Consider the following 57,671-nt stretch of genomic DNA (forward strand, 5'->3'; position numbering starts at 1 on the left):
CTGGTGTTCGGCCGGCTCGCCGACGCGCTCGGCCGCAAGCGACTGTTCCTGCTGACGCTGCTGGTCTACATGGGTGCGACCGTCGCGACCGCGTTCTCGACCGGCTTCGTCGGCTTCGGCATCTGCCGCTTCATCACCGGCGTCGGCATCGGCGGCGAGTACGCGGCGATCAACTCGGCGATCGACGAGCTGATCCCGGCGCGCGTGCGCGGCCGCGTGAACCTGGCGATCAACGGCAGCTTCTGGATCGGCGCGGCGATCGGTGCGCTGCTGAGCCTGGCGCTGCTCGACCCGCGCGTGCTCGGCCCGCAACTCGGCTGGCGCGCCGGCTTCCTGCTCGGCGCGGTGCTCGCGGTGGCGATCCTGCTGGTGCGCCGCCACGTGCCTGAAAGCCCGCGCTGGCTGCTCGCGCACGGCCGCGCGGCCGAGGCCGAGCGCATCGTCGCGCAGATCGAGGACAGCGTGCGCGCGGAACACCGGCAGCCGCTCGACGAGGTCGCCGCGCACGGCGGTATCGCGTTCACGCGGACGCGGCTGCCGAGCTTCGGCGAAGTCGCGCACGTGCTGCTGCGGCGCTACCGGCAGCGCAGCGCGTTCGTGCTCGCGCTGATGGTCTCGCAGGCCTTCTTCTACAACGCGATCTTCTTCACGTATGCGCTGGTGCTGACGCGCTTCTACGCGGTCGGCGAGGCCGAAGTCGGGCTGTACATCTTTCCGTTCGCGGCCGGCAACGTGCTCGGGCCGCTGCTGCTCGGGCCGCTGTTCGACCGCGTCGGTCGGCGCGTGATGATTGCGGCCACCTACGCGTTGTCGGGCGTCGCGCTCGCGCTGACCGGCGTCGGCTTCGTGCTCGACCTGTTCGGCGCGGCGACGCAGACGCTGGCCTGGTCGGCGGTGTTCTTTCTCGCGTCGGCCGCGGCGAGCTCGGCCTACCTGACGGTCAGCGAGGTGTTCCCGCTCGAGATGCGCGCGCTGTCGATCTCGATCTTCTATGCGATCGGCACCGGCGTCGGCGGCTTCGCGGCGCCGGCGCTGTTCGGCGCGCTGATCGAGACCGGCAGCCGCGCGAACGTCTTCGTCGGCTACGGGGTCGGCGCTGCGCTCGTGCTCGCGGCGGCGGGCATCGCGTGGCGCTACGCGGTCGACGCCGAGTGCCGGCCGCTCGAGCATGTCGCGCCGCCGCTGGGCGCGGCGCCCGACGCGGCGCCCACACCGCGCCCGTGACGTGCACGTGAATTGCGCGTGAATCGCGCGCGATGCGCAACCGCGCCGGACACAGTTCACGCCCCTCGCCGCGGTTACCAATTCGGGGGTCAAGGCCGGCCGCTCCGGTGTCGAAGTTGCGGCCATCGGCACCGGGCGCCGCGTCGATACGGACGGAAGCCCTTTCCCATGCCCCGGATCAACGATGTCAATTCTCAACAAGGCCCGCGCGGCCTCCTTCGTCCTCGCCGCGCTCGGCGGCTTGCTGCTCGCCGGCTGCGGTGGCGGTGGCAGTGCCAGCAGCAGTGCTACGGCCGAAGCCGCAGCCGTTTCCGATGCGCCCGCGGTCGCGGCGCCCGATGACACCCCGACGGCGACGGCCTTGTCGTATACCGTGCTGCCCGACGAACTCGTGCGCAACGGCCTGTTCGCCGACGGCCTGACGGGCTGGACGGTCGGCGACGCGGTGCTGGTCTCGAGCCAGTTGCGCGCGGGCGGCAAGGCGCTGAACGTCGGCTGGCAGGCGCTGCAGACCTTCGGCTCGGTCGCGCTGGCGCCGCGCAAGTCGTACCGGCTGATCGTGAAGGCGCGCAACGAGAAGACCACCGGCACGACGCAGATCGCGATGCGCTTCCACCGGCCGAGCGGCTACGAGGCCTTTCGCACCTACAAGCTCAGCATCGCCTCGAACGTGTACCAGGACTACGTGCTCGACTTCACGACGCCCGAGTTCACCGGCATGGCCGACGTGACGTTCACCGCGAACGGCAGCACGCGCACGATCATCGACAGCGTGTCGCTGAAGATGCGCGCGGAGATCGTGCAGACCGAAGCGATCGCGTCGACGGTCGGTTCGTATGTGCCGTCGGGCTACGTGCTCGCGTTCAACGACGAATTCAACGGCACCGCGCTGAACCGCGACAAGTGGGCCACGCGCTACATCTACGGCATGGAGACGACGGACCGGCTGAAAGACGAGCAGCAACGCTATCGCGACAACGACAACCACAGCGTCGCCGGCGGCATCCTGAATCTCACGGCCCGCAAGGTCTCGTCGACCGATCCTTCCGGCATCAACTACGAATCGGGAATGATCCGGTCGCTCTGGACATCGCGCTACGGCTACTACGAGGCGCGCGTGAAGATGCCGGGCGGCCTGGGCGTGTGGCCGGCGTTCTGGCTCACCTCCGACGTCTCGGCCGAAGGCCGCCTGAGCTGGCCGCCGGAGATCGACATCTTCGAGTTCGTCAACAACGGCGTCGAAGACAAGCTGAACATGCTTCACTCCGGTGTCGTCAAGACGAGCAGCACCGCCACCTCGCCGCTGCTCTACGCCGACCCGGCGTTCAACACGACCTGGACCTTCTACCAGGCACCGTTCAACTTCAACGAAGGCTGGCACACCGTCGGCGCCGAGTGGGACGCGACCAGCGTGACGATGTACGTGGACGGCAAGAAGATCTACACGCGCGGCTACAACTGGATCTACGCCGACGGCACGCTGGCCGGCCCGGCCCACATCCTGCTGAACCTCGCCATCGGCGGCGCCTGGGCCGGCCGGCACGGCATCGACGACAGCGCCTTCCCGCAGTCGCTGCAGGTCGATTGGGTGCGCGCCTACCGCAAGGCGAGCTGAGTCCGACCTCGCCCGCTACTTGCACAGCCCGAGGACTCGCTCCTGCTGACTGCAGGCCGTGACCGGTGCGGCCGTGCGCTTGCCGGTCGGGCAGCTCTGCAGCTCGCGGAGCATCGGCGGGTAGTAGAGCCAGCCGCGGCCGAGCTCGGGCAGCGTCAGGTCGACCTCGCGCCACTTCGGGTGTCCGGAGGTCTGCAAGGTGTCGAAGTTCTGGCACAAGGAACGCGCGAACTTCCGCAGCTGGGCGACCGTCGCGCCGAGCGCGTAGTCGTAGGTGACCAGGTAGGCCTTCACCGCGAGGCCGGGCACGTCTTCGGCCAACAGGTTCGGATAGCTCGCGGCGCGCACGGTGACCCGGAAGTAGGTCCTCAGCGCCGCCTGGCTCTCGGGCCGGCTCGCGTCGAACTTCAGCAGCTTGATCAATTGCCGCGCCTCCGGCTTCATGTCGGCGAGCAGCTTGGCGGGCTGCCCCGCGACCACGACGACGACGTCGAGCGTCTTGTCCCCCGTCAGTTTGACGAGGGCTTCCTCGTTGGAGAGATAGCTCGCGTTCGCCTCGGCGATCGGTGCATCGAACATCTGCCGGTACAGCGTCGTCGCCGACATCGCCGTGCCGCTGAGCAGCGGTCCGACGTTGATCCTGGCCTTCTTGATCTCGTGGACGAACTCGAACTCCGAGTCGGCCCGGGCGATGAAGTAGATCTCCTCGTTGTAGAGCGGCATGATCACGCGCAGCGGGCGAATCAGCACGCCCGCCTCGGCATTGCCGCTGCGGTCCTGGTCGAGAAAGGCCTGGTAGACGTCGGACTGGACCATCGCGAACTTCACGCCGGGCTCGTGGCGCAGCCGCCGGACGTTTTCCGCCGACCCCGCCGACGGCAGCACGTCGAGGTCGATGCCCGCGGCCGGGGCGACGAAGCGCGCAATGTCGCGCCCGATCTGGATGTAGGTACCGCGTTCCGACGCCGTCACGATCTTGTACGGAACCTGCGCCAGCGCCGGCATCGCACACACGGACGCCGCGCTGAGCAGCCAGCTGCCGATCGGTTTCCAGGCCATCGTCACTCCTTCGCGTGATCCGGCGTCGCCGCGCACAACCCGAGGGAGGCGACCGCCGCGGTGCAAGGCCCCGGCGGCGCAGACCTCTGCGCAGCGGGCTCGGGCTGGGGTGCACGCGGCCGTGGCGCGGGCATCGGAATGGCCGCAGCCGCCTTGGCCGAGTCCTCGGCGCACAGGCCGAGGGACGCGACGGTCGCCGTGCAGGACGCCGGCGCCGCAGACCTCGGCCGCGCCGCGGCGGGGGGGTCGAGCTTCGGCACCGCGCCGGCCGCCGAACGCAGCGCAGCGCGCGCCGTGCCGCCGCGTGGGTCCCTCGGTGCCGCAGTCGTTGCCGAACGTGCTGTCTTGGGCCGGGTCGCGCCGCGAACCGGTTCATTCGCGGCTGCGGCGGGCTGGGTGCCTTCGGGTCGATCGGCGTCGGATGGCGGGGTACGCACCGGCGCAACCGGCTCCGCATCGGCGACGACGCCAACCGCCCGCGCGGCGACGGGCGCAGGCGGGATCGCCTTCAGGGCACTGAAGTCCGGCGCGTTGACGTACCGGTAAGCCCCCGCAATGAGCCCCACGAGCCCCGCGAAAGCGACCGCCGCGACGATCTCCCGCGTGCGGCGGCGCGCCAAGGTCCCGGGGTGCGACAGCGCCAGCGGTTGCCGGGCCTCCAGCGGCGCGGTCGGTCCCAGCGACGCTGCAGCGGCCCCGGCAGGTGGCGGTTCGGGGTCTTCGGAAGGTTCAGCGGCGAAGCCCGGCGCAGGCGGGGGCTCGAACAGCCCGATCCCCGACAAACCGGCCTCGCAGCCCCAGCAAGTCGACGCCGACCGGCCGTTCAGCACGCCGCAGTGCGGGCACGGCACCAGATGCGAATCGCCGGCCGGCCACGGCGATGCCGGTTGCTGCACGGCCACCGGCGGCGACGCGCCGGGCACAGGGTCGCCGGCGGGACCCATGCCCGAGGCCACATCACCCGGCTCGAGTCTGAGGACCGAACCCATGGCAGAGAACCCTCCCCCGCGCGACAGCTTTCCGGCGGGCAAACGCTGCGCCTCGGCCCGCCTTGACACGTTAGTCCCTTTTGAAGAGGTCTTCACCCCCCAAGGCCAATCGCTTGTACCTACATGGTCTGGCCGCTCGAGCGCTGACGCGGGCCGCCCGGGCCCTGTTTCAGACCCGCGCGAGCACCGGCCGCAAGGCCGCCCCGGTGTGGCTCGCCGCATTGCCGACCAGCACCTCCGGCGTGCTCTCGCCGACGACCGCGCCGCCCTTCACGCCGCCTTCGGGCCCGAGGTCGACGACCCAGTCGGCCTCGGCGATCACATCGAGATCGTGCTCGATCACGATGACGCTGTGGCCGCCGTCGACGAGCCGGTGCAGCACGCGGATCAGGCGTTCGACATCGGCCATGTGCAGCCCGACCGTCGGCTCGTCGAGCACGTACAGCGTGTGCGGCGCCTTGTTGCCGCGGCGCCCGACGTCGTCCCTGACCTTGCTCAGTTCGGTGACGAGCTTGATGCGCTGCGCCTCGCCCCCACTCAGCGTCGGTGACGGCTGGCCGAGCGTCAGGTAGCCCAGGCCGACGTCCTTCAGCAGCTGCAGCGGGTGCGAGATGTTCGGCATCGACGCGAAGAACTCGACCGCTTCGTCGACCTCCATCTTCAGCACGTCGCCGATGCTCTTGCCGCGCCAGCTCACCGCCAGCGTTTCGGCGTTGAAGCGTGCGCCGTGGCAGACGTCGCACGGCACCTTCACGTCGGGCAGGAAGCTCATCGCGATCGTGCGCACGCCCTGCCCTTCGCAACCGGCGCAGCGGCCCTCGCCGGTGTTGAACGAGAAGCGCGCCGGCGCATAGCCGCGCGCGCGCGCCTCGAGCGTTTCGGCGAAGAGCTTGCGGATCGTGTCCCAGAAGCCGATGTAGGTCGCCGGGCAGGAACGCGGCGTCTTGCCGATCGGCGTCTGGTCGACTTCGAGCACGCGGTCGATGTAGCCCCAGCCGTCGATGCGCTCGCAGCCCTGCCAGTTCGGCTTCGCGCCGCGCGTGTTGATGAACTGCAGGTTCGCGAGCAGCACGTCGCGTGCGAGCGTCGACTTGCCCGAGCCGCTGACGCCGGTGACCGCGACGAGGCGCTTCAGCGGCAGATCGACCGTCACGCCGCGCAGGTTGTGCAGCGAGGCGCCGCGGATCGTCAGCAGCCGGTTCGCCTCGCTCTCCTTGCGCACCGTGTCGGCCGTCACCGGCTCGATGAACCGGCGCGCCTGCAGCGGGTGCAGCAGCGGGTTCGCGAGGAAGCGGCCGGTGACCGAATCGGGGTGGCTCGCGAGCTCGGTCACGCTGCCTTCGGCGACCAGGTTGCCGCCGCGCTTGCCCGCGCCGGGGCCGATATCGATGATGTGGTCGGCGCGCCGGATCGTGTCTTCGTCGTGCTCGACGACGACCAGCGTGTTGCCCTTGTCGCTCAGGTTCTGCAGCGCGTTCAGCAGCACCTGGTTGTCGCGCGGGTGCAGGCCGATCGTCGGCTCGTCGAGCACGTAGCAAACGCCTTGCAGGTTGCTGCCGAGCTGCGCCGCGAGGCGGATGCGCTGCGCCTCGCCGCCGGAGAGCGTCGGCGCGGCGCGGTCCAGCGTCAGGTAGCCGAGGCCGACCTCTTCGAGGAACTCGAGGCGGCTCCTGATCTCGCTGACGACATCGCGCGCGATCTCGGCGTCGCGCCCGGTGAGCGCCAGTGCCTCGACCCAGATGCGTGCGTCGCTGACCGACCAGCGCCCGATCGTCGTGATCGGCTCGCCCTCGAAGCTCACGAGCCGCGACGCCGGGTTCAGCCGCGTGCCGGCGCAATCCGGGCACGGCTCGTCGACGACGCCCTCGACCTCTTCTTCCTCCGACGGGAAGCTCTGCTCGCGACCCTTGTTGTCATCGTCGCGCATCGAATCGTCGTAGGCCTTGCGCTGCTCGCGCGTCAGCTTCAGGCCGGTGCCGACGCAGGTCGTGCACCAGCCGTGCTTGCTGTTGTAGCTGAACATGCGCGGGTCGAGCTCGGGGTAGCTGGTGCCGCAGGTCGGGCACGCGCGCTTGGTCGAGAACACCTTGACCTTGCCGATCTGCGCGGTCGGCGTGTCGGCCATCATCGCGCCCTTCAGCCCATCGAGCGGCGCGAGCAGGTGCATCACGCCCTTGCCGAGTTCGAGCGCGTTCGCGAGCAGCGCGCGCAATGCCGGCTCGGTGTCGGCGCTGACGACGATGTCGCCGACCGGCAGTTCGAGCGTGTGCTCCTTGAAGCGATCGAGGCGCGGCCACGGATCGACCTTCAGGAACTCGCCGTCGACGCGCAGGTGCGTGTGACCGCGTGCCTTGGCCCATTTTGCAAGGTCGGTGTAGACGCCCTTGCGGTTCACGACCAGCGGCGCGAGCAGGCCGACGTGCTCGCCCTTGTGGTCGCGCAAGAGCTGCGCCGCGATGCTCTCGGCACTCTGCGGCTTCACCGGCGAACCGTCGTTGACGCAGTGCTGCAGCCCGAGCTTGACGTACAGCAGGCGCAGGAAGTGCCAGACCTCGGTGGTCGTCGCGACCGTGCTCTTGCGCCCGCCGCGGCTCAGGCGCTGCTCGATCGCGACCGTCGGCGGGATGCCGTAGACCGCGTCGACCTCCGGCCGCCCGGCCGGCTGCACGATGCTGCGTGCATACGCGTTCAGCGACTCTAGGTAGCGGCGCTGTCCCTCGTTGAACAGGATGTCGAACGCGAGCGTGCTCTTGCCCGAGCCCGAGACGCCGGTGACGACGCTGAACTTGCCGCGCGGGATGCTGACGTCGAGCGACTTCAGGTTGTGCTCGCGCGCATTGACGATGCGGATCATGTTGTCGCTGACGCGCTTCTCGTCGCGCGTGGCCTTCAACAGGTATTGCAGCGGCACGCCTTCCTCGACGGCGTGGCCCGCCAGGCCCATCGCGATGTCGTAGTCGGCGAGCGCCTTGCCGGTGTGCGAGGTCGGGTGGCGCTTCACGTCTTCGGGCGTGCCGGTGCAGACGACGCGCCCGCCGGCATCGCCGCCTTCGGGGCCGAGGTCGATCAGCCAGTCGGCGGCGCGGATCACGTCGAGGTTGTGCTCGATCACGATGATCGAGTGGCCGGCATCGAGCAGCTTGCGGAACGAGCGCATCAGCTTCGCGATGTCGTCGAAGTGCAGGCCCGTCGTCGGCTCGTCGAACATGAACAGCGTGCCGCGCCGCGCGAGCGGCTGTCGGCTCGCGCTGAGGCTCTGCGAGCTCTCGGCCAGGAAGCCGGCGAGCTTCAGGCGCTGCGCCTCGCCGCCCGACAGCGTCGGCACCGGCTGGCCGAGCTTCACGTACTCGAGGCCGACATCGACGATCGGCTGCAGCACGCGCAGCACCTCGCGGTCGTCGCGGAACAGCTGCACCGCCTCGCTGACGGTGAGCTCCAGGACATCGGCGACGGACAGTTCACGAATCCCATTGCCGGGAAAGCGCCGATCGATCTTCACATCGAGGATTTCCGCCCGATAGCGGCGGCCGTCGCAGTCGGGGCAGCGCAGGTACACGTCGGAGAGGAACTGCATCTCGACGTGCTCGAAGCCCGAGCCGCCGCAGGTCGCGCAGCGCCCGTTGCCGGCATTGAAGCTGAACATGCCGGCGCCGTAGCCGCGTTGCAGCGCCAGCGGCGCCTGCGCGAACAGCTTGCGGATCTCGTCGAACGCGCCGACATAGCTGGCCGGGTTCGAACGCGCGGTCTTGCCGATCGGCGACTGGTCGACGAAGACCGCGTCGCCGAGCCGCTCGGCGCCGAGCAGCGCGTCGTGTTCGCCGGGCGTCTCGGTCGCCTTGCCGAGGTGGCGCGCGAGCGCGGGGTAGAGCACGTCCTGCATCAGCGTGCTCTTGCCCGAGCCCGAGACGCCGGTCACGCAGACCAGGTGCAGCAGCGGGAACTCGACCGTGACGCTCTTCAGGTTGTGATCGCGCACGCCTTCGAGGATCAGCTTCGGTGTGCCCTCGCTCATCAACCGCTTGATGCCCATGCCGACATGCTTGCGGCCGCCGAGGTAGGCGCCGGTCAGCGTGTCGGCGTGGCGGATCGCATCGGGGGTGCCGTCGAAGACGATCGCGCCGCCACGCTCGCCGGGGCCCGGCCCCATGTCGATCAGCCGGTCGGCCGCGAGCATCACCGCCGGGTCGTGCTCGACGACGACGAGCGTGTTGCCGGCATCGCGCAGCCGGTGCATCGCCTCGATGATGCGGTTCATGTCGCGCGGGTGCAGCCCGATGCTCGGCTCGTCGAGCACGAACATCGTGTTGACCAGCGAGGTGCCGAGCGCGGTCGTCAGGTTGATGCGCTGCACCTCGCCGCCGCTGAGCGTGCGGCTCTGGCGATCGAGGGTCAGGTAGCCGATGCCGACATCGCAGAGGTACTTCAGGCGCGTGCGGATCTCGTCCTGCAGCAGCTTCAGCGCATCGTCGAGCAGCGTGCTCGGCAGGCTCAGCTGATCGAAGAAGCGGTGCAGCCGCTCGATCGGGATCAGCATCAGGTCGTGCACGGTCAGCCCCGGCAGCGCTTCGAGCTGGTCACGGCGCCAGCCCACCCCGCGCGGCAGGAAGCGCCTGGCCGGCGCCAGCACCGCGTCCGCGTCGTCCTTCGTGCCGAGGCGCCAGAGCAGCGATTCGAGCTTCAGGCGCGCCCCGCCGCAGACCTCGCAGGGCGTGTAGCTGCGGTACTTCGACAGCAGCACGCGGATGTGCATCTTGTAGGCCTTGCTCTCGAGGTACTCGAAGAAGCGCTTGACGCCGTACCACTGCTTGTTCCAGTTGCCCTTCCAGTTCGGCGTGCCGTTGATGACCCAGTCGCGCTGCGCCTGCGACAGCGCGTTCCACGCGGTGTCGCGCGGGATGCCGGCCTCGCCGCCGTACTTCAGCAAATCCTCCTGGCAATCCTTCCAGGCCGGGGTCTGCATCGGCTTGATCGCGCCGGCGCGCAGCGTCTTGCGGCCGTCGGGAATCACCAGGCCGTAATCGACGCCGATCACGCGGCCGAAGCCGCGGCAGGTCTCGCAGGCGCCGTAGGCCGAGTTGAAGCTGAACAGCGCCGGCTGCGGATCGGCGTAGCGGATGTCGCTCTCGGGGCAGTGCAGGCCGGTCGAGAAGCGCCACAGCTGCGGCTCGGCGTCGTCGTTCAACGCGTAGACGATGACGCGGCCGCTGCCGCGCTTCAGCGCCGTCTCGATCGCCTCGATCGCGCGGATCTTCTCGGTGCCCTGAATGCGGAAGCGATCCGCGACCACATCCAGCAGCTTGCGCGGCCCGGTCGGCGACGCGACCTCGCGCTCGGCCTGCACGCGCGTGAAGCCGCTCGCCGCGAGCCACTGCTCGACCTCCTCGGCGCTGGTGCCCCCCGGCAGCTCGACCGGGAACGTGACGACGAGGCGCGGGTCGCGGCCGGCGCTGCGTTCCATCAGCTCGGCATAGATCGTCTCCGGCGAATCGTGGCGCACGGCCTGCGCGGTCTGCTTGTCGAACAGCTGCGCGGCGCGCGCGAACAAGAGCTTCAGGTGGTCGTTCAGCTCGGTCATCGTGCCGACCGTCGAACGCGAGCTGCGCACCGGGTTGGTCTGGTCGATCGCGATCGCCGGCGGCACGCCGTCGACGCGGTCGACCGCCGGGCGATCCATGCGGTCGAGAAACTGGCGCGCGTAGGCGCTGAAGGTCTCGACGTAGCGGCGCTGGCCCTCGGCGTACAGCGTGTCGAACACCAGGCTCGACTTGCCCGAGCCGCTCGGCCCGGTCACGACCGTCATCTCGCCGGTGCGGATGTCCAGATCGATGTTCTTGAGGTTGTGCTGGCGCGCACCGCGGATGCGGATCAGACCGGAAGTCATGCGGGTACTACTTTCCTGAGCGAGCCGAACATTCTAGGGACCGAGCGGCTTTTGCAGCAGCTGACGCCCAAAGACCCCGGCCCGCGGCGGCGAAGCCACGCTAACATCCGCGATTCGCCCGAATCGGCCGCAGCCAGCATGAGTGACGATCCGTCTGTGTCGAGCTCTCCCGTTCCCGCCGCGGCGCCCGGGCTGATGCACGCGGCCGCGCGCCACGACAGGCGGCTGTTCGAGAGCCTGAACGAAGGCATCTGGGAACGCGACCTGAACACCGACGAGGTCTGGTACTCGCCGCGCTACAAGTCCCTGCTCGGTTTCGCGGACGACGAGTTGCCGAATTCGATCGAAGTCGTGCGCAGCCGCCTGCACGCCGACGACACGCGCGCGGTGCAGCAGGCCTATGCGCGGGTGATACGCACGCTGGGCAGCGGCGAAGTCCAGGCGCGAATCCGCGTCAAGGAGGGCAGCTATCGCTGGTTCCGCGGCCGCTTCACGGTCTGGCCCGACGCGCAGGGCAAGGCCGCGGTGCTGGTCGGCGCGCTCTACGACGTGCACGATCAGGTCGTCGCGACCGAGGCGCTGCGCGCGCAGCAGGCCGTGCTCGAACAGCGCGTCAGCGAGCGCACGCAGCACCTGGCGGCCGCCTTGCAGCAGGCCGAGGCGCAGCGCCTCGAGGCCGAGCGCGCGAACCAGGCCAAGGCCAGCTTCCTGGCCCACATGAGCCATGAACTGCGCACACCGTTGAACGGCGTGCTCGGGATGACGCAGCTCGCGCAGGCGCTCGCGCTCGGCGCCGAGCAGCGCCGCTACCTCGAGCTGGCGCAGCAGGCCGGCCAGGCGCTGCTCGGCTTTCTCGACGATGTGCTCGACTTCGCGCGCGCCGAAGCCGGACGCCTGCAGCTGCGCGACGAACCGTTCGACCTCGCGTGCCTCGCCGCCGAGACGCTGCGCAGCTTCATGCCTTCGGTGCGCCGTCGCGGGTTGCAGGTCGGCTTCGACTATGTCGGCGAGATCACGCAGGTGCGCGCCGATGCGGGGCGCGTGCGGCAGATCATCAGCAACCTGCTCGGCAACGCGATCAAGTTCACCGACGCGGGCCGCATCCTGCTGATCGTGATGATCGAAGGCGGCACCGAGGGCACGCCGTGCCGCGTGCGGCTGCGCGTGCGCGACACCGGCGTCGGCATGGACGAAGCGACCGCGGCGCGCGTGTTCGAGCCCTTCGAGCAGGGCGACTCGGGCATCGCGCGGCGCTACGGCGGCACCGGCCTGGGCCTGCCGGTCGTGCGCATGCTGGCGCGGCTGATGGGCGGCGATGTGTCGGTGCGCAGCCGGCCCGGCCAGGGCTCGGAGTTTCGCGTCGAGCTGCAGCTCGCCGCCGCGCCCGCGCCGACGCTTTCGGCCCGCCCCACGACCCGTGCGCCCGGCGGCCACGCCTGGGTGCTGACGCGCGACGCCGCGCACGGGCTGGGCTTTTGCGAGCGGCTGGCGCGCATCTGCGGGTCCGCGGAGGTGCTGGCCGATGTCGGCGCGGCGATCGATCGTCTGCGCGCCGAACCGGCGCGGGCGCCGTGCTGCGTCGTGATCGCCGAAGACACGCTGGCCGCCGACACCGACTTCGAGCGCCTGCGCGCCTGCCTGCGCGCCGAGGTGCCGGTGACCTTGCTGCTGCGTCCCGACTTCGACCTCGGCACCGTGCACGCGGCCACCGAGCGCTGGCAGATGCGGATCGCGATCGCGCCGCTGACGCCGACCGATCTGCACGGGCTGCTGCAATCCGATGCGCCGATCGCTCGCGCTGCACCGGCGCCGCCGCGGCCGCCGCATCTGCCCATCGACACCCAGCCCAGCGTGCTCGTCGTCGAAGACAACCTGCTGAACCAGATCATCGCGCGCGAGATGATCGCCGCGCTCGGCCTGCGGCCCGCCGTCGTCGGCAGCGGCGAAGAGGCGATGCTCAGTTGCCGCAGCACACCGCCCGATCTGGTCCTGATGGACATCCAGATGCCCGGCATGGACGGCCTCGAGACGACGCGCCGCCTGCGCGCGCTGCAGGACGCCGGCGAGCTGCGGCGCTTCCCGATCATCGCGCTGACCGCGCATGCGATGGACGCCGACCGCCAGACGAGCCTCGCGGCCGGCATCGACGAGCACCTGACGAAGCCGGTGCAGCTCGAGCAGCTGCGCAGCGTGCTCGGCCAGTGGCTCGCGACCGGGCGCGGTTAGGAGCGAACGGCGGCGATTCCGATCGCCGTCGGCATGGGTCTTCCGGAGGTCATCGAGGGTGGGCTTCCTCGGAGGGTGCCGAGCATTCCGCGCCATGCGAAACATTCCGGTTGCGGGCCTTTGACACGCTTTGTCGTCCCGCCCCTCGGTCTTCCACATGCCGCGAATCACACGGAGTCGCACACTGCGCTTCGCCGTGGCCCGCTGCGAGGACCGCGCGGAAAAGTTCCTGAAGGACACACCGGAGACACACATGACCCCCTTGGCAACCACCTGCCGCGGCCTGGCGCTGAGCCTGCTGTCACTTCTTGCCATCTCTTCGTCGTGGGCCCAGCTCGTGGTCGGCCAGACCTCGGGCTTCACCGGCCCGGTGGCCTCGGGCGTGAAGGAGAACACCGAAGGCGCCAAGCTGTACATCGACCATGTCAACGCGATCGGCGGCGTCAATGGCCAGCGCATCGAGCTGGTTTCGCTCGACGACAAGTTCGATCCGAAGCTGGCGGCCGAAAACGCGAAGCAGTTGATCGTCGAGCGCAACGTGATCGCGCTCTTCCTGAACCGCGGCACGCCGCACACCGAGGCCATCGCGCCGCTGCTCGACGAGTACAAGGTGCCGCTGGTGGCACCGTCGACCGGCGCGATGATCCTGCACAAGCCGGTCAACCCGTGGATCTTCAACGTGCGCGCCACCTACCAGCGCGAAGCCGAAAAGGCGATCACCCACCTGGCGACGATCGGCCTGACCCGCATCGCGCTCGTGCATGTGGACGACAGCTTCGGCGCCGATTGCGCCATCGGTGCGCAAAAGGGTTACGAAAAGGCCAAGATCAAGCCGGTCTTCATCGACAAGTTCGACCGCGTGAAGCCCGACTTCACCGGCATCTCGCAGCAGGTCTCCAAGTCGGATGCACAGGCGATCTTCCTGATCGGCTCGGCGGGTGCAGTGTCCGACGGCACGAAGGCGATCCGCGCGACCGGCTCGCGGGCCCAGATCGTGACCGTGTCGAACAACGCGTCGGGCGGCTTCATCAAGCAGATGGGCGAGCATGCCCGCGGCACCATCGTGACGCAGATCTTCCCCTATGAGCGCTCGCTGTCGGCGCCAATCGTCAGAGAGGCCAACGACCTTGCCAAGGCCAAGGGCGTGACCGAGGTGACCCCCGCGATGCTCGAAGGCTTTGCCGGCGCCAAGGTGCTGGTCGAGGGCTTGCGCCGCGCCGGCGCCAATCCGACCCGCGTCAAGCTGCAGCAGGCGCTGGAGGGCCTGCACAAGTACGACATCGGCGGGCTCGAGGTGACTTACGGCCCGGGCGACCACACCGGGCTCGACTTTGCCGACCTCTCGATCATCGGGCAGGACGGCAAGTTCAGGCGCTGAGCGCTCGCCTGGCGAAGGCGCCGGCGCTCAGACGCCGGCCAGGAAGCGTTCCACCAGCGCGTACTGTTCGGGCGTATTCAGCGCCGGCGCATGGCCGCAGCCGGCGATCTCGACGACGACCGCGCAGGGGCCGCGCTGACGCATCTGCTCGGCCGTCGCGGGCAGCAGCAGGTCGGAGCTCTCGCCGCGCAGGCACAGCACCGGGATGTCGAGCCGGTCCCAGTCGTCCCACTGCAGGTAGTCGTCGGTGTGGTGGGTGAACTGCATCACCATCGCCGGGTCGTAGTGCGGCGTCACGCGGCCGTCGGGCAGGCGGCGCGTCGAGGTCTCGGTCAGGCGCCGCCACTGCGCGTCGGTCAGCGCGCCATAGGGCTTGTAGACGCTGCGGAAGTAGCTTTCGAGTTCGCTGACGGTCGCGAACGCGGCCGGGTTGCCGGCGTAGCTGCGGATGCGCTCGATCGCAGCCTGCGCGAGCTCGGGCCCGTTGTCGTTCAGGATCAGCCGCCGCACGCGGCCGTGCAGCGCGTTGGCTGCGACCCGTGTGCCGATCGCGCCGCCCATCGAGGTGCCGAGCCAGTGGAACTGCACCAGGCCGAGCTGATCGACCAGCGCGACCGCGAGCTTCTCGTAGAACGCGAGGCAGTACTCGCGTTCGGGCTGCGGGCTCCACTGGCTCAGGCCGCGGCCGATCGTGTCGGGGCAGATGACGCGGTAGCGCGTGGCGAGGTGCGCGGCCACGTCGTCCATGTCACGGCCGGTGCGCGCGAGGCCGTGCCAGGCGATCACCGTCTCGCGGTGCTGCGCGCCCCACTCGGTGTAGTGGAGTTCGCGGCCCTCGCACACGAGGTAGTTCGACGTGAAGCTCACTGGGGCACCCTACGCGCTGCGCGCGGTCCCGCCGAGCGGGAATGAGCCCCTTCGGGCGGCCGTGCGGGACTCACGCGCCCGGCCCTCGGCGACGCATCGCGCGCAGACGCCCGACGACGCCACTCGGAAAGTGATAGACCGACAGCACGAACAGGATGCCCAGCCACAGCAGCCAGCGATCGGGCGAGACGAGTTGCGAAACCACCGGGATGCCTTCGACCGCCGACGCACCGAGCTTCATCAGGTCCTGCAGGTAGTTCTGCGCCAGCACCAGCAGCACGCTGCCGATCACCGCGCCGTAGATCGTGCCCATGCCGCCGATCACGACGATCAGCAGCACGTCCAGCATGATCTCGAACGACAGCGTCGTGTCGGGCCCGGTGTAGCGCAGCCAGAGCGCGAGCAGCACGCCGGCGAGCGTCGCGAACAGCGCCGACAGCACCGAGGCGAGCGTGCGGTACACGACGGTGCGGTAGCCGATCGCCTCGGCGCGGAAGTCGTTCTCGCGGATCGCCTGCAGCACACGCCCGAAGGGCGAATTGACGATGCGCAGCAGCATCAGCACCAGCGCGAGGGCCGCGAAGAACAGCAGGTAGTACGTGACGAAGCGCCCGTCGATCGATGCGCCGAGGAACGGCGCGGCGAGGTACTCGGTGCCGGGCCGCAGCGCTTCGGGCACCTTGAAGGTCAGGCCGTCTTCGCCGCCGGTGAAGTCGGACAGCTGCGAGGCGAGCGCGAGAAACGCCGACGCGACCGCGAGCGTGATCATCGCGAAGAAGATCGCCTTCACGCGCAGGCTGAACAGCCCGATCACGAGCGACAGCAGCAGTGAGATCAGCAGTGCCGCGGCGACGCCGAGTGCGACCGCGCCCCACGTCGGCCCGATCGAGGTGCTCGCGATCGCGACGCCGTACGCGCCGATGCCGAAGAACATCGTGTGCGCGAAGCTGACGATGCCGGTGTAGCCGAGCAGCAGGTCGAAGCTCGCGACCAGCACGATGAAGACGATGATCTTCGCGCTGACGTTCAACGCCTTCGTGCCGGGGAACAGGAACGGGGTCAGCGCCAGTGCGAGCACGATCAGCGCGAGCAGCAGCGCCAGCCCGCGGTTGCGCGGCAGGTCGTGCGAAAGAAGTCGGTTGAGCATCGCTTTCAACGCCTATCGGTTCGCGACCGGATACAGGCCCTGCGGCCGCCACAGCAGGATCGCGACCATCAGCCCGATGTTCGAGAACATCGCGACCTTCGGCGCGAGAAAGCCGGTGTAGTTCGCCATCAGCCCGACCAGCAGCGCGCCGATCAGGCAGCCCATCGTCGAACCCAGGCCGCCGATGATGATCACGATGAAGATCAGCACGTTCACGTGCGCGCCGATCTGCGGCACGACGCCGTGCTGGTAGATGCCCCACAGCGCGCCGCCCAGGCCCGCGAGCGCCGAGCCGGCGACGAACACGCCGACGAACAGCCGCCGGATGCGGTAGCCCAGGCTCTCGACCATCTCGCGGTCCTGCACGCCGGCGCGGATCAAGAGGCCGAGCTTGGTACGGTTCAGCGTGAACAGCATCGCGACCAGCACCAGCACGCCGACCGCGGTCGCGAGCAGCCGGTACTTCTCGACCGCCGCATCGCCGAACAGCGTGACGACGCCGCGCAGCGCCTCGGGCATCTCGACGGTGATCGGCGTCGGGCCCCAGATCACCTTGATCAGCTCCTCGCCGATGATCATGCCGCCCATCGTGATCAGGATCTGCTTCAGGTGCTGGCCGTACACCGGCCGCACCAGCACGCGCTCGAAGCCCCAGCCGACGGCGCCGGCGATCAGCATCGCCACGAGCATCGTCGCGAACACCGGCACGAGGTTGCGCCAAAGTTCGGGCGAGGTCGTCCAGCCGCTCATGGCCGTCAGCACGCTCATCGCGAGGTAGGCGCCGAGCGCGATGAACACGCCGTGGCCGAAATTCAGCACGTCCATCAGGCCGAACACCAGCGTCAGGCCCGACGCGATGATGAAGATGATCATCCCCATCGCGAGGCCCGCGACGGTCAGCGTGACCCAGGTGCTGGGCGAGCCGATCAGCGGCAGCGCCAGCAGCGCGAGCAGCACGACGAGCGCGATCGGAATCCAGTCGAAGCTCGCCTTCGGGATGGCAGCCGCGGCCTGTGCCGGCGTCGCGAGCGTGGTGGTGGTGGTCGTGCTCATTGATGGGCCCCCAGCGACAGCCCGAGAAACTTCTGCTGCAGCGCCTCGTCGTCGGCCAGCTCGGCCATTGCGCCGGCGTGCACGACGCGACCGTCGTCCATCACCGCGACATGGTCGCCGAGTGCCTTCGCGACGCCGAAGTTCTGCTCGACCAGCAGCACCGTCGTCTGCGTGCGCTTCAGTTCGCGCAGGGCCGCGATCAGGTTCTGCACGATCGCCGGCGCGAGGCCCTTGCTCGGCTCGTCGATCAGCAGCAGGCGCTGCTCCTCGACCATCGCGCGGGCGATCGCCAGCATCTGCTTCTGGCCGCCGGAGAGCTTGCCGGCGGGATAGAGCCAGAACTTGCGCAGCGCCGGGAACAGGCCGAACAGCCATTCGAGCCGGACCGTGTCCATCTGCTCGACGGTGCGTGCGTTGCGTGCCGCGAGCAGCAGGTTCTCGCGCACCGTCAGGTCGCTGAAGATGCCCATGTTCTCGGGCACGTAGGCGATGCCGAGTTGCGCGATCTCGGGTGTCGCGCGCTGGCCGGCGCGGCCGCCGATCGGCCGGCCGTCGAAGCTGACTTCGCCGCTCGACGCCGCCCACAGCCCCATGATGGTCCGCAGCGTCGTCGTCTTGCCGGCGCCGTTGCGGCCGAGCAGCATCGTCACCTGGCCCGCCGGCACATCGAGGTCGACGCCATGCAGGATGTGATAGGCGCCGATGTGCGTGTGCACCCCCTTGAGCGACAACAGGCTCATGCCGCTTCCTCCGCGATGATCCCGAGGTAAGCGCTCTGCACCACCGGCGACGCGATCACCGCGGCCGGCTCGCCGTCGGCGACGAGCTGGCCGTTGTGCAGCACGATGATGCGGTCGGCGAGCTCGCGCACGACGTCCATCTTGTGCTCGACCAGCAGGATCGTCTTGTCGGGCTGCTGCTTCAGCGCACGGATCAGGTCGAGGATCACCGGGACGTCGTCGACGCTCATCCCCGCGGTCGGCTCGTCGAACATGTAGACGCTCGGCTCGAGCGCCATCAGCATCGCGACCTCCAGCTTGCGCTGGTCGCCGTGCGGCAGGCTGCTCGCGGGCGCATCGGCGCGGTCGGCGAGTGCGACGAGCGTGACGAGCTCCATCGCGCGCTCGAGCGTCGCGCGCTGGGACAGCCACACCGACCACAGGTTCAGGCCCTGCCGGCGGCGCGACTGGACCGCGAGCCGCACGTTCTCGAGCACCGACAATCCCGGGAACAGCTGCGTCAGCTGGAACGCGCGGCCCAGGCCGCGGTGCGTGCGCGCCGACGCGGCCTCGTTCGTGATGTCGACCCCATCGAGCCGCACCGAACCCTCGCTCGCACGCAGCTGGCCCGAGATCAGGTTGAAGTAGGTCGTCTTGCCAGCGCCGTTCGGCCCGACGATCGCGGTCAGCGTGCCAGGCGCGAACGCGCACGAGACGTGGTCGACGGCCACATGACCGCCGAAGCGAATAGTGAGGTTAGAGGTCTCGAGCACGGCGAAGCGCTGCCAGTTTGTAGTTCTGACTGGAACCCCCTCCCGGAGGGGGCCCGGGGGAGCAGTGGTCCTGCACGGCGTGCCGCCGCAATAAGCGCGTTCAGCGCTTGTTGCGGACAGGCACTTCCATCTCTTCCGGCTTGATCTCGCGCACCAGCTCCGGCACGCCCCAGGCGAACGCCGGGTCGGCCTTGATCTTGAAGTGGTACATGCTCTGCATCGCCTGGTGGTCTTCCTTGCGGAAGGTCATCTTGCCCTTCGGCGATTCGAAGCTCATGCCTTCCATCGTCTTGATCAACTTGTCGGTGGCGGTGTCGCCGTTCGTCTTCTTCAGCGCCTCGACGAGCGCGATGCCGGCCGACATGCCGCCCGCGGTGAAGAAATCCGGCGGGGTCTTGTACTGCTTGTAGTGGTTCGCGACCAGCCACTCGTTGACCGGGTTCTTCGGGATGCCGAAGTAGTAGTAGGTCGCGCCTTCCATGCCCGGGAACTGCTTGTACGAGACCATCGCCGGCATGATGTTGCCGCCGGTCGCGATCTCGATGTTGTAGCGCTTCAGGTCGAGGTCGGCGATCTTGAACGGGTTGCCGGCGCCGGCCCAGATGATCCAGATCACCTTGCGGCCGGGCTGGTCCTTGAGCTTGTCGATGATGCGCTGCGCGCCGGCAGTGAAGTCGGTCGTGCCCTGCGGCAGGTACTCCTCGTGGACGATCTTGGCCTTCTTGATCGAGTCCTTGAAGGCCTTCACGCCGTCACGGCCGAACGCGTAGTCCTGCGCGAGCGTCGCGATGCTGGTGCCGACCTTGTCCTGCGCGACCGCGTTGCTGATCGCGTCCTGCGAGCTGTTGCGGCCGGTGCGGAAGATGTACTTGTTCCACTTGTCGCCGGTGATCGAATCGGCGACCGCGGGCTCGACCAGCAGGACCTTCTTGTACTCCTCGGCGACCGGCAGCAGCGCCAGCGCGACGCCCGACGAGCTCGGCCCGACCGCGATGTCGGCCTTGTCGTCGCCATACGCGGTGGCGAGCAGGCTCTTGCCGACGTCGGGCTTGCCCTGGTCGTCCTTCTCGATCACGACGAGCTTCTTGCCGGCCACCGTCATCGTGCCGTTGGTCGCGTAATCCAGCCCCATCATCAGGCCGGTCTGGGTCTGCTTGCCGTAGGCCTCGAGCGGGCCCGACTTGCTGTAGACGTGGGCGATGCGGATCTCGCCCTTGCCCTGCGCCAGCGCGAGCGGCGAAGCGGCCAGCGCGGCGGCGAGCGCCAGGACGCCGAGCACGGCGCGACGCGGAATCGACGGTTGGAACGGCATGGGCGAGTCTCCTGAACAGGGTCGTTGGCTTCTGAAATTCGCCCGGCGCACGCGGCACCGGATGGGCGGACGACGCAATCGCTGTGCCACAGCGCACCGTCTTAGTGCAAACCCTGAGGCACCCCGGCGAATCGAGCCCGACCGACGGCCGAACGGGTGCGGTAAATGTCCGGCATCAAGGCAATTTCGAAACGGAGATGGATGCTTGTCAGGCAGTGTGCGGCGAGCCGGACTGGCTCACAGCTTCAGTTCGAGCCGCAACTGCAGGTTCAGGAAGGTCGGTGCGTTCGTCAGCGAGGTCTCGCGCAGGTTCGCGCCGAGGTCGTCGACGCTGCTGCCGGTCAGGTAGTCGCGTGGGTTCAGGTTGCTCGCGCTCAGGCGCAGCTGCGCGCTCGGGCTGAAGACCCACAGGCCATAGGCATCGATCACGACCTTGCGGCCCTGATAGGCGGTCTGGATCTCGCTGACGCGGGTGTCGTAGGCGGGCGTCCAGTTCAGGTTGCCGCCGAGCGTCAGCGGCCAGCCGGGCACGCGGTAGTCGGCGCCGAGGTTCGCGGTGTAGCCGGGTTGCTGGTCGAGCCGGTTGTCGGGGCCTGGCACGGCCTTCACGCGCGAGCGGAACAGGCTCGCGTTCGCGCGCAGGTCGAGCTTCGGCGCGGCGTCGATCACGTCACTGAGGCGCAGCTTCGCCTCGAGCTCGAGGCCCTGCGTCATCGCATCGCCGATGTTCTGCGGCCGCGACACGAAGCGTGGCTGGCCCGGCGACCACGAGACCGCTTCGAGCGCGGTCTGGCTGCGCATGTAGTTGCGGATCTGCCGATGGAACAGGTTCGCGCTCAGCAGGCCACCGGCTGCGGGATAGCGCTCGAACGCGATGTCCAGCCCGGTCGCGAGCTCGGGCCGCAGGTTCGGGTTGCCGGCGCGATCCGGCTGGGTCGGCGTGTTGCTGCCCGGCGCCGGGTAGCGGCTGTTGAGGCTCGGCCGGCCGATCAGGTTCTGCAGCGTCGGCGAACGGTAGCTGCGCGTCAGGCTGAAGCGGACCTGATCGCGGCTGTCGGGCTCGGGCTTCCAGACCGCGTGCATCAACGGCGTCCAGACCTTGCTGCGATTCGTCTGTTGGCCGGTGCCGTTCTCGCCGCTCGCGCCGCGCGTCGCGATGCCCTCCCAGCGCAGCCCGGCGTGCGCGGCCCACTGCGGCGTCAGGTTCCATTCGTCCTGCGCATAGGCGGCGAAGCGGCTCGTCGACGCGGCAACGTTGTCGCCGAAGTTCGCGAGCAGCATCGGATCGTTCGTCGTGCGCGTCTCGGTGCGCCGGTTCGCCTCGCCTTCGGCGCCGGCGACGAGGCTGTGCTCGCCAGCCAGCGTGCGGATGAACTTGGTCGCAAGCAAGGCGTTGCGATCGAGCGTGTCGCCGTGGTCGTCGAGCACGCGGCTCGGTGCGCCGCCGCTGAACTCGGTGCGCAGGCTGCGGCTGATGCTGCGGCCCTGGCCGAGCCCGAACTTCGATTCGAGCCGGCCGCCGGCATCGAGTCGGTGGTTCCACTGGCCGTTCAGGCGCAACAGCGCGAAGCTGCCGTCGCCCGCGGTCGTGCTGGTGTCGTACGGCACCGGCAGCGCACCGACGGTCTGCGTCAGCGTGCCGCTGCGCTGCGTCGTGCCGGCGCCGTAGATCAGCAGCGGCATCAGCGTCACCGAATCGACGCCCTGCGCGCCGCGCCACTGCAGCCGGCCGGTCGCGTGCACGCCATGGCGCTTGTCGCGCACCGCGCCGACATCGCGTTGCGCCAGGCTCACGCTGTCGTCGGCGAGGCTGCGGTCGACCGTCGTCGTCGTGCTGCCGCTTTCGCGATCGGAACCGAACGCGCTGAGCGAGACGTTGACGATGAACGGCCCGATGGCCTCGTTGCGCGTCCACGAGGCGCTCGGCTGCAGCCGGTCGTTCTCGATCGCCGCGCTCAGGCGCACATCGTTGATGTGCTTGTTGAAGCCTTCGCGCGTGATGATGTTGATCGTGCCGGCGATCGCGCGCGCGCCGGTCTCGGCGGTCGGCGCACGCAGGATCTCGATGCGTTCGATCTGCTCGGGCGTCAGCGAATCGAGCGAGAAGCCGGGCGGCACGCGCTGCCCGTCGAGCAGGACCTGCGTGTAGCCGCTGCCCAGGCCGCGCATCCGGATGTTGCCGCCGCGCCCGGGCCGGCCCTGCAGCGTGACGCCGGGCAGGCGCTTCAGCACGTCGCCGAGGTTGCTGTCGCCATAGCGCTCGATCTCCTCGCGGCCGACGACGATCTTCGCGGCGGTCGACTGGCGCCGCTCCTCGAGATCGGACGCCCGCGTCGCGGTGATCTCGACGCGGTTCAGTTGCGTCGCCGCGGCGGAGGCGGCGGGCATCGGCGCGACCGGCAGCGTCTGCGCTGTCGCGACGGCGCCGCCCTGTGCCAGCAAGGTCGCCACGAGCACTCGCCCGCGCAGCGTGCGACCCCTCGAGCCGCCCCTTTTCAACGGGCGGCGTCGCGCTGCGCCAGCGCGAGCTTCTCGTACAGCGTCGCGCGCGAGATGCCGAGCAGGCGCGAGGCCGCGAGCTTGTTGCCGCCGGTCGCGCGCATCGCGTCGCGAATCGCGCGACCTTCGAGTTCGGCGACCGCTTCGGAGAGCGGCTTGACAGCGATGCCCGCCGCGGCGACGGCGTCTTCGGGCACGTCCGACCCCGGTGCCGCGCGCGCCGGCGTCGATGACGACGGCGCTGCCGGCCCGCTCGACGCCACCGGCGCATCGGCCGCAAGCGCGCCGAAATGCGCCGCGGTCAGCAGCAGGTCGTCGGTCATCAGGCTGGCCTGCTCGAGCGCGTTGCGCAGCTCGCGGATGTTGCCGGGCCAGCGGTGCCGCGCGAGCAGGTCCAGCGCATCGGCCGACAGCGTCTTGTGCGCCAGGCCGCTGCGCCGCGCGATGTCTTCCGAGAGTGTGTCGACAAGAGCCTCCAGATCGGGCAGGCGCTCGCGCAACGCCGGCAGGCGGATCGGCAGCACGTTGAGCCGGTAGTACAGGTCGGCGCGAAAGCTGCCGGCCGCCACCATCGCCGGCAGATCGCGGCTCGTCGCGGCGATGATGCGCACGTCGATGCGCTGCACCTGGTTGCTGCCGAGCGGTTCGACCTCCTGCTCCTGCAGCACGCGCAGCAGCTTGCTCTGCAGCGCGAGCGGCATGTCGCCGATCTCGTCGAGCAGCAGCGTGCCGCCATCCGCCAGCTTGAACTTGCCGTCGCGCCCCTTGCGCTCGGCGCCTGTGTACGCGCCCGGCGCGACGCCGAAGAACTCGGCCTCGAGCAGGGTCTCGGGTACCGCGGCGATGTTGACCGCGATGAAGGGCTTGGCCGCGCGCCGGCTCGCGGCGTGGATGCCGTGCGCGAGCAGCTCCTTGCCGGTGCCGGTCTCGCCGAGCAGCAGCACCGTGCTGTCGGTCTGGGCGACGCGCCGCGCCTGGCGCTTGACCTCGACCGCCGCCGGGCTCGCGCCGATGAAGCTCGCGATCGTGTGCTTGGGGCGACGCTGCTGGGTCAGGTGCGCGGCGAGCTCCTGGCGCGCCGATGCGAGTTCGCGCTCGAGCTGCGCGAACTTCGCGGTCAGCGGCCGCATCGTCGTCTCCGGATGGTCGAGCAGCACCATGCCGATCGCGCCGATCACGCTGCCGTGCGCGTCGCGCAGCGGCAGCCGGCTGACGAGGAAGGTGCCGGCCTTGTTGGTCAGCAGGTCGACGAGGATCGCCTGGCCGGTGTCGATGACCTGCGCCATCAGCGTGTTCGGCACGACCTCTTCGACGCGCCGGCCGACGAAATCGGATTCCTCGTGCTCGAGCGCCGGCAGGAACTGCTTGTAGCCCTCGCTGATCCAGACGATGCGGTGCGCGCGGTCGACCACGAACATGCCCATCGCGGCGCTCGCCAGCGTGTCGAACATGCTCTGCGCGGCGAGCTTGAGCATGCCGTCGGCATCGCCGGGCAGGGTCGGTGGGAGTGCGTGCATGCAGAGGCGTCCGGAGTGTCGGTTTGGCGGACACTGTAGCGGCCGCGCGCCGCGCCCGCCTCGGGGTGAACCCAGTTCGAATCCGGCCGAACAGCATCCGGCCGCGCCTGTTGGTTAGAGTGGATGGGGTTCGATGAACGATCACTTTCGCGCGACCATGCTTGAAGACCTCACCAAAGACCTCCGCGAGGCCGCCCGCCGCGTCAGCGGCGACTTCGGCTTGCGCGGGCTGCTGTCCGACTGCAAACGGCTGCTCTCCGAACGCGGCGAGGCCAACAGCGTGGCGATCGCGCGCCACCTCGTCGCGCGCTTCGCCGCTTTGCCCGAGGCGCAGCGGGCGACCTTCTTCGAGCGCCTGGCGCGCGACTTCAGCCCCGATCCGAAGACCGTGCTGCAAAGCGCGCAGGCCTACGCGAACGAGCCCAGCGCATCGAACCTGATGCTTCTCACGCGCAGCACCGAGCCGCCGCGCCAGGAGCTGCTGCGCCGCATCAACCGCCTGCCGGGCGGCACGTCCAGCATCGTCGCGATGCGGCATGCGCTGCTCGCGCGCATCGCCAAGCAGCCGGAGCTGCAGGCGGTCGAGGCCGACTTCCTGCACCTGCTGTCGAGCTGGTTCAACCCGGGGTTCCTGCAGCTGCAGCGCGTCGACTGGAACTCGCCGGCACAGCTGCTCGAGCAGATCATCCGCCACGAAGCCGTGCACCAGATCGACGGCTGGGACGACCTGCGCCGGCGCCTGCAGCCCGATCGCCGCTGCTTCGCGTTCTTCCACCCGCAGCTGCCGAACGAGCCGCTGATCTTCGTCGAGGTCGCGCTGCTGCCCGAGATGCCGGCGGCGATCGCGCCGCTGATCGACAAGGCTTCGCAGCCGCTGTCGGCCGGCCAGTTCAAGGTCGCGGCCTTTTACTCGATCAGCAATTGCCAGCCGGGATTGAAAGGCGTGTCGCTCGGCAACTTCCTGATCAAGCGCGTGGCCGACGAGCTGAAGCGCGAACTGCCGCAGCTGAAGACCTTCTGCACGCTGTCGCCGATCCCGGGCTTCGCGCGCTGGGTGCGTGCCGGCGCGCCCTGCGACGGGCTGCCGAAGGCGCGCGCGCAGCGGTTGGCCGAAGCCCACGAGGCGCTGCTCGGCGCGCTCGGCGATCGGCCCGATCGCCTGGACCGGCTCGCGAGCGCGACGGCGCTGCGCGCCCTGCCCGCCGAAGCGACGCAGGCGCTGCTTCGGCTCGGTGCGTACTATCTCGGCTTTCACTCGCCGGCGCATGGCGGCGACCCGGTGGCGCGTTTCCACCTCGACAACGGCGCGCGCCTGGAGCGGCTGAACGCGCTCGGCGATCTCTCGCACAAGGGCGTGAACCAGTCGTTCGGCCTGATGGTCAACTACCTCTATGACCTGAACCGGGTCGAGGCCCATCATGAGAAATTCACCCAGGGAGAAGTCGCGCATTCGCGCGCCCTGGCGACCTTGCTCTGAGCGCCGACGCGACGAGCCCGGATCTCCTGCCACGCAGAGGGCAGGCCCACCTATCGACGGAGACAACATGAGCACTGAAACCCTTTTTCGCACGCCATCCCGCGGCCTGAGCCGGCGCCGCCTGCTGCAGGCGGCCGCGGCCGGTTCCGCGGCCGCGTCGTCGCTGCTGGGCAGCCCGCTCGTGCGCGCACAAGGCGCGTGGCCGAACCGGCCGGTCACCTTCGTCGTGCCGTTCCCGAGCGGCGGCGGCACCGATGCGTTCGCGCGCCCCTTAAGCGCGCAGCTGACCCGATCGCTCGGCAAGCAGGTGATCATCGACAACCGCGGCGGTGCCGGCGGCACCGTCGGGGCGACGATCGCCGCGAAGGCCGCGCCCGATGGCTACACCTTCTTCATGGGCGCGGTGCACCACGCGATCGCGCCGGCCATGTACCCGAAGCTCGACTACAACCTCGAGACCGATTTCGTGCCCGTCGGCCTGATCTCGAACGTGCCGCAGGTCATCGTCGTGAACCCGCAGCGCGTCCAGGTCGCCGACCTGAAGGGCCTGCTTGCGCTGCTGCGCGCGAACCCCGGCAAGCTGAACTACGCGTCGGCCGGCAACGGCACCTCGCACCACCTCGCGGCCGAGCTGTTCAAGCTGCAGACCAAGACCTTCATCACCCACATCCCGTACCGCGGCGCCGGCCCGGCGCTGCAGGACCTGATCGCCGGCCAGGTCGACCTGATGTTCGATGGGCTGGGCTCGTCGGCCACGCACATCAAGAGCGGGCGCATCAAGGCGCTCGCGGTCGCTGCGCCGAAGCGCGCGCCCGGCTTCCCCGACCTGCCGACCTCCATCGAAGCGGGCGTGCCGACCTACCAGGTCGCGACCTGGTACGGCCTGTGGGCGCCGAAGGGCACGCCATCGGCGATCGTCGAGCAGATGCGGGCCGAGATGCGCAAGGCGTTCGCGACGCCCGAGCTGCAATCGACCTGGAACGGCCTCGGCGCCGACACGCCGAACCTCTACGGCGACGAGTTCGGCGCCTTCGTCACGCGCGAGACGAAGCGCTGGGCCGAGGTCGTGAAGAACTCCGGCGCGAAGCTGGACGGATGAGCCCGGTGGCGCGCAAAGGGCTCTCGTCATGAGCGGCATCCTTCATTTCCACGCCGACGCGGGCGACGGCGTCGCGCGCGTCGTGCTCGACCATCCCGGCAAGCTGAACGCGATCGACATCGCGATGTGGCGCGAGCTGCGCAGCGTGTTCCACGCGCTGCAGGCGCTGCCGGTGGCCAATGCACCGCGGGCGGTGATCGTCAGCGGCGCCGGCGGCCATTTCGCGTCGGGCGGCGACATCCACGAGTTCGCGAGCTTCCGCTTCGTCGAGGCGCAGCTGCACGAGTTCCACGAGCACATCGTCGCGCCGGCGCTGCATGCGATGCTCGATTGCGAGATCCCGCTGTTCGCGCAGATCGATGGCGCCTGCATCGGCGGCGGCTTCGAGATCGCGGCCTGCTGCGACATTCGCGTCTGCGGCGATTCGAGCCGCTTCGGCGCGCCGATCGCGAAGCTCGGCTTCCCGATGGCGCCGGAAGAGCTCGCGCTGCTCGCGCGCGTCGCGAGCCCGGCCGTGCTGCGCGAGATGCTGCTCGAGGCGCGCCTGTTCGACGCGCCGCGCGCGCTGCAGCTCGGCCTGGTGCATGCGGTCGCGGCCGACGACGAGGTCGCCGCGCAGACGCTGCACCGTGCGCGCGCCGCCGCCGCGCTGTCGCCGCAGGCCGCGCGCATCAACAAGCGCACACTGCGCCAGCTCGCTGGCGGCGGGCCGACGCCGGAACAGCGCCGCGCCCACTTCGACTACGCCGCCAGCACCGAACACCGCGAAGGCGTGACAGCCTTCATCGAAAAACGAAGCGCCCTCTTTCGACCGTGAATCTGCGGCCATGAACCTGCAACCATGAACCCACCCGATTCGAACCTCTTCGGCGCGCTGCGCACCGCCTTCCCGGCCGAGCTCGACAGCGTCGCGATCGAGACCGTCGGCGACGCGCCGTTGCACTACACCTGGCGCGACCTCGAGCGCGGCACCGCGATGCTCGCGAACCTGCTCGCGTCGCTCGACCTGCCCGAGGGCAGCCGCATCGCGGTGCAGACCGAGAAGTCGGTCGAGGCGCTGATGCTGTACCTCGCGGTGCTGCGCGCCGGGCTCGTCTACCTGCCGCTGAACACCGCGTACCAGCGCGACGAGATCGCCTACTTCATCGGCAACGCCGAGCCGGCGATCGTCGTCTGCGCGCCGAAGAATTTCGGCTGGATCAGCCGGCTCGCCTTCGCGGCCGGCACGACGCATGTCTTCACGCTGAGCGACGACCGCAGCGGCAGCCTGCTGCAGCGCGCCGCGGCGCACAGCGACCGGCACGTGCCGGTGCCCCGCGCGGCCGACGACCTGGCCGCGATCCTCTACACCAGCGGCACGACCGGGCGCAGCAAGGGCGCGATGCTGAGCCACGGCAACCTGCTCAGCAACGCCCGCGTGCTGAAGGACTGCTGGGCCTGGCAGGCCGGCGATGTGCTGATCCACGCGCTGCCGATCTTCCACGTGCATGGGCTCTTCGTCGCGACGCATGGCGCGCTGCTGAACGGCAGCAAGATGCTCTGGCTCGACCGCTTCGACCCGAAGGCGGTGATCGCGCGCCTGCCCGAGGCCAGCGTGTTCATGGGCGTGCCGACGCTGTACGTGCGCCTGCTCGCCGAGCCCGCGCTGACGCGCGCCGCCTGCACCCGCATGCGGCTCTTCGTCAGCGGCTCGGCGCCGTTGCTGGTCGAGACCTTCGAGCGCTTTCGCGAACGCAGCGGCCACACGATCCTCGAGCGCTACGGCATGAGCGAGACCGTGATGCTGACGTCGAACCCGTATCGGCCGGAGAGCGCGCGCAGAGCCGGCACCGTCGGCCTGCCGCTGCCCGGCGTCGGTGTGCGCGTCGTCGACGAGGCCGGCGCGGCGTGCCCGGCCGGCGCGATCGGCAACCTCCAGGTGCGCGGCCCGAACGTCTTCCAGGGCTACTGGCGCATGCCCGAGAAGACCGCCGAGGAGTTCAGCGCCGACGGCTGGTTCAAGACCGGCGACGTCGGCCAGATCGACGCACGGGGCTACGTGACGATCGTCGGCCGCAGCAAGGACCTGATCATCAGCGGCGGCTTCAACGTCTACCCGGCCGAGGTCGAGGGCACGCTGAACGACATGGCCGGCGTCGCCGAGAGCGCGGTGATCGGCGTGCCGCACCCGGACTTCGGCGAAGCCGTGGTCGCGGTCGTCGTCGCGCGCAGCGGCAGCGCACCGGACGCGTCGGCGCTGATCGGCGCGCTGAAGGCGAAGATCGCGAACTTCAAGGTGCCCAAGCGCGTGTTCGTCGTCGACGAACTGCCGCGCAACGCGATGGGCAAGGTGCAGAAGAACCTGCTGCGCGCGCAGCACCAGGACCTGTTCGAATGAGCGACGCGAATGCACCGCCACCCCGGCGCTGCCCGCGCTGCGGCGGCGCGTTCCACTGCGGCGCCGACGATCCGCAACCCTGCGCCTGCACGTCTTTGACGCTGCCCCCGGCACTGCTCGCCGGCCTGCGCGAGCGATTCGAGGGCTGCCTGTGCATGGCCTGCCTGACTCAGCTTCAGGCCGAAGCGCGGCCGGCCTCGGCGCGCCCGTGAAAAAGCCGGCCCGGTCTTGCGACCGGCCGGCTCTCGACGTTTCTCGCGGGGCGCGGGATCAGTCGTTCTTGTAGATGTCCACGTCCTTGGTTTCCTTCACGAACAGCATGCCCACCACGAAGGTGATCGCGGCAATGATGATCGGGTACCAAAGGCCGCTGAACATGTTGCCGGTCGACGCCACGATCGCGAAGAACGTGGTCGGCAGCAAGCCGCCGAACCAGCCGTTGCCGATGTGGTACGGCAGGCTCATCGAGGTGTAGCGGATGCGTGTCGGGAACAGCTCGACCAGCATCGCGGCGATCGGGCCATAGACCATGGTCACGTAGATCACCAGGATCGTCAGGATGCCGACGATCTGCCACCACTGCCCGCTCATGAACTCGATCGGCTTGGCCTTCGCCGGGTAGCCCGCTGCCTTCAGCGCCGCGGCGACGTCCTTCTTGAATGCGGCGATCTTCTTCGTGCTGTCTTCATCGAACTTGCTGTTCGCGACCGTGGCCGATGGCGCGGTCACGACCTTGTCGCCGATCGAGATCGTCGCCGGCGCGCCGACCGGCGCGTCCACGTGGTCGTAGCTCACCGAGCTTTGCGCGAGATAGCGCTTGGCGATGTCGCACGAGGTCTTGAAGTCGATCTCACGCGCGACCGGGCTGCCCTGGAACGAGCAATCGCCCGGCGCGACCGTCACGATGACCTTGTTCGCCGCCTGCGCCGCGGCGAGATCCGGATTGGCCGCCTTGGTGAGCGCTCCGAACAGCGGGAAGTAGGTCAGCGCCGCGAGCAGGCAGCCGGCCATGATGATGGGCTTGCGGCCGATCTTGTCCGACAGCGAGCCGAACACGACGAAGAACGGCGTGCCGATCAGCAGCGACGCCGCGATCAGCAGGCTCACTTCGTTCGGGTCGACCTTCAGGTAGGTCTGGAGGAAGAACAGAGCCTGGAACTGCCCGGTGTACCAGACCACGGCCTGTCCGGCGGTGAGCCCGACGAGCGCGAGGATCACGATCTTCAGGTTCTTCCACTCGGCGAACGACTCGGTCAGCGGCGCCTTCGAGGTCTTGCCTTCTTCCTTCATCTTCTTGAAGGCGGGCGATTCGTTCAGGCTCAGCCGGATCCAGACCGACACCGCCAGCAACAGGATCGACACCAGGAACGGCACGCGCCAGCCGCCCCAGTCGGCCGTGAACGCCGGCTCGCCCATCGACACGCGCGTTGCGTAGATGACGATCAGCGACAGGAACAGACCCAGCGTCGCGGTGGTCTGGATCCACGACGTGTAGGCGCCGCGCTTGCCGTGCGGCGCGTGTTCCGCGACGTAGGTGGCGGCCCCGCCGTACTCGCCGCCGAGCGCCAGGCCCTGCAGCACACGCAGGCCGACCAGGACCACCGGTGCCGCCATGCCCCACGCGGCGTAGCTGGGCAGGACACCGATGATGAAGGTCGACAGGCCCATGATCACGATCGTGATCAGGAAGGTGTACTTGCGCCCGATCATGTCGCCCAGGCGGCCGAACACCAGCGCGCCGAACGGTCGCACCAGGAAGCCGGCCGCGAACACCATCAGCGTGAAGATGAACGCCGCAGTCGGGTCCAGCCCCGAAAAGAACTGCTTCGCGATGATCGGTGCGAGCGTGCCGTAGATGTAGAAGTCGTACCACTCGAACACCGTGCCCAGACTGGAAGCGAAGATGACCTTCTTCTCCGCCGCCGTCATGGGCCGGTCGGCATACGAGCCCGCGGCCACTGTGGTTGCCATATTGACGTCTCCTGGTTTGAACTGGGGTGACATCGCCCCAACGCGATGTGTGGGGCCATGTTCGACGTGGGCTCTGACCATTCGCTTACGTCTTGCTGAACCGAACCTGACAAACTCGGTGACAACCCTAGGAAAACGTTTCTCAATGTGGCAAATCGGCCGCGAATCGGCCGACCTCGGGGAAAACACCGAGGCCGGTTCGGGGCCCCGGATCAGCGCTGCACGCCGGCGCGTGCGCGGCCTTCGTCGGCCCACGCAGGCCCGTCGAACCACGCGTCGCCGCGCAGGCAGGCACTCAGCATCGGCAGCGCGTCGACGCCCCAGAGCTGGCGGCCGTCGACCTCGAAGGTCGGCACGCCGAAGATGCCGCGCGCGAGCGCGTCCGCGGTCGCGTCTTTCAGCGCCTGCTTGATCGAAGCATCGTCGGGCGCGACGCGCGGCGCGAGTTCGCGCGTCAGCGCCGCGAGCCGATCGGCATCGTTCGCATCGAGGCCGCCCTGCCAGACGTGGCGCAGCACCGCTTCGCAGGCGCGCCGGTCCGGCGAGCCGCCTGCGGGCGCGCAGGCAAGCAGCAGGCGCAGATGGGCGAGCGGGTTGAACGGGTGCTGCGCCGGCGTGCGCATCTCGATGCCGTGCTGGTGCGCGATCCAGTGCACGTGCCGGAAGGTCCACGCGCGCTTCGGGTCGATCTCGGCCGGGCCCTTCTGCCCCCAGTGCTTCAGCAGGCCGGCGAACAGGATCGGCCGGTAGCTGACCTCGTACGACACGCCTTCGAGCACCTGCGGCAGGCGCTCGAACGCGAGGTACGCGAACGGCGAGACGGGGTCGAACCAGAAGTCGATGTGCTTCATGGCGGCTTCGCTCCTTCAGCGACGATGCGCCGCAGCGCGAGTGCATTCCAGACCGCGCGCTTCTCATCGTCGTCGAAGGTCGACCAGCCGGCGATCTCGTCGAGCGTGCGCCGGCAGCCCGCGCAGAAGCCGGTGCGCTCGTCCATGCGACAGACGCTGTTGCACGGCGACGCGACCGCGTCGACGACGGGCGCGCGCGACGGGTTCACTGCACCACATCCTCGACCGGCGCGCCGGTCAGCTGTGCGAGTTGCTGCGGGCTGAGCCGGAACACGCCGTTCGGATGCCCCGCCGCGGCCCAGATCTCGTCGAAGCGAAACAGCTCGCGGTCGACCAGCAGCACCGGCTTCGTCGCATGGCCGACCGGCGCCACGCCGCCGATCGTGAAGCCGGTCTTGGCCTTGACGAACTCGGCGTCGGCACGCCCGACCGCACCGACCAGCGCGGCCACCTTGCGCTCGTCGACGCGCTTGTCGCCCGAGGTCACGACCAGCACCGCGGCCTCGTCGGCCTTGCGCCGGAACACCACGCTCTTCGCGATCTGGCCGACGCTGATGCCGAGCGCATCGGCGGCCTCCTGCGCGGTGCGCGCCGCGACCTCGAGGAACACCGGCGCATGCGCGTGCCGCTGCTCTGCGAGCAGCGCACTCACCCGCCGAAAACCTTCCGGCCGGTCCTGCAGTTCGATCGTCATGCTGCGGCCGCCTTCGCAGCGCGCTTCGCGAGCAGCGCGTTGCCGGAGCGCGAGACCGGCTTGCGGCCGAGCACGTTCGAGATGAACGCAGCCGCGTCGATCAGCCTGTCGATCTCGACGCCGGTGTCTAGCCCCAAGCCGTCGAGCATGAACAGCACGTCTTCGGTGCCGACGTTGCCGGTCGCGCCCTTCGCGTACGGGCAGCCGCCGAGGCCGGCGACGCTCGCGTCGAAGGTGTGGACGCCGAGTTCGAGGCAGGCGTAGATGTTCGCCAGCGCCTGGCCGTAGGTGTCGTGGAAATGGCCGCTGACCTGGTCGACGGGAAAGTGCTTCAGTGCCCGCTCGAGCGCGGCCTGCGCGCGCTTCGGCGTGCCGACGCCGATCGTGTCGGCGATGCCGCAATGGTCGACGCCGATGCCCTTCATCAGGCGCACGACGCGCTCGACCTCGTCGGGGGTCACCTCGCCCTGGTACGGGCAGCCGAGCGCGACCGAGACCGCGCAGCGCACCTTGATCGCGTTCGCATGCGCCGCCTCGACGACCGGCCGGAAACGCTCGATGCTCTCTTCGATGCTGCAGTTGATGTTGCGCTGGCTGAAGGCTTCACTCGCGGCGCCGAACACGACGATCTCGTCGGGACGGATCGCGGGATCTTTGATCGCCGCCTCGAAGCCTTTCAGGTTCGGCGTCAGCACCGAGTAGCGCACGTTCGGGCTGCGCCGCACACCGCTCATCACCTGCGCGTTGTCGGCCATCTGCGGTACCCATTTCGGGCTGACGTAGCTGGTGACCTCGATCTCGCGCAGCCCGGCGGCCTGCAGCAGGTGCACGAGCTCGATCTTGGTCGCCGCGTCGACCGGCTGCTTCTCGTTCTGCAGCCCATCGCGCGGGCCGACTTCGACAAGGGTCACATGGCTTGGGAGCATGACAAAAGTCTCACTGTCTCGATCGAACCGAACCCGTCCCCCGAGTCCAGGGATAGGCCTGCTTTGAGGGGCCGCCGAAGATGCGCGGACACGAACCGAAACGGACGAACAGCTTGGACCCGACCATCCGCCTGCGCATCGCGACCCGTATCCATTTTGCGCTGCTTCGCCAGTATGGCGAGGACGTCGCCGTCAGCACCCTGCTGCACGACGAGGGTGATGCGCGCGAGGCGCTGTGGGTCTGCGAAGCCTCGGGCCACGACGAGCTCGTCCAGCTCGCGAAGCAGTTCAAAGCCGCACCGAAGCCGATGCCCGCGGTCGAGCCGCGCGGCGCCGCCCCGCAGGAGATGGGCTGGGCGCAGGACACCTCGGGCTTCGGTGTCACGCGCCCGGCGCAAGCGGCCGACGTGCCGGCCACGCGCAGCACCGGCGGTTGGCTGAAGCCCTCGCGCTGGCTGCGCGGCGGCACCGGCGCGCACTGAGCTCGACGCCCTCGCGCGCCTCACGACGCCGGCGCGAGCCGCAGCAGCTCGCCGCCCTCGCTGACCTGATCGCCGACGGCGTACAGCAGCTCGGCGATCGTGCCGTCGCGCGGCGCGGCGATCGTGTGCTCCATCTTCATCGCCTCCATCACCGCGAGCGGCTGGCCTTGCGTGACGGCCTCGCCGACGCGCGCGAGGAACGCGATCACCTTGCCCGGCATCGGCGCCGCGAGGCCGCCGGCCTCGAACGCGCCGTCGGCCGAATGCGCGATCGGGTCGTACTCGTCGACGACCGCCGAGCCGTCGGGCGCGAAGATGCTGAAGCGCTCGCCGGTCGCGTAGACGCTCAGGTTCAGGCGGCGCTCGCCGAGCGTCACGTCGTGGGCGTCCGCGGCCAGCGCGCGGGTCGCGAGCGGCCAGCGCTGCGGCCCGTTCGACGGCGTCTGCGCGACCAGCGTCTGCGCGCCCGCGCTGCGCTCCAGCGTGAACACGTGGTGCGTGCCCTGCACCAGAAGGTCGAAGCGGCGCAGTGCGCTGCCGTGCAGGCGCCAGCCGTCGCGGCGTGACCACGGGTCGACGCTTTCCAGCGCGCGCTCCGCGGCGAGCGCATGCGCGACGACGCCGGCCGCCGCGACCTCGACCGGCAGCGGCGCCGCATTGAACAGCGCCGCGCGCTCGCGCTCGATCAGCGCGGTGTCGAGGTCCGCGTTCGCGAACGACGCGCTGCCGACCACGCGGCGCAGGAACGCGACGTTGGTGTGCAGACCGACGATGTGCGTCTGCGCCAGCGCCACGTCGAGCCGGGCGAGCGCCTGGGCACGATCGGCGCCCCAGACGATCAGCTTCGCGATCATCGAGTCGTAGAACGGCAGCACCGCGTCGCCCTCGCGCACGCCGGCGTCGACCCGCGCGGCGCCACGCTGAAAGCTCATCGCACCCGCCGGCGTGCGGTAGACCTCGAGCCGCCCCGTCGCGGGCAGGAAGTTCGAGTCCGGGTTCTCGGCGCAGATGCGTGCCTCGATCGCATGGCCGTGGATGCGCAGCTCGTGCTGCTGCAGCGGGAGCGGCTCGCCCGACGCGACGCGCAGCTGCCACTCGACCAGGTCGAGCCCGGTGATCGCCTCGGTGACCGGGTGCTCGACCTGCAGCCGCGTGTTCATCTCCATGAAGAAGAACTTCAGATCCCCGTCCGGTGTGGGCTCGGCGATGAACTCGACCGTGCCGGCGCCGACGTACCCGACCGCCGTCGCGGCCGCGACCGCCGCGGCACCCATCTCGGCGCGCCGCGCCGCGCTCATCCCGGGCGCCGGCGCCTCCTCGAGCACCTTCTGGTGACGCCGCTGCACCGAGCAGTCGCGCTCGAACAGGTAGACGCAGTTGCCGTGCGTGTCGCCGAACACCTGGATCTCGATGTGGCGCGGACGGGTCACGTAGCGTTCGATCAGCACCGCGTCGCTGCCGAAGCTGTTGATCGCCTCGCGCTTGCACGAGGCGAGCGCAGCGTCGAACTCTTCGTGCTTCGCGACGATGCGCATGCCCTTGCCGCCGCCACCGGCGCTGGCCTTGATCAGCACCGGGTAGCCGATGCGGTCGGCCTCGCGCTGCAGCATCTGCGGGTCCTGGCCGGCACCGTGGTAGCCGGGCACCAGCGGCACGCCGGCCTCTTCCATCAGGCGCTTCGACTCGGCCTTCAGCCCCATCGCCTTGATCGCCGACGGCGGTGGGCCGATGAACACCAGCCCGGCATCGGCGCAGGCCTGCGCGAAGTCTTCGTTCTCGCTGAGAAAGCCGTAGCCGGGGTGAACGGCCTGCGCGCCGGTCGCCAGCGCGGCCTCGATCACGCGCTCGCCGCGCAGGTAGCTGTCGCGCGGCGCGGCGCCGCCGATGTGCACCGCCTCGTCGCACGCGAGCACGTGCTTGGCGTTCGCGTCGGCGTCGGAATAGACCGCGACGGTGCGCACACCCATCCTGCGCGCGGTGGCCGCCACACGGCACGCGATTTCACCCCGGTTCGCAATCAGAATCTTCTTGAACATGGAACCCTCACATCGGCGGTTGACCCGCCCCGAACCAACCCGACACGCGCCGCGCGAGGCGACGCAGGAACTTCGCGAACACCCAGGTCAGCGCCACCATCACGAGCAGCGCCAGCGCGAGCGCCGCAAAGAAGACATACGGGTGCTCCCACGACAGCCACAGGCTCACCGGCACGACGCTGTCGCCGAGCAGCGACATCGCGATGTTCGAGAACGGCTCGGGCGATGCATTCAGCGCCGCGCGCGTCGTCGCCTTCGAGAGGTGGCTGGTCGCGGCCAGCGTGCCGCCCATCAGCGCGGCGGCCAGCGCCCAGCTCGACTGGTCGGCGCCGAAGACCGCGGCCGCGAGCGCGGCGCCGGCAGGGATGCGCACGACCGTGTGGACCATGTCCCAGAGCGTGTCCAGCCCCGGGATCTTGTCGGCGAAGAACTCGACGAACAGCATGCAGCCGCTGGCGCCGAGCATCACCGGCGATTGCAGGATCTTCAGGCCCGCCGGCAGCTCGACCCAGCCGAGGTGACCGGCCAGCCCGGTCAGGAACACGACCGCATAGAGCCGCAGCCCGCTGGCCCAGCCGAGCGCGGCCGCGATCGCGAGCAGGCCGGCCGTGTCGATCGGCAGGTGGTTCATCCGATCAGCCCTCGAGCCATGCCGGCTTGCGCTTGTTCAGAAAGCTCTGCACGCCCTCGCGGCCCTCGTCGCTGGCGCGGATGTCGGCGATGCGGCGCGCGGTATCGCCGCGCAGTGCAGCGTCGATCGGCAGGCCGGCGACGTCCTGCACCAGACGCTTGCAGGCGCGCGTCGCCATCGGCCCGTTGGCGACGAGGGCCGCGACGATCTCGGCGACCTTCGCATCGAGCGCGTCGGCCGCGCAGAGCTCGTGCACGAAGCCCATCGCGTGCGCCTGCGCAGCACTGAAGCGCTCGGCGGTGACGAAATAGCGCCGCGCCGCCTGCTCGCCGATCGCGCGGATCACGTACGGGCTGATCGTGGCCGGCAGCAGGCCGAGCCTGGCTTCGCTGAGGCAGAAGTTCACGCCCTCGGCCGCGATCAGCACATCGCAGACCGCCGCCAGGCCGACGCCGCCGGCGTAGCAATCGCCCTGCACGCGGCCGACGATCGGCACCGGGCAGCGGTAGACGAGCCAGAGCATGTCGGCCAGCGCCTGCGCATCGGCGCGGTTCTGCTCCCAGTCGAAGCCGGCCATCGTGCGCATCCACGACAGGTCGGCGCCGGCACAGAAGGCCTTGCCGTGCCCGCCGAGCACGATCGCGCGCAGCTCGGCATCGTCCGCGAAGCCGGCGAAGGCGGCGCCGAGTTCGGCGATCACGCCTTCGTTGAACGCGTTGCGCACGTCGGGGCGATTGAGCCAGACCTCGGCGATGTGGCGCGAGGGGCGGCGGATGTCGAGCGTCGTGGTCATGGCAGTGCCTCGGGTTGGCGCGCGGCGGCGTTCTCGGCCTGCAGCATCCAGATCACGTCGATCTCCGGGCACGGGTGGCCCATCGCGCCGATCGCGGCGGTGATCTGGCCGCGGTGGTGCGTGCCGGCCGAAGCAGCCGCTCGGGCTCGCGCGTCAGTGGCACGGCGCCACCTCGCCGAGACCCGCGCGGTCGCGCCGCTCAGCGAGCGGCGGTCGGGGTCGGTCGGGTGTAGACGACGCGGTCGTCCACCGCGTAGAGCGTGCAGTTCGGTCGCGTCGCGTCCCGGCAGCGCTTCAGCGCGCGTTCGCCCGGATCGGTCGGCTCCATCGGATCGACCGGACGCGTGCCGTAGGTGCCATAGACATAGCCGTTCTCCGAGATCACGAAGGCGCGCGGATTCTTGTGCGTCAGCCATTCGCGATAGATGCCGCGAGCGCGCTCGCTCGCCGGCAGTGCCTCGACATTGTCGATGGCCGCATCGCTGGCGACCCTCGGTACCGGCGTGCCCACGGCCGCGGGTTGCGGCGGCGGCGAGGCCAGCGCCACCGGCGCGATCGCCGCGGCGCCGGCACGCGGCGGCAACACCACCTTCTCGAGCTCGGCCATCGCCATGTCGGCGAACTTGTCGTACATCCAGTTCATCCGGACGCCGTCCTGGCCGCCGGCCAGGCCACCGAAGGCATAGCTGGCGTGCACATCGAAGCTGCGCAACGCGCGGCCCGACGCATCGAGCACGCGAACCCGGCCGGTCACATGGTCGTCGCCCGCCATGAAGCCGAACATGATCGCCGTGAAGGCACCGCGCACCCGGACATCGGTCACGACGATCTCGACGCGATGCGTCGCCGAGGACGCGGTCAGCCCCTTCGCCTCGAGCCGCTGCCGAAGGCGTGTCGCCAGTTCGTCGCGGTTGAACTGCGGGTTGTCGACCTGCTGCTTCGCCGCGTCCGGCGACATCAGCGCGACGACCTGCGTGACGCCTTCGAGGCGCGAGACGTCGCCCGCCACGCGGGCATCCTGCTTGATCGTGCCGGCGCACCCGGCGAGCAGCGCGAGGGCTGCGATCGGCAGCAGGCCGAGCGCACGCCTCACGGCGGAATCCAGGGTCGACCGCATCGCAAGTCCCTTCGTCGTTGTCAGGGACGCGATCGTAGAGACCGGCGTGCGCGCCGCACGCGCTCGTCGGCATCACACGACGGCCGCGCGTGCAATAGGTCGCAACGGGCCGCTCGGCGTGGTGGTCGCGATTGTCGATGCGTGCCATGGTGTCAGTACCGCTTCGCGACCTCGTCGAGCATCACCTCGGTCGCGCCGCCGCCGATCGCCAGCACGCGCGCGTCGCGCCAGAGGCGCTCGATCGCGGTCTCGCGCATGTAGCCCATGCCGCCGTGGAACTGCTGGCAGGCCTGCACGACTTCATTGACGAGTTCGCCGGTCAGCGCCTTCAGCATCGAGACCTGCTGCACGACATCGTGCCGCTGCGTCACGCGCCACGCGCAGTGGTACATGAACGCGCGCGCCGCCTGCACCTTCGCATCGAGCATCGCGAGGCGCTGGCGCACGACCTGCTTGTCGAACAGCGCGCCGCCGAAGGCCCGGCGCTGGCGCACGTGTTCGAGCGTCATCGTCAGGGCCTGCGTGCAGTGGCCGACCGCCATCGCGGCGAGCGCGATGCGTTCGGTCTGGAAGTTCTTCATCACCGCGTAGAAGCCCTTGTTCTCCTCGCCGAGCAGGTTGGCGGCCGGGATGCGGCAGTCGTCGAACACGAGCTCGGCGGTGTCCGACGACAGCCAGCCCGACTTCTTCAGCGCGCGCCCGACCGTGAAGCCGGGCGTGCCCTTCTCGACGATGAACATCGACATGCCGTGGCGCGCCGAGCCGGTGCCTTGCGGTGCGCTCTGGGGTGTCTTCGCCGCGATGAAGTACAGGTCGGCGTGCACGCCGTTCGTGATGAAGAGCTTGGTGCCGTTCAGCACCCAGGCATCGCCGTCGCGCACTGCCGTCGTCCGGATGCCGGCCACGTCGGAACCGGCGCCCGGCTCGGTGATGCCGACCGCGGTGATCGTGCGGCCCTGGATCACGCCCGGCAGGTAGCGCTCGAGCTGGGCCGGCGTGCCCGCGTGGTGCAGGTGCGGACTCGCCATGTCGGTGTGCACGAGCACCGTGATGATGAAGCCGCCGAAGGTCGATTGCGACAGCGCCTCGGCGAACACCAGGTTCGTCAGCGCGTCGGCCCCGGCCCCGCCGTAGGCGCTCGAATACATCAGCCCGAACAGGCCGGCGTCGCCCATCTTGCGCAGCACCTCGCGCGGCGTGAAGCCGGCTTCCTCCCAGGCCGGCGCGTGCGGCTCGACCTCGCGTGCGATGAAGCGCGCGACCTGCGCGCGCAGCAGCTCGTGCTCGGGTGTGATGTAGACGCTTTCCATCGCATCAATCCTGCTCGCGGATCCAGCGCCAGACCAGCCCGTCGTCGGGGTCCAGGGTCTCGCCGTCGCGCCGGTAGCCGATGCGTCGCAGCAGCCGCCACGACGCGATGTTCTCGGGCATCGTGAAGGCGCTGACGCGGCTCGCGCCCTGCGCCAGCGCCTCGTCGGTCAGGGTGCGCGCGCCCTGCGTCGCGAGGCCGCGGCCGCGGAAGGCCGGCGCCATGCCGTAGCCGATCTCGACCTCGCCGTCGGGCAGCGGCGGCGCCTTCACGCCGCCGGCGCCGACGACGCGCGCGCCGTCGAGCACATACAGCCGCGTGCTGAGCGCGCCGGCCCAGTCGGGCGCCGCGCGCATGTTCGCGAGCGCGCGCTCGTAGATGAAGGTCGGCGCGCAGGCGCCCGCCTCGATCGTCAGCGCATGGCGGCGCGCGAACGCGTCGGGCTCGTCGATCAGCTCGCGCAGGTCGCGCTCGCTCAGCGGCATCAGCGTCAGCGCCATCGGCGGATCACATCCGGAAGATGCCGAACTTCGCATCCGGGATCGGCGCGTTCAGGCTCGCCGAGATCGCCAGCGCGAGCACGTTGCGCGTCTGCGCCGGGTCGATCACGCCGTCGTCCCAGAGGCGCGCGCTGGCGTAGTACGGATGCGCCTGGTGCTCGAACTGGTCGAGGATCGGCTGCTTGAACGCGGCCTCCTCGTCGCGGCTCCACGCGCCGCCCTTGGCCTCGATGCCATCGCGCCTGACGGTCGCGAGCACCGCCGCGGCCTGCTCGCCGCCCATCACGCTGATGCGCGCGTTCGGCCACATCCACAGGAAGCGCGGCGAATAGGCGCGCCCGCACATGCCGTAGTTGCCGGCGCCGAAGCTGCCGCCGATGATCACGGTGAACTTCGGCACCGTCGCGGTCGAGACCGCGGTGACCATCTTCGCGCCGTGCTTGGCGATGCCTTCGGCCTCGTACTTCTTGCCGACCATGAAGCCGGTGATGTTCTGCAGGAACACCAGCGGGATCTTGCGCTGGCAGCACAGCTCGATGAAATGCGCCCCCTTCTGCGCCGACTCGCTGAACAGCACGCCGTTGTTCGCGACGATGCCCACCGGCATGCCCTCGATGTGCGCGAAGCCGGTCACCAGGGTTGCGCCGTAGCGCGCCTTGAACTCGTCGAACTCCGAGGCATCGACGATGCGCGCGATGATCTCGTGCACGTCGTACGGCTTCTTCGTGTCGACCGGGATCACGCCGTGCAGTTCTTCGGGCGCGAACAGCGGCGCGCGCGGCGCGGCGAGCCGCTGGCCGTGCGCCTTCGACCAGTTCAGGTTCGCGACCGAGGCGCGCGCGATCGCCAGCGCATGCGTGTCGTTCTGCGCCAGGTGATCGGCCACGCCCGAGAGCCGCGTGTGCACATCGCCGCCGCCGAGGTCTTCGGCGCTGACGATCTCGCCGATCGCCGCCTTCACGAGCGGCGGCCCGGCGAGAAAGATCGTGCCCTGGTTCTTCACGATGATCGACTCGTCGCTCATCGCCGGCATGTACGCGCCGCCGGCCGTGCACGAGCCCATCACGACGGCGATCTGCGGAATGCCCTGCGCGCTCATCTGCGCCTGGTTGAAGAAGATGCGGCCGAAGTGCTCGCGGTCGGGGAACACCTCGTCCTGGTTCGGCAGGTTGGCGCCGCCGGAGTCGACGAGGTAGATGCACGGCAGCCGGTTCTGCTGCGCGATCTCCTGAGCGCGCAGGTGCTTCTTCACCGTCATCGGGTAGTAGGTGCCGCCCTTCACGGTCGCGTCGTTGCAGACGATCATGCAGTCGACGCCGCTGACGCGGCCGATGCCGGCGATCAGCCCGGCGCCCGGTGCATCGTTGCGGTACATCCCGAGCGCGGCCAACGGCGCGACTTCGAGGAACGGCGTGTCCGGGTCGAGCAGCATCTCGACGCGTTCGCGCGGCAGCAGCTTGCCGCGCGCCACGTGCTTCGCGCGCGGCGCCTCGCCGCCGCCCTGCGCGATCTGCGCGAGCTTGGCGTTCAGGTCGTCGACCAGCGCGCGCATCAAAGCGGCATTGGCCTTGAAGTCTTCGGAGCGCGGGCTGAGCTTGGAGGCGAGTGCGGGCATGCGGGCTTTCGTGGCATCGGTCGGCCGCGCTGGCCGCCCAGGGTCGCAGTTGACGTATACGTCAATTGTACGGTCGCGCCACGGGCGCGCGGCGCGAGCCCTCTCATAGCGTTAACAGGCCCTAGAACGGACCCTTCTCCAACCAGCGCTCGATCATCGGGCGGCGGTCATTGCCCCAGAACGGCTCGCCGTCGATGACGAAGAACGGCGCGCCGAAGACGCCGATCGCGATCGCGGCGTCGTTCGCGGCCTTCAGTTCGGCCTTCCAGTGCGGGTCGTTCCAGACATCCTGTGCCTGCGAGCCGTCGAGCCCGAACTCGATCGCCAGCGCGCGCAACGCGGCCGTGTCGCCGAGGTCGACGCCGCGCGCGAACAACGCGCGCAGCGCATGGCGTGCCCAGTCGCGCGCGCGCATCGGGTCGGACGCGTTCAGCCACCAGAAGATGCGTGCGGTGTTCTGCGTCGCGATCGGAAACTTCTCGGGCATCTTCAGCGGCACGCCGGCGAAGCGCGCCGAGCGCTCGAAATCGAGCAGCGTGTATTCGCGCTTCAGCGGGTACGACACCGGGCTTCGGATCTCGGTGACCTGGAACGTGGCGCCGAGCAGGATCGCGCGCCACGCGACGGTGCGGCCGTGGCGCGCCGCGAGCGCCTCGATCCACTCGGAGGCGATGTACGAGTACGGCGACGAGAAGTCGAAGTAGAAATCGATCGGTCGGTGCGGCGCGTTCATTCGGCAAGGCTACTGCGAAGCCATCAGCGCGGGCTGCGCACTTTCCCGAAGCGGCACGGCGGCGTCGGGATACAGCGCGTGCAGTGCATCGGCCGCAGCCTGGCGCACGATCGGCTCGAGCGCGGCGGCGACCAGGTGCTCGCCATCGACCTCGCTGGTACCGGCGCCGGCGCCCGCGCCGCGCGCGTCGCGCTCCTTCCAGACCAGCGCGAGCGCATCGCGGTGCGGCGCCAGCACCTGCTCGACCAGCGCGCGCCAGTGCGGCGGCGCTTCGCCCTGCGCCCACTCGCCGCGGCCGCGGCCGAAGTGGGCGACCGCGAGGTAGCGCAGCAGCGCGGCATCGAGCATCGGGCCGAGCGCCTCGGCGTTCCACGCGACCCACGAGCGGTCGGTGCCGCGCACCAGGTTCACGCAGCGCGCCAGGCCGGCGGCACCGAGCGCACCGAGCAGGCCGCCGGCGAGCAGCCCGCCGCCCAAGGTCAGGCCGCCGCTGAGGATGTCGGCCTTCAGGCCGACCAGCGCGCCGCTGACCATCCCGCCCCACAGCGCGGCCTTGCCTTCGTCCAGGCGAAGGCGCGTCTCGTAGTGCGTCGCCAGCCGCGTCAGGATCTCGTCCTGCGCCTGGCCTTCGAGGCCGTGCAGCGCGATCAGCTCGGCGGTGTTCGCGCGCAGCTCGGCGGCGAGCCGCTCGGCGAGCGCCTGCTGTGCCAGTGCGATCGGCGTCGCATCGGCGCTGCCGAGGCCGATCGCGCTGCCGACGCGCTTCAGGCGCGCGCCGAAGCTCGCCGGGTCGGGCACTTCCTCGAACGCGGCAGCGAGACGCGCGAGGCTGACGGCGAGCGAGTGCATCGCGGCCTCGAAGGTCCGCAACCGCTGCGCCGACCAGGCCGCGCGCAGGCGGCCCATCAACGCGCGGCGTTCGGCCGGCAACGCCGCTTCGATCGCCTGCAGCAGCGTGCCCTCCTGCACCCAGCAGCGCGCGAAGGCGTCGAGCGGCAGCACCGCCTTCACCTGCGCATGCGGCGCCAGGTGCGCGCGCCAGCGCTCGAGCTCGGCGGCCTCCTGCGCACTCTCGCGCGGCGCGCCGAGCTGGTTCAGCAGCACGATCACCGGCTTGGCGATCCAGCCGAGCAACTCCATCTCGGGCTGCACGTAGCCGGCCGCCTCGGGCGACTCGGAAGCGTTGACGAGGTAGAGCATCATGTCCGCCTCGTCGCGCACGTTGCGCAGCGCCTGCTGGCTGGCCCAGAACGGCCGGTCGTGCCAGCGATCCCAGACCTCGCTGACGAACCAGCCGATCGGGTTGCCCCAGGCGCGCAGCCGCTTCGCGAGGCGCAGGCTGTCGCCGAAGCCGGGCGTGTCCCACAGCAGCAGGCGCTCGCCCGCCGCGGTCTCGAGCATCGTGAAGACATCGGCGAACTCGGTCACGTGCGGCGCATCGCGCACCAGGCCGACATCGCGGCCGAGCAGCGTGCGCGCGAGCGTGGTCTTGCCAGCGTTGGTGTGCGATACCAAACTGAGGCTGATCGTTACCATGTTCAGGGTCTGTTCGATGACGACTTGATCCCGCGCGATCGCACATTGCTTGTCGAGCACCTCGACCGGCTGAGCCGCAACAAGACTGCACAGGCGCAAGCGCCATTTCATCGACATTGTGGCCGTGGGTTGACGCTCGTGACGCTCAACGACGAAGCCGTCTGCTGATTGAGCACCAGCTCGAAGGCGTTGGCACGGGCGTGCAGCCCGGTCAGTTCAGCGGGAACTGCCTGAACAGGCTCGCCAGCACCGTCTCGGCGCCATAGACGCTCAGGTGGTCCTTGTCGATGTAGAAGTAGTGCGCGTCGTCGTGCTGGGCGCAGGTGTCCTCGCGGCACAGCACGTCTTCGGCGTTCAGTATCTTCAGCTTGGGGTACTCCTTCTGGATCTTCCTGAGCACATCGAAGTAGTCCTTGAACGGCGCGTTCATCTCCGATCGCTTGAACACGCACTGATCGACGCCCGACACCAGGAACTTGCTCTGGCAGTTCTCCGGCGTGTTGTGGAAGTAGGGCACGTCGACGACGTAGATGACGGTCTTGCCGGAACTCAGCAGCGAGCGGATCAGGTGATCGGTGCCGGCGCTGAGGACCTCGCGCTCGGTCATCTGCGTCTCGCCGGAATAGAAGTTGGTCAGGCTGGCCGGGTTATCGCCCTTGCGGACCATCGAGATGACGACCGTGCCGATGTCGGGCGATCGGTTCGCGTACGCCAGGCCCTTCCTCGCGATGTCGGTGCAGTTCTGCCCCCACTCCTTGCCCTTCGGCCGGTACGTCAGGTTCGGATAGACGAGGCATCCCGGCGAGGCGATCAGCACGCTGGGAATCGCCAGGCGATCCGCAAAGATCGCGGAGTAGAGCCCCATCGCGTGGCTGTCGCCGAAGAACATCACCTTCGGGGCCGGCGAGTTCGTGACGCACACCTCCTCAGGAAGCGGGCTCATGCCCAGCTGGTCGCGGCAGCTTGTGTTCGGCTGATCGTAGTGCTCGTAGATCTTCAGCCGGTCGAACACGCTCTTGTCGGGCAGCGCCGGAAGGGACGCGATCTTCAACCGGTCGCGGTGGGTGCTGCCGTTCGCATGGTGGATGAACCCGCCCAGCACGGCCGCAAGCGTCATGAATACCAGCAGACCCGCCGCCCTGCGCTTCGGCGCCGCCGGCTCGCGCGTGGGAGGGGTGCGGCTCGGGAGGTCGATCCGCTGCGACCGGAACGGCCGTTCGACGAAGCGATAGGTCAACCAGGACAGAACGAATGCCGCCCCGATCGCACAAAGGCCGATTTCCAGCGGGCCCTTGAGCGCGCCGGTGATCCGCAGCAACGCCAGGATCGGCCAATGCCACAGGTACAACGGGTAGCTGATCAGCCCGATCCACACCATCGCCGGATGCGACAGCAGCCTGCGATTGACCCACGCGCCTGGGCCGGCCGCAATGATCGAAGCGGCCCCGAGGGTCGGCAGGAGCGCCCACCAGCCGGGGAACAGCTTGTCCTTGGTCAGCAGGAACTCGGCGATGAAGATCGCCGCGAGGCCGCCAACCGCCAGCGGATTGGCGGCGTTCGCCCCGAAGCCGGACGACTTGCTCCTGGCCGAGACCTGGCCTGCCAGCAGCGCGCCGATCAACAACTCCCACACCCGCGTGGCCGGCGAATAGAAGTTCGCGACCACGTCTGTGCGCACCATCGCCACGTTCGCGCAGAACGAGGCAAGCAGCACACCCGCCGTCACGAGCAGGATGTTCCAGCGCCGCTTCCACGCGAGCCACAGAACCAGTGGCCAGACGACATAGAACTGCTCCTCGATCCCGAGGCTCCACAGGTGCAGCAGCGGTTTGGTGTCCGAAGCGCTGTCGAAATACCCGGCCTCCTTCCACAGCACGAGGTTCGCGACGAAGCCCGCGCCGCCCGCGATGTGCTTGCCCAGCTCGGCATACGCGCTCTCGGGCAGCAGGTACCAACCCGCGACCGCGCAACTGGCCAGCACGAGGCCCAGGGCCGGGAAGATCCGGCGGATGCGATGCTGGTAGAAGACCAGGAAGCTGAAGTTGCCGGCCTGCAGGTCGGTGAGGATCACCGACGAAATCAAGAAGCCCGAGATGACGAAGAACACGTCGACGCCGACGAAGCCACCCTGGATCAGGTTCGGAAACGCGTGAAAGGCAACGACCGACAGAATCGCGACCGCGCGCAGCCCGTCGACGTCGGGTCGGTACCGCTGGTTGTGGTTGGCATGAACGGCGGACATGAGCTACTCCGGTCAACACGGCCCGCGCCGCCACCTGGCAGGCCGCAGCGTGATCCCCAGACCGTTTTCGGCCGGTCCGCGGACTTCTTGACGCATCGATGCGCTGGGCCTCGCCGCAGACGGCATGGACTTGCCGCACATTGCCGCATGAGATTCAAGGCATCGCCAAGCTCCACACAGGCAGGCGACGGCGAACGGCGCGTGGCGACGCGTTCGCTCGCCTCACGAGCGCCCCCTCTCGACCGGGCTGCGCAGCGCGAGCTCGATCGCGCGCGACGCGGTGCCGGGATCGAGCCCGTCGAGGTCGACGAACACCGGCAAGGTCCCGAGCGTCTCGGCGAACACGCGCCAGCTGTCGCGGCGCTGCGCGAGCCGCGCCGAATCGGTGCCGAAGCGCCGGCCGAAGGCGGCCTCGTCGACCAGCAGGATCGCCGCCGCGCCGGGCGGCACGCGCGCCGCGAGCTGCTGCGCGAAGCGGCCCTGGTTCTCGGCCTCGGGCGTCGCGGCGAGGTCGAACAGCGCGATCGCCAGCGTCGTGCCGGGCGGCAGCGCCGCGGCCACTTCGTCCTCGGCGCCGAAGGCCATCGTCGGCGCGACGCGGATCTGCAGGCCATCGCCGAGCGCCGGCGCGAGCAGCGCGCGCAAGGCCAGCGCGGCCGGCGCGCTCGGCGTGCTCGCATAGGGCAGCACGACGACCTGCGCGACATCGCCGTGCTGCTGGCGCTCGAGGCGCTGGAAGTACGCGTCGCCCAGCGGCAGCGCGACGTGCCCCGCGAGCCAACGCGCCCGCAGCGCATCGGCGAGCGCGAGCAGCGTGCGCGGCAGCACGACGAACAGCAGCAGGGTCTGCGCGAGCAGGTGGATCCAGGGGGCGGCCGGCGCGCCCGGCGCCATGCTGCCGTGCGCGCTGCGCAGCAGCTCGAGCGTTGCCGCATCGGGCAGCGCGACGCCCGAGATCGCGACGGCCGGCGCGAGCACGGCCGCGAGGATCGCGTGCGCGGCGTCGGCCGTCAGGAAGGTGCTCTCCCACGCGGCGCGGTAGTCGAGCACGAGCCCGCGCAGGTACATCCCGCCGATCAGGCCCAGCGCCAATGCCGCCGCCGCGACGTGCAGCAAGGTCGCGGCGCGCGCGGTCGACAGCGGCGCGCTGCGGCGCAACCACAGGGTCGCGAAGCTCTGCAGCGCGCTCGCGCTGCCGGCATTCGCCGGCCCCGGCAGGCCGCGCCCGAAACGCAGCACGCGCTGCATCAGCCGCACGACGCCGCCGGGCCGCGTCTTGCGCAGCAGCAGCCGCGCCAGTGCGTGGCCGAGCAGCAGCAGATAGACGACCGCATTCCACACCAGCACCGCCCACAGCGGCGGCGCGAGCAGGTTGATGCGCTGGCTGCTGCCGATGCTGTCGGCGAGCAGGCCGACGATCAACCCGACGAGCGCGGCCCACGCGATCCAGCGGTCCTGCCAGAGGCGGCGCGCGAGCCACTTCGCGGCCGAAGGCTCGCGCGGCGCCAGCCGCTGCAGCGCATGGCGCGCGCGGCGAACGATGAAGGTTCCGGCGTCGGCCGCGCCGTCTTCGAGCGCGACCCGCGTCGCCCACGCGCGGTCGTCTTCGGTCCAGCTCGGGCTGGGCGGCTGCACCGTCTCGAAGGCCTGCAGCAGCGTGACCTCGCGGGCGCGATCCTCGTTCATCGGGTGCGTGGCGAGTGCCTACGCGCCAAGCCGCTGCGCGAGGTCGACGAAGTCGCTGGCGACGAGGTCGAAACGATCGTCGGGCAGCGCATCGGGGGGTGGCGTGCCGGTCGGGTTCGGGCCGTACTCGAGCGGGCGGTGGACGAGCGCGGTGCGCAGCCCGGCGCTGGCTGCGCCGCGCAGGTCGCTCGGGTGCGCGGCCACCATCAGCAACTCGCGACGCTCGACGCCGAGCAGTCGCGCGGCGCCCTGGTAGACCTCGGGGTCGGGCTTGTAGTGCTGCATGATCTCGGCCGACAGCACGCAATCCCACGGCAGCCGAGCGCGCTTGGCCATGTTGACGAGCAGCGCGATGTTGCCGTTCGACAGGGTCGAGATCACGAAGTGCGACTTCAGCCGCCGCAGGCCGGCCAGCGTGTCGGGCCACGGCGCCAGGCGATGCCAGACACGGTTCAGATGCTCGCGCTCGGGCTCGCTGAAGGCCTCGAGCCCGAAGCGCGGGATCAGCGCGTCGAGGATCACGCGGTGCAGTCCGTCGATGTTCGTCCACGGGATCTCGCCGCTGCGCGCGCGCTGCATCGCGGGCTGGTAGCCGGCGCGCCAGGCATCGGCGAACGCGGGCCAGTCGACGCTCAGGCCCTTGGCCGCGGACAGCGCCTCGCCTTCGCGGACGATCGACCCGCGCCAGTCGACGACCGTGCCGAAGATGTCGAACGCGAGGGCTCGGATCGCCGCCGGATCGAAGCCGCTCATCGCTGTGCCCGCGTCTCGGCCGCGGCGACGCGCGGCGCGGTGCCGAGGTGCATGCCGGCGTCGAGCAGGATCAGTTCGCCGGTCACGGTGCGAGCGCCGTCGACCAGCCAGACCACCGCTTCGGCGACATCCTCCGCGCTGCAGGCGCGCCCGAGCGGGGTCGCCTGCTCGTAGCCTGCCTTGATGCTTTCATAGGCCTGTTGCCCCAGGCCATCGACGAACCAGCGCGTCGTGATGAGGCCCGGGCAGACCGCATTGACGCGGACCTCCGGCGCGAGCGCACGGGCGAGGTGCAGCGTCATCGCATTGATCGCGCCTTTCGACGCGATGTACGGTACCGAGGAGCCGATCCCCAGCGCACCGGCGACCGACGACACGTTGACGATCGCACCGCCCGCCGCCTTCAGCGACGGCAGGCACGCGCGCACCATCTGGAAGGCGCCGAGCACGTTGACGCCGAGAATGCGCTGGAACACATTGGCGTCCAGCGCGTCCCAGTTGGCCGGGCCGGCGAACGTGGAGATGCCGGCGTTGTTCACCAGCGCGTCCAGCCGACCCCAGCGTGCGAGCACGGCCTGGGCGAGATGCCGGCAGTCGGCGTCGTCGGCCACGTCGCCGCGCAGCAGCAGCGTGTCGGCGCCGGCACCTCGACACGCAGCCTCGGACGCCTCGGCCTCGCGTTCGCTCTTCGAATAGTTGATCAGCAGATCGTAGCCGCGGCGCGCCAACGCCAACGCGGTCGCCGCGCCCACGCCGGTCGCCGAGCCGGTCACGATCGCCACCTTGCGGCCGCTCGAGTTGCTGTCCATCGCGCCTCCCGGATTGGATGAGCCCGCAGTCTATGCGCGGCCGTGTCGGCCGTCACACGGTCTCGGGATTCGTTCGCGAGCGCGAGGAATGCCCGGCCGCGTCGCGGTGTTGTCCGACGCATGCTTGCCGCAACGCCCTACCGCCGGCACGGGTCCAGTCGCGACAATGAATCAGCCCGCAGACAGGGCGCTGCTTCGCGGGCCCCTGCACGGCACGACGTTCGACAAGGAGACAACAATGAACCCGATGACCCGACGCAATGTGGTGATGGCCTTCGCGGCGACGGCGCTCGTCCCAGTGGCCTTCGCGCAACCGCGCGACAGCGGCGAATACCGCATCCTGCAGGCCCGCTACGGCACGCCACAGCGCAACGTCGACGTGACTCGGCGGCTGAAGGAACTGGCACGCAGCGACCAGTCGTTCCGCATCGAGAACGGGACCTTCGGCGTCGACCCGGACGAGGGCCGCACGAAGACGCTGCGCATCTACGCGCGCGACCCGAACGGCCAGACCCAGGTCTTCGAGTACCGCGAGGGCGACGTGCTCGACGGCTCGCGCTTCACCGGCTGGCGCGGCGGGCGCTGGGGCGATTCCAGCTACCGCGGCCGCTGGGACGACGCGGGCGACCGCGGTCAGGGTGACGAGGGGCAGTTCCGGATCCAGCAAGCGCTTTACGGCACGTCGCGCCGCAACGTCGACGTGACCGAGCGCCTGCGGGAACTCGCCCGCAGCGACCGCTCGTTCCGCTTGACCAACGAGCTGTTCGGCATCGACCCCGCCGAAGGCCGCGTCAAGACGCTGCGGATCTACGCGCGCGGCCCGGGCGGCACCAGCCGGACCTTCGAATACCGCGAGGGCAGCGTGATCGACGGCAGCCAGTTCGCCGGCTGGGGCGGCGGCGACTGGGGCCAGGACGGCCGCCGCGGCGGCTGGGGCCGCTGAGCCGCACTGACCGCGTGACGCGCCGCCGGACGGCTGCACGCTATGCCAGCGCGCGCCCGATCAGGATCTTCTGCACGTCGCTCGTGCCCTCGTAGATCTGGCACACGCGCACATCGCGGTAGATGCGCTCCACCGGGAAGTCGCTGACGTAGCCATAGCCGCCGAAGACCTGGATCGCCGCGCTGCAGACGCGCTCGGCCATCTCGCTCGCGAAGAGCTTCGCCATCGCGGCCTCCTTCAGGCACGGCACGCCGGCGTCCTTCAGGCTCGCGGCGTGGTGGATCAGCTGGCGCGCCGCCTCGATCTGCGTGGCCATCTCGCCGAGGCGAAACTGCAGCGCCTGGTGCTCGAAGATCGGCTTGCCGAACGCGACGCGCTCCTTCGAATAGTGCAGCGCGGCCTCGAACGCCGCACGCGCCATGCCGACACTTTGCGACGCGATGCCGATGCGCCCGCCCTCGAGCCCCGACAGCGCGATCTTCAGGCCCTGGCCTTCGTCGCCGAGCAGGTTCGCGGCCGGCACGCGGCAGTTCTCGAACAGGATCTGCGCGGTGTCGCTCGCATGCTGGCCCATCTTGTCCTCGATGCGCGCGACCGTGTAGCCGGGCGTGTTCGTCGGCACGATGAACGCGCTGATGCCTCTCTTTCCCATGTCTTTGCCGGCCGCCTTGTCGGTCCGAGCCATCACGATCGCGACATCGCCGTTCTTGCCGCTGGTGATGAACTGCTTGACGCCGTTCAGCACGTAGGCATCGCCGTCGCGCTTTGCCGTGGTCTTCAACCCGTCGGCCTGCGAGCCGACGTGCGGTTCGGTCAGGCAGAACGCACCAAGCATCGTGCCGCGCGCCAGCGGTTTCAGCCACTGCGCCTTCTGCGCATCGTTGGCCCAGGCCATCAGGATCGAGCAGACCGGGCAGTTGTTGACGCTGACGACGGTCGAGGTCGCGCCGTCGCCGGCCGCGATCTCCTCGAGGATCACCGCGAGCGCGAGGTAATCCAGCCCCGCGCCGTCCCATTCGGTCGGCACTGCGACACCGTAGCAGCCGAGTTCGGCCAGGCCGCGCAGCTCGTCCTGCGGGAAGTGGTGGGTCTTGTCCCAGGCCGCCGCCTGCGGCGCGATGCGGTCCTGCACATAGGCACGCACGGCGTCCTGCACGGCGCGGTGGTCTTCGCTCAGCAGCATCGAGGTCGTCTCCGGAAGGTCTGGGAGCGGAGCGTAACGCGTCTGCGTTGCAACCGTCCTTGGCGTTCGACGGCAGACCCCGACGTGTGCAGCCTTGGCCGCTGCGACCACCGAATGACTGCTCCGGGCCGCAAGCAGTCAGTCGGCGGCGTTCGCGTCAGATCAGCTCGACCGCCAGTGCCGTCGCTTCACCGCCGCCGATGCACAGCGCCGCGACGCCCTTCTTCAACCCGCGCTTGCGCAGCGCGCCGAGCAGGGTGACGACGATGCGCGCACCGCTCGCGCCGATCGGGTGACCGAGCGCGACGGCGCCGCCGTTGACGTTGACGATCTCGTGCGGCAGCTTGAATTCGCTCATCGCGGCCAGCGTGACCGCGGCGAAGGCCTCGTTGACCTCCCAGAGATCGACGTCTTTCGCGGTCCAGCCGCTCTTCTTCAGCACCTTGTCGATCGCACCGACCGGCGCGGTCGTGAACCAGTTCGGCGCCTGCGCATGGACCGCGTGCGCGTGGATGCGCGCGATCGGCGTCACGCCGAGCTTCTTCGCGGTGCTCGCGCGCATCAGCACGAGCGCCGCCGCGCCGTCTGAGATGCTGGACGAGGTCGCGGCGGTGATCGTGCCGTCTTTCGTGAATGCCGGCTTCAGGCCGGGGATCTTGTCGAGCTTGGCCTTGAACGGCTGCTCGTCGAACTTGATGACGGTGTCGCCGCCCTTGCCGGGCAAGGTGACCGGGGCCATCTCCCAGTCGAAGCTGCCGTCTTCGTTCGCCTGCTTCGCGCGCTGCGTCGACGCGATCGCGAACTGGTCCATCTGCTCGCGCGTGAACTGGTACTTCGCGACGCACTCCTCGGCGAACACACCCATCGCCTTGCCGGCGCCGTTCGGCAGCTTCTCGTAAGCGTCTTCGAGGCCGTCGATCGCCATGTGGTCGTACAGCGCGGCCATGCCGTACTTGACGCCCTTGCGCATCGGCGTCAGGTGCGGCGCGTTGGTCATGCTCTCCATGCCGCCGGCGATCACGACGTCGGCGGTCTCGCTGCGCAGCATGTCGTGGCCGAACATCATCGCGCGCATCCCGGAGCCGCACATCTTCGACAGCGTCACCGCACCGACCGCCTGCGGCAGCCCGGCGCCGAGCGTCGCCTGGCGCGCCGGCGCCTGGCCCTGGCCGGCCATCAGGCAGTTGCCCATCAGCACCTCGTCGACGGTGTCGCCCGTGATGCCGGCACGCGCGACCGCGGCCTTGATCGCGATCGCGCCGAGCTGGTGCCCGGCCAGCGACGAAAAATCGCCCAGCAGGCCGCCGATCGGCGTGCGGGCAGCGGAAACGATGACGATGGGGTCGGCCACGGTAGGCTCCTTTCGGTTGACTCAGATGGACGCCGCAGGTGCGCGCCGGTACTGGAAGCGCTTGTGCGCATCGTAGGGGAAGACATCATGCACATATCCGGCCAGGATGCGCTCCTTGTGGCCTTGCCAGAACGCGGCCTCGAGCAGATCGGCGTGGTGTGCCATGAACACGCGCTTCACGTCGTCGTTGCCGAGCAGGAACGGGGCGAAGGTCTCCGGGAACACGTCGCGCGGGCCGACCTTGTACCAGACCTCGCCCGACATCTCTTCCTCCTCGGTGCGCGGCGTCGGGATCTTGCGGAAGTTGCAGTCGGTCAGGTACTCGATCTCGTCGTAGTCGTAGAACACGACCTTGCCGTGGCGCGTGACGCCGAAGTTCTTCCACAGCATGTCGCCGGGGAAGATGTTCGCGCGCACCAGGTCCTTGATCGCGTTGCCGTACTCGACCACCGCCGATTCGATCTGCGCCGGCGAGGCCTCCTGCAGGTAGATGTTGAGCGGGATCATGCGCCGCTCCATGTAGACGTGGCGGATCACGAGCGCGTCGCCTTCCTCCTCGAGCAGGCTCGGGCAGAAGTGCTTCAGCTCGGCGACCAGTTCGTCCTCGAAGCGCTCGCGCGGGAACGCGACGTTGCTGTACTCGAGCGTGTCGGCCATGCGCCCGACGCGGTCGTGCTGCTTGACGAGCAGGTACTTGCTCTTGATCAGCTCGCGCGTCGTTTCCTTCTGCTCGGGGAAGAAATCCTTGATGACCTTGAACACGTACGGGAAGCTCGGCAGGTCGAACACCAGCATCACCATGCCCTTGATGCCGGGCGCAATGCGAAAGCGGTCGCTCGAGTGCTTCAGGTGGTACAGGAAGTCGCGGTAGAACGCGTTCTTGCCCTGCTTCGCGAGGCCGAGCGCGTTGTAGATCTCGCTGCGCGGCTTGCGCGGCATCATCGAGCGCAGGAACTGCACGTAGGCCGACGGCACCTCCATCGTCACCATGAAATACGCCCGCGCGAAGCTGAACAGCAGCAGCAGCTCGTCTTCGCCGAACAGCACCGTGTCGATGATCAGCAGGCCGTCGCCTTCTTCGTGGTGCAGGATCGGCAGCGCGAACGGCGTCTCCGAGAAGCCGTTGATGATCTTGCCGACCAGGTACGCGCCCTTGTTCCGATAGAACAGCGAGCTCAGCACCTGGATCTGGAAGTTCGCGCGCATGCGGTAGTCGCCGAGCTGCGCATCGACCGCGGCGAGCACGTCGTCGATGTCGCGGCCCAGGTCTTCGAAAGGCCGCTCGAGCTGGAAGTTGTCGACGATGCGCAGCCAGGTCTCGCGCATCGTCGCCTTCGTCGGGTAGTAGGCGCGGTAGGTCGGCAGCGAGGCCGGCTCGTCGTTCTCGATGTACTCGGTCGAGACCGCCGGGCGCACGAAGATGAAATCGTTGTGGAAGTAGCTGCGGTGCAGGATCTTCGTCGTCACCGAGTTGAAGAAGGTCTCGGCGAGCTCGGGCTGGTGGTGGCCCGTCAGCAGCCCGATGTAGTGCAGCTTGACCTGCTGCCACACGTCCTTCGGCAGGTCGGAGGCCTGGAACTCGGTCTGCAGCCGCTCGGCCGCCTCGTCGACGCGCAGGTCGTAGAACTCGATGCGCTCGCGCTGCGCACGCTGCTGGCCGTGCCAGTCGGCCACCTCGAAGCGGCGCTTCGCATCGGCGCTGGCCTCGCGGAACAGCAGGTAGTGGCGGTCGAAGCCATCGAGCATCGCCTGCGCGATGTCGAAGGCGCGCGGATCCGTCAGTGCCGCCGGAAAGGTCGCCGGCTGTCTCATGACCACGACATCAGATCGCGTAGCGCGCATGCAGGGCCGCGACGGCTTCACCGAACGCGGCGGCCATCTCGGTCGCATTCGACACCGTGATCTTCAGGTCGCGCAACAGGCCGTTGTTCAGCCCGTAGAACCAGCCGTGCACGACCAGTTCCTGGCCGCGCGCCCAGGCGTCCTGCACGACGGTGGTCTGGCAGACGTTGCGCGCCTGCTCGATCACGTTGATCTCGCCGAGTGCATCGACCTGCCGCTCGGCGGGCAGCGTTTCGAGCCACTCGCGGTGGCGGTTGCGCACGTCCTGCACATGGCGGACCCAGTTGTCGGCCAGGCCGATGCGCGTGTCGTCCAGCGCCGCACCGACGCCGCTGCAACGCGAATGCCCGACGACGATGATGTGGCCGACCTTCAGCAGGTCGGTCGCGAACTGGATCACCGACAGGCAGTTCAGGTCGGAGTGCACGACGACATTGGCGATGTTGCGATGCACGAACAGCTCGCCCGGCAGCAGGTCGACCAGCTCGTTCGCCGGCACCCGGCTGTCGGCGCAGCCGATCCACAGGTATTGCGGCGCCTGCTGCTGCAGCAGCCCGGTGAAGAAGCCGGGGCTGCGCGCCTCGGTCTTCGCGGCCCACAGGCGGTTGCTGTCGAGGAGCTCTTGAAGCTGGGTGGTCATTGGCCGAAGTGTACGCAGCGCGACCGTCTGACGCGCCCGCCCGCTCCCTCTCAGGCGGTCCGGATCACCGAGATGTAATCGGTACCGCTCTCGGGCAGCCACACCTCGCCCGCGCGGCCGTGGATCTGGCGCACGGCCGCCGCCTCGCGCGGCAGGCCGAAGCGCTCGAACGTCTCGCTGCCCGGATCGAAGCGCAACACCGCGTTCGCCGTGAAATCGCTGACCCACACCTTGTCGTGCTCGTCGACGTAGACCGCGTACGGCCGCGGCGCGTCGCCCGGGAGCTTCCAGTGGCGCCAGCTCGCGGCGGCGGGATCGTGCATCGACAGGTTGCCGCTCAGCCATTCGCTGATCCAGAGCCGGCCGCGGCTGTCGCTCCAGATGCGGCGCGCGCCCTGGTTCTTCGTCGGCGGCTGGACGACCGTCGACGCGCCGCTGCGGCGGTCGATGCGGGCGATGAACGAACCGGCGAGCGAGCACCACCAGACCTCGCCGCCCGGCGTCGTGCAGATGCCGTACGGCCCGCGGCCTTGCGGTGCCTCGGCGACCGTCACGACCCCGCTCTTGCGTGCGAGCTTGCCGACCACGCCGCTCTGCCCGGTGAACCACAGGTCGCCGTCGGCGTCGAACGTCGCGGTGTTGAGGTTGGCCGCGGCGCCGCCGTTCGGCAGCGCGAAGACACGCACGTCGCGATCGGGCCAGCCGACGCGCACGATCGCGCCGAGGCCGCCATCGGTGACCCACGCCGCCTTGTCCGGCCCCGGGATCACGCCGTGCGGCGACGCGCCCGCGCCGAGCGCGACCAGTTCGGCGCGCCCGCTGCGCGGATCGAACCAGCCGAGGTGGCCGCTGCGCTGCGCGGTGAACCACACGCCGCCATCAGGCGCCGGTGCCACATCGTGAATGCCGGCGCGCTGCGGCGTGCGCAGCGGCCACGACTGCAGCGCCGCGGCCTGCGCCGAGCCCGAGCCCGGGACCGAAACCGCAAGCGCCGCCGCACCGAGCGCGCCGAGTGCGTGGCGTCGAGAAACCAGGTCCATGTTGCACCTCGCGGACGAGTCGCCGACGACGCCCAAGACTACGCCACTAAGATGCCCCCGACGCCGCCAACGGAGATGCGCCATGGACACCCCGAAATCCGACACGTCGTTCGCCGGCTCGATCCCGGAGCTCTATGACACGCTGCTCGTGCCGCTGATCTTCGAACCCTATGCCGACGACCTCGCGCGCCGCGTCGCCGCGCTCGCCCCGGTCCGCGTGCTCGAGACCGCGGCCGGGACCGGCGTCGTCACGCGCGCGATGGCGCGGGCGCTGCCCGCGTCGGTCGAGCTGGTCGCGACCGACCTGAACCCGCCGATGCTGGCGCGCGCCGCCGCCGTGGGCACCGAACGCCCGGTGCGCTGGCAACCGGCCGACGCGATGCAGCTGCCGTTCGACGACGCGAGCTTCGATGTCGTCGTCTGCCAGTTCGGTGCGATGTTCTTCCCGGACAAGCCGCATGCGTTTGCCGAAGCCCGGCGCGTGCTGAAGCGCGGCGGCGTGCTGCTGTTCAACGTCTGGGATCGCATCGAGGAGAACGAGCTCGCCGACACCGTGACGACGGCGCTCGCCCGCCTGTTCAGCGCCGACCCGCCGCGCTTCATGGCACGCACGCCGCATGGCTATTCCGACACGGCGGCGATTGCGCGCGACCTGGCCGGCGCCGGTTTCGACGCGCCGCCGCGCTTCGAGACGGTCGCGGCGCGCAGCCGCGCGGCCTCGGCACACGCGGCGGCATTTGCCTACTGCCAGGGCACGCCGCTGCGCAACGAGATCG

46 protein-coding genes (2 of these 46 only partly in view) are annotated in these 57,671 nt (G+C 69.6%); 12 read left to right on the forward strand and 34 right to left on the reverse strand.

Annotated features, from left to right (window positions below; translation table 11 throughout):
* Both AC1DTW_RS00570 and AC1DTW_RS00575 read left to right on the forward strand, forming a co-directional pair.
* A protein-coding gene (locus AC1DTW_RS00570; protein WP_477978029.1) for an MFS transporter crosses the window boundary here: on the forward strand, positions 1-1,224 show its 3' portion. The gene continues 228 nt to the left of window position 1, outside the view; the window shows 1,224 of its 1,452 coding nt (coding positions 229-1,452); its start codon lies off the left edge, out of view; it ends in the stop codon at positions 1,222-1,224.
* A 184-nt stretch (positions 1,225-1,408) separates the two neighbouring features.
* A complete protein-coding gene (locus AC1DTW_RS00575; RefSeq protein ID WP_477978031.1) occupies positions 1,409-2,839 on the forward strand; it encodes a glycoside hydrolase family 16 protein in 1,431 nt (476 codons plus the stop codon).
* Between the two features lie 15 nt (positions 2,840-2,854).
* Here AC1DTW_RS00575 and AC1DTW_RS00580 read toward each other — a convergent pair whose 3' ends face one another.
* The 3 genes from AC1DTW_RS00580 to uvrA form a co-directional block, all read right to left on the reverse strand.
* On the reverse strand, positions 2,855-3,898 hold the full coding sequence (locus tag AC1DTW_RS00580; protein ID WP_477978033.1) for a TAXI family TRAP transporter solute-binding subunit: 1,044 nt from the start codon (positions 3,896-3,898) through the stop codon (positions 2,855-2,857).
* A gap of 2 nt (positions 3,899-3,900) precedes the next feature.
* Positions 3,901-4,887: a hypothetical protein gene (locus AC1DTW_RS00585; RefSeq protein WP_477978035.1), complete on the reverse strand. Its 987-nt coding sequence runs from the start codon at positions 4,885-4,887 to the stop codon at positions 3,901-3,903.
* 169 nt (positions 4,888-5,056) lie between these two features.
* Positions 5,057-10,768 (reverse strand): excinuclease ABC subunit UvrA, encoded by a 5,712-nt coding sequence (uvrA, locus tag AC1DTW_RS00590; RefSeq protein ID WP_477978037.1) that lies wholly within the window; start codon positions 10,766-10,768, stop codon positions 5,057-5,059.
* 138 nt (positions 10,769-10,906) lie between these two features.
* On the opposite strand from uvrA, the gene AC1DTW_RS00595 reads away from it, so the two are divergent.
* Together AC1DTW_RS00595 and AC1DTW_RS00600 are read left to right on the forward strand one after the other, a co-directional pair.
* Positions 10,907-12,994: a PAS domain-containing hybrid sensor histidine kinase/response regulator gene (locus AC1DTW_RS00595; RefSeq protein WP_477978039.1), complete on the forward strand. Its 2,088-nt coding sequence runs from the start codon at positions 10,907-10,909 to the stop codon at positions 12,992-12,994.
* A gap of 253 nt (positions 12,995-13,247) precedes the next feature.
* Positions 13,248-14,372 (forward strand): ABC transporter substrate-binding protein, encoded by a 1,125-nt coding sequence (locus AC1DTW_RS00600; protein ID WP_477978041.1) that lies wholly within the window; start codon positions 13,248-13,250, stop codon positions 14,370-14,372.
* 27 nt (positions 14,373-14,399) lie between these two features.
* Here the strand turns inward: AC1DTW_RS00600 and AC1DTW_RS00605 are convergent, their stop codons facing one another.
* The 8 genes from AC1DTW_RS00605 to AC1DTW_RS00640 all read right to left on the reverse strand — a co-directional run bounded on the left by AC1DTW_RS00605 (position 14,400) and on the right by AC1DTW_RS00640 (position 24,259).
* Complete coding sequence (locus tag AC1DTW_RS00605; protein WP_477978043.1) at positions 14,400-15,239, reverse strand: alpha/beta fold hydrolase; 840 nt, start codon at positions 15,237-15,239, stop codon at positions 14,400-14,402.
* Between the two features lie 70 nt (positions 15,240-15,309).
* Positions 15,310-16,386, reverse strand: coding sequence for a branched-chain amino acid ABC transporter permease (locus AC1DTW_RS00610; protein WP_477978045.1), 1,077 nt, complete (start codon positions 16,384-16,386; stop codon positions 15,310-15,312).
* 12 nt (positions 16,387-16,398) lie between these two features.
* Positions 16,399-17,439, reverse strand: a complete 1,041-nt coding sequence (locus AC1DTW_RS00615) for a branched-chain amino acid ABC transporter permease (RefSeq protein ID WP_477978047.1) — start codon at positions 17,437-17,439, stop codon at positions 16,399-16,401.
* Positions 17,436-18,179, reverse strand: coding sequence for an ABC transporter ATP-binding protein (locus AC1DTW_RS00620; RefSeq protein ID WP_477978049.1), 744 nt, complete (start codon positions 18,177-18,179; stop codon positions 17,436-17,438). The genes AC1DTW_RS00615 and AC1DTW_RS00620 overlap by 4 nt, the downstream gene beginning before the upstream one ends.
* Positions 18,176-18,931, reverse strand: coding sequence for an ABC transporter ATP-binding protein (locus AC1DTW_RS00625; protein ID WP_477978051.1), 756 nt, complete (start codon positions 18,929-18,931; stop codon positions 18,176-18,178). Before AC1DTW_RS00625 ends, AC1DTW_RS00620 begins: the two co-directional genes overlap by 4 nt.
* 100 nt (positions 18,932-19,031) lie before the next feature.
* Positions 19,032-20,243 carry a substrate-binding domain-containing protein gene (locus tag AC1DTW_RS00630; RefSeq protein ID WP_477978053.1) on the reverse strand — a complete coding sequence of 404 codons (1,212 nt, stop codon included), beginning with the start codon at positions 20,241-20,243 and terminating at the stop codon, positions 19,032-19,034.
* 237 nt (positions 20,244-20,480) lie between these two features.
* Positions 20,481-22,694, reverse strand: a complete 2,214-nt coding sequence (locus AC1DTW_RS00635; protein ID WP_477978055.1) for a TonB-dependent receptor plug domain-containing protein — start codon at positions 22,692-22,694, stop codon at positions 20,481-20,483.
* Between the two features lie 44 nt (positions 22,695-22,738).
* Positions 22,739-24,259, reverse strand: a complete 1,521-nt coding sequence (locus AC1DTW_RS00640; protein WP_477978057.1) for a sigma-54 interaction domain-containing protein — start codon at positions 24,257-24,259, stop codon at positions 22,739-22,741.
* A gap of 157 nt (positions 24,260-24,416) precedes the next feature.
* On the opposite strand from AC1DTW_RS00640, the gene AC1DTW_RS00645 reads away from it, so the two are divergent.
* The 5 genes from AC1DTW_RS00645 to AC1DTW_RS00665 all read left to right on the forward strand — a co-directional run bounded on the left by AC1DTW_RS00645 (position 24,417) and on the right by AC1DTW_RS00665 (position 29,424).
* The gene (locus AC1DTW_RS00645; RefSeq protein ID WP_477978059.1) at positions 24,417-25,736 is read left to right on the forward strand and encodes a malonyl-CoA decarboxylase; all 1,320 of its coding nucleotides are present in this window, start codon (positions 24,417-24,419) and stop codon (positions 25,734-25,736) included.
* Positions 25,737-25,803: 67 nt separating this feature from the next.
* Positions 25,804-26,835, forward strand: a complete 1,032-nt coding sequence (locus tag AC1DTW_RS00650; RefSeq protein ID WP_477978061.1) for a Bug family tripartite tricarboxylate transporter substrate binding protein — start codon at positions 25,804-25,806, stop codon at positions 26,833-26,835.
* Positions 26,836-26,863: 28 nt separating this feature from the next.
* Complete coding sequence (locus tag AC1DTW_RS00655; protein WP_477978063.1) at positions 26,864-27,652, forward strand: enoyl-CoA hydratase/isomerase family protein; 789 nt, start codon at positions 26,864-26,866, stop codon at positions 27,650-27,652.
* A 24-nt stretch (positions 27,653-27,676) separates the two neighbouring features.
* The gene (locus AC1DTW_RS00660) at positions 27,677-29,212 is read left to right on the forward strand and encodes a malonate--CoA ligase (protein ID WP_477978065.1); all 1,536 of its coding nucleotides are present in this window, start codon (positions 27,677-27,679) and stop codon (positions 29,210-29,212) included.
* Positions 29,209-29,424: a cysteine-rich CWC family protein gene (locus tag AC1DTW_RS00665; RefSeq protein WP_477978067.1), complete on the forward strand. Its 216-nt coding sequence runs from the start codon at positions 29,209-29,211 to the stop codon at positions 29,422-29,424. The genes AC1DTW_RS00660 and AC1DTW_RS00665 overlap by 4 nt, the downstream gene beginning before the upstream one ends.
* Positions 29,425-29,482: 58 nt before the next feature.
* Here AC1DTW_RS00665 and AC1DTW_RS00670 read toward each other — a convergent pair whose 3' ends face one another.
* From AC1DTW_RS00670 to AC1DTW_RS00690, 5 genes are all read right to left on the reverse strand, one after another.
* Positions 29,483-31,183: an MFS transporter gene (locus AC1DTW_RS00670; RefSeq protein ID WP_477978069.1), complete on the reverse strand. Its 1,701-nt coding sequence runs from the start codon at positions 31,181-31,183 to the stop codon at positions 29,483-29,485.
* Between the two features lie 212 nt (positions 31,184-31,395).
* Positions 31,396-32,034 carry a 2-hydroxychromene-2-carboxylate isomerase gene (locus AC1DTW_RS00675; protein ID WP_477978071.1) on the reverse strand — a complete coding sequence of 213 codons (639 nt, stop codon included), beginning with the start codon at positions 32,032-32,034 and terminating at the stop codon, positions 31,396-31,398.
* Positions 32,031-32,243: a DUF1289 domain-containing protein gene (locus AC1DTW_RS00680; RefSeq protein ID WP_477978073.1), complete on the reverse strand. Its 213-nt coding sequence runs from the start codon at positions 32,241-32,243 to the stop codon at positions 32,031-32,033. Before AC1DTW_RS00680 ends, AC1DTW_RS00675 begins: the two co-directional genes overlap by 4 nt.
* Positions 32,240-32,728, reverse strand: coding sequence for a YbaK/EbsC family protein (locus AC1DTW_RS00685; RefSeq protein WP_477978075.1), 489 nt, complete (start codon positions 32,726-32,728; stop codon positions 32,240-32,242). The genes AC1DTW_RS00680 and AC1DTW_RS00685 overlap by 4 nt, the downstream gene beginning before the upstream one ends.
* Complete coding sequence (locus AC1DTW_RS00690) at positions 32,725-33,654, reverse strand: hydroxymethylglutaryl-CoA lyase (protein WP_477978077.1); 930 nt, start codon at positions 33,652-33,654, stop codon at positions 32,725-32,727. The genes AC1DTW_RS00685 and AC1DTW_RS00690 overlap by 4 nt, the downstream gene beginning before the upstream one ends.
* A gap of 113 nt (positions 33,655-33,767) precedes the next feature.
* On the opposite strand from AC1DTW_RS00690, the gene AC1DTW_RS00695 reads away from it, so the two are divergent.
* Positions 33,768-34,136 carry a hypothetical protein gene (locus tag AC1DTW_RS00695; protein ID WP_477978079.1) on the forward strand — a complete coding sequence of 123 codons (369 nt, stop codon included), beginning with the start codon at positions 33,768-33,770 and terminating at the stop codon, positions 34,134-34,136.
* A gap of 20 nt (positions 34,137-34,156) precedes the next feature.
* Here AC1DTW_RS00695 and AC1DTW_RS00700 read toward each other — a convergent pair whose 3' ends face one another.
* The 13 genes from AC1DTW_RS00700 to AC1DTW_RS00760 all read right to left on the reverse strand — a co-directional run bounded on the left by AC1DTW_RS00700 (position 34,157) and on the right by AC1DTW_RS00760 (position 49,896).
* Entirely contained in the window at positions 34,157-36,172 is a 2,016-nt protein-coding gene (locus tag AC1DTW_RS00700) for an acetyl/propionyl/methylcrotonyl-CoA carboxylase subunit alpha (RefSeq protein WP_477978081.1), read from the reverse strand.
* 7 nt (positions 36,173-36,179) lie between these two features.
* On the reverse strand, positions 36,180-36,803 hold the full coding sequence (locus tag AC1DTW_RS00705) for a DUF4126 domain-containing protein (protein ID WP_477978083.1): 624 nt from the start codon (positions 36,801-36,803) through the stop codon (positions 36,180-36,182).
* A 4-nt stretch (positions 36,804-36,807) separates the two neighbouring features.
* Positions 36,808-37,596 (reverse strand): enoyl-CoA hydratase/isomerase family protein, encoded by a 789-nt coding sequence (locus AC1DTW_RS00710; protein ID WP_477978085.1) that lies wholly within the window; start codon positions 37,594-37,596, stop codon positions 36,808-36,810.
* A 199-nt stretch (positions 37,597-37,795) separates the two neighbouring features.
* Positions 37,796-38,713, reverse strand: coding sequence for a DUF4410 domain-containing protein (locus tag AC1DTW_RS00715; protein ID WP_477978087.1), 918 nt, complete (start codon positions 38,711-38,713; stop codon positions 37,796-37,798).
* 152 nt (positions 38,714-38,865) lie between these two features.
* The gene (locus tag AC1DTW_RS00720) at positions 38,866-40,023 is read right to left on the reverse strand and encodes an acyl-CoA dehydrogenase family protein (protein WP_477978089.1); all 1,158 of its coding nucleotides are present in this window, start codon (positions 40,021-40,023) and stop codon (positions 38,866-38,868) included.
* A 4-nt stretch (positions 40,024-40,027) separates the two neighbouring features.
* Positions 40,028-40,522, reverse strand: coding sequence for a GNAT family N-acetyltransferase (locus AC1DTW_RS00725; protein ID WP_477978091.1), 495 nt, complete (start codon positions 40,520-40,522; stop codon positions 40,028-40,030).
* A 7-nt stretch (positions 40,523-40,529) separates the two neighbouring features.
* Positions 40,530-42,137, reverse strand: coding sequence for a carboxyl transferase domain-containing protein (locus tag AC1DTW_RS00730; protein ID WP_477978093.1), 1,608 nt, complete (start codon positions 42,135-42,137; stop codon positions 40,530-40,532).
* 121 nt (positions 42,138-42,258) lie between these two features.
* Positions 42,259-42,870, reverse strand: a complete 612-nt coding sequence (locus AC1DTW_RS00735; protein ID WP_477978095.1) for a 2-hydroxychromene-2-carboxylate isomerase — start codon at positions 42,868-42,870, stop codon at positions 42,259-42,261.
* A 9-nt stretch (positions 42,871-42,879) separates the two neighbouring features.
* Positions 42,880-44,406 carry a GTPase domain-containing protein gene (locus AC1DTW_RS00740; protein WP_477978097.1) on the reverse strand — a complete coding sequence of 509 codons (1,527 nt, stop codon included), beginning with the start codon at positions 44,404-44,406 and terminating at the stop codon, positions 42,880-42,882.
* Between the two features lie 211 nt (positions 44,407-44,617).
* Entirely contained in the window at positions 44,618-46,648 is a 2,031-nt protein-coding gene (locus AC1DTW_RS00745) for an acyltransferase family protein (RefSeq protein WP_477978099.1), read from the reverse strand.
* 222 nt (positions 46,649-46,870) lie between these two features.
* Positions 46,871-48,334, reverse strand: coding sequence for a DUF2868 domain-containing protein (locus tag AC1DTW_RS00750; protein WP_477978101.1), 1,464 nt, complete (start codon positions 48,332-48,334; stop codon positions 46,871-46,873).
* A gap of 18 nt (positions 48,335-48,352) precedes the next feature.
* Positions 48,353-49,087 carry a haloacid dehalogenase type II gene (locus AC1DTW_RS00755; protein ID WP_477978103.1) on the reverse strand — a complete coding sequence of 245 codons (735 nt, stop codon included), beginning with the start codon at positions 49,085-49,087 and terminating at the stop codon, positions 48,353-48,355.
* On the reverse strand, positions 49,084-49,896 hold the full coding sequence (locus AC1DTW_RS00760) for an SDR family NAD(P)-dependent oxidoreductase (protein WP_477978105.1): 813 nt from the start codon (positions 49,894-49,896) through the stop codon (positions 49,084-49,086). The genes AC1DTW_RS00755 and AC1DTW_RS00760 overlap by 4 nt, the downstream gene beginning before the upstream one ends.
* 238 nt (positions 49,897-50,134) lie before the next feature.
* Here AC1DTW_RS00760 and AC1DTW_RS00765 point away from each other — a divergent pair, with 238 nt between their 5' ends.
* Positions 50,135-50,839, forward strand: coding sequence for a hypothetical protein (locus AC1DTW_RS00765; RefSeq protein WP_477978107.1), 705 nt, complete (start codon positions 50,135-50,137; stop codon positions 50,837-50,839).
* A 40-nt stretch (positions 50,840-50,879) separates the two neighbouring features.
* Here the strand turns inward: AC1DTW_RS00765 and AC1DTW_RS00770 are convergent, their stop codons facing one another.
* The 5 genes from AC1DTW_RS00770 to AC1DTW_RS00790 form a co-directional block, all read right to left on the reverse strand.
* Positions 50,880-52,022: an acyl-CoA dehydrogenase family protein gene (locus tag AC1DTW_RS00770; protein ID WP_477978109.1), complete on the reverse strand. Its 1,143-nt coding sequence runs from the start codon at positions 52,020-52,022 to the stop codon at positions 50,880-50,882.
* A gap of 157 nt (positions 52,023-52,179) precedes the next feature.
* Complete coding sequence (locus tag AC1DTW_RS00775; protein WP_477978111.1) at positions 52,180-53,373, reverse strand: acetyl-CoA C-acyltransferase; 1,194 nt, start codon at positions 53,371-53,373, stop codon at positions 52,180-52,182.
* Between the two features lie 21 nt (positions 53,374-53,394).
* Positions 53,395-55,185: a bifunctional isocitrate dehydrogenase kinase/phosphatase gene (gene aceK / locus AC1DTW_RS00780; protein WP_477978113.1), complete on the reverse strand. Its 1,791-nt coding sequence runs from the start codon at positions 55,183-55,185 to the stop codon at positions 53,395-53,397.
* 10 nt (positions 55,186-55,195) lie between these two features.
* Entirely contained in the window at positions 55,196-55,855 is a 660-nt protein-coding gene (can, locus tag AC1DTW_RS00785) for a carbonate dehydratase (RefSeq protein ID WP_477978115.1), read from the reverse strand.
* Between the two features lie 50 nt (positions 55,856-55,905).
* Positions 55,906-56,895, reverse strand: coding sequence for a Vgb family protein (locus tag AC1DTW_RS00790; RefSeq protein ID WP_477978117.1), 990 nt, complete (start codon positions 56,893-56,895; stop codon positions 55,906-55,908).
* Positions 56,896-56,977: 82 nt separating this feature from the next.
* Here AC1DTW_RS00790 and AC1DTW_RS00795 point away from each other — a divergent pair, with 82 nt between their 5' ends.
* Positions 56,978-57,671, forward strand: the 5' portion of a protein-coding gene (locus tag AC1DTW_RS00795) for a class I SAM-dependent methyltransferase (protein ID WP_477978119.1). It continues 125 nt past the right edge of the window; the window shows 694 of its 819 coding nt (coding positions 1-694); it begins with the start codon at positions 56,978-56,980; its stop codon lies off the right edge, out of view.

It is taken from the genome of Rhizobacter sp. P5_A1 (assembly GCF_056400745.1).

Bases quoted from the DNA above. Each gene is read 5' to 3' on its own strand.
- AC1DTW_RS00575 (WP_477978031.1), top strand. From the start codon at position 1,409: ATGTCAATTCTCAACAAGGCCCGCGCGGCCTCCTTCGTCCTCGCCGCG.
- AC1DTW_RS00580 (WP_477978033.1), bottom strand. From the start codon at position 3,898: ATGGCCTGGAAACCGATCGGCAGCTGGCTGCTCAGCGCGGCGTCCGTG.
- AC1DTW_RS00585 (WP_477978035.1), bottom strand. From the start codon at position 4,887: ATGGGTTCGGTCCTCAGACTCGAGCCGGGTGATGTGGCCTCGGGCATG.
- uvrA (WP_477978037.1), bottom strand. From the start codon at position 10,768: ATGACTTCCGGTCTGATCCGCATCCGCGGTGCGCGCCAGCACAACCTC.
- AC1DTW_RS00595 (WP_477978039.1), top strand. From the start codon at position 10,907: ATGAGTGACGATCCGTCTGTGTCGAGCTCTCCCGTTCCCGCCGCGGCG.
- AC1DTW_RS00600 (WP_477978041.1), top strand. From the start codon at position 13,248: ATGACCCCCTTGGCAACCACCTGCCGCGGCCTGGCGCTGAGCCTGCTG.
- AC1DTW_RS00610 (WP_477978045.1), bottom strand. From the start codon at position 16,386: ATGCTCAACCGACTTCTTTCGCACGACCTGCCGCGCAACCGCGGGCTG.
- AC1DTW_RS00615 (WP_477978047.1), bottom strand. From the start codon at position 17,439: ATGAGCACGACCACCACCACCACGCTCGCGACGCCGGCACAGGCCGCG.
- AC1DTW_RS00620 (WP_477978049.1), bottom strand. From the start codon at position 18,179: ATGAGCCTGTTGTCGCTCAAGGGGGTGCACACGCACATCGGCGCCTAT.
- AC1DTW_RS00630 (WP_477978053.1), bottom strand. From the start codon at position 20,243: ATGCCGTTCCAACCGTCGATTCCGCGTCGCGCCGTGCTCGGCGTCCTG.
- AC1DTW_RS00640 (WP_477978057.1), bottom strand. From the start codon at position 24,259: ATGCACGCACTCCCACCGACCCTGCCCGGCGATGCCGACGGCATGCTC.
- AC1DTW_RS00645 (WP_477978059.1), top strand. From the start codon at position 24,417: ATGCTTGAAGACCTCACCAAAGACCTCCGCGAGGCCGCCCGCCGCGTC.
- AC1DTW_RS00650 (WP_477978061.1), top strand. From the start codon at position 25,804: ATGAGCACTGAAACCCTTTTTCGCACGCCATCCCGCGGCCTGAGCCGG.
- AC1DTW_RS00655 (WP_477978063.1), top strand. From the start codon at position 26,864: ATGAGCGGCATCCTTCATTTCCACGCCGACGCGGGCGACGGCGTCGCG.
- AC1DTW_RS00660 (WP_477978065.1), top strand. From the start codon at position 27,677: ATGAACCCACCCGATTCGAACCTCTTCGGCGCGCTGCGCACCGCCTTC.
- AC1DTW_RS00665 (WP_477978067.1), top strand. From the start codon at position 29,209: ATGAGCGACGCGAATGCACCGCCACCCCGGCGCTGCCCGCGCTGCGGC.
- AC1DTW_RS00670 (WP_477978069.1), bottom strand. From the start codon at position 31,183: ATGGCAACCACAGTGGCCGCGGGCTCGTATGCCGACCGGCCCATGACG.
- AC1DTW_RS00675 (WP_477978071.1), bottom strand. From the start codon at position 32,034: ATGAAGCACATCGACTTCTGGTTCGACCCCGTCTCGCCGTTCGCGTAC.
- AC1DTW_RS00685 (WP_477978075.1), bottom strand. From the start codon at position 32,728: ATGACGATCGAACTGCAGGACCGGCCGGAAGGTTTTCGGCGGGTGAGT.
- AC1DTW_RS00690 (WP_477978077.1), bottom strand. From the start codon at position 33,654: ATGCTCCCAAGCCATGTGACCCTTGTCGAAGTCGGCCCGCGCGATGGG.
- AC1DTW_RS00700 (WP_477978081.1), bottom strand. From the start codon at position 36,172: ATGTTCAAGAAGATTCTGATTGCGAACCGGGGTGAAATCGCGTGCCGT.
- AC1DTW_RS00705 (WP_477978083.1), bottom strand. From the start codon at position 36,803: ATGAACCACCTGCCGATCGACACGGCCGGCCTGCTCGCGATCGCGGCC.
- AC1DTW_RS00710 (WP_477978085.1), bottom strand. From the start codon at position 37,596: ATGACCACGACGCTCGACATCCGCCGCCCCTCGCGCCACATCGCCGAG.
- AC1DTW_RS00715 (WP_477978087.1), bottom strand. From the start codon at position 38,713: ATGCGGTCGACCCTGGATTCCGCCGTGAGGCGTGCGCTCGGCCTGCTG.
- AC1DTW_RS00720 (WP_477978089.1), bottom strand. From the start codon at position 40,023: ATGGAAAGCGTCTACATCACACCCGAGCACGAGCTGCTGCGCGCGCAG.
- AC1DTW_RS00725 (WP_477978091.1), bottom strand. From the start codon at position 40,522: ATGGCGCTGACGCTGATGCCGCTGAGCGAGCGCGACCTGCGCGAGCTG.
- AC1DTW_RS00730 (WP_477978093.1), bottom strand. From the start codon at position 42,137: ATGCCCGCACTCGCCTCCAAGCTCAGCCCGCGCTCCGAAGACTTCAAG.
- AC1DTW_RS00735 (WP_477978095.1), bottom strand. From the start codon at position 42,870: ATGAACGCGCCGCACCGACCGATCGATTTCTACTTCGACTTCTCGTCG.
- AC1DTW_RS00740 (WP_477978097.1), bottom strand. From the start codon at position 44,406: ATGGTAACGATCAGCCTCAGTTTGGTATCGCACACCAACGCTGGCAAG.
- AC1DTW_RS00745 (WP_477978099.1), bottom strand. From the start codon at position 46,648: ATGTCCGCCGTTCATGCCAACCACAACCAGCGGTACCGACCCGACGTC.
- AC1DTW_RS00750 (WP_477978101.1), bottom strand. From the start codon at position 48,334: ATGAACGAGGATCGCGCCCGCGAGGTCACGCTGCTGCAGGCCTTCGAG.
- AC1DTW_RS00755 (WP_477978103.1), bottom strand. From the start codon at position 49,087: ATGAGCGGCTTCGATCCGGCGGCGATCCGAGCCCTCGCGTTCGACATC.
- AC1DTW_RS00760 (WP_477978105.1), bottom strand. From the start codon at position 49,896: ATGGACAGCAACTCGAGCGGCCGCAAGGTGGCGATCGTGACCGGCTCG.
- AC1DTW_RS00765 (WP_477978107.1), top strand. From the start codon at position 50,135: ATGAACCCGATGACCCGACGCAATGTGGTGATGGCCTTCGCGGCGACG.
- AC1DTW_RS00770 (WP_477978109.1), bottom strand. From the start codon at position 52,022: ATGCTGCTGAGCGAAGACCACCGCGCCGTGCAGGACGCCGTGCGTGCC.
- aceK (WP_477978113.1), bottom strand. From the start codon at position 55,185: ATGAGACAGCCGGCGACCTTTCCGGCGGCACTGACGGATCCGCGCGCC.
- can (WP_477978115.1), bottom strand. From the start codon at position 55,855: ATGACCACCCAGCTTCAAGAGCTCCTCGACAGCAACCGCCTGTGGGCC.
- AC1DTW_RS00790 (WP_477978117.1), bottom strand. From the start codon at position 56,895: ATGGACCTGGTTTCTCGACGCCACGCACTCGGCGCGCTCGGTGCGGCG.